Annotated in this window: 50 protein-coding genes and 2 pseudogenes (2 of these 52 cut by a window edge); 30 read left to right on the forward strand and 22 right to left on the reverse strand. The window is 65.9% G+C overall.

Features of this window, described 5'->3' with window-relative positions; all coding sequences use genetic code 11:
• From GO999_RS21590 to GO999_RS21605, 4 genes are all read right to left on the reverse strand, one after another.
• A protein-coding gene (locus GO999_RS21590; protein WP_211906847.1) for a two-partner secretion domain-containing protein crosses the window boundary here: on the reverse strand, positions 1 to 96 show its 5' end (the start). It extends 2,451 nt beyond the left edge of the window; the window shows 96 of its 2,547 coding nt (coding positions 1–96); it begins with the start codon at positions 94 to 96; the stop codon falls past the left edge of the window.
• Positions 97 to 166: 70 nt separating this feature from the next.
• Positions 167 to 499 carry a hypothetical protein gene (locus tag GO999_RS21595; protein WP_011004784.1) on the reverse strand — a complete coding sequence of 111 codons (333 nt, stop codon included), beginning with the start codon at positions 497 to 499 and terminating at the stop codon, positions 167 to 169.
• A gap of 33 nt (positions 500 to 532) precedes the next feature.
• Positions 533 to 1,174 (reverse strand): hypothetical protein, encoded by a 642-nt coding sequence (locus tag GO999_RS21600; RefSeq protein WP_211906848.1) that lies wholly within the window; start codon positions 1,172 to 1,174, stop codon positions 533 to 535.
• Positions 1,171 to 9,384: a filamentous hemagglutinin N-terminal domain-containing protein gene (locus GO999_RS21605; RefSeq protein ID WP_211906849.1), complete on the reverse strand. Its 8,214-nt coding sequence runs from the start codon at positions 9,382 to 9,384 to the stop codon at positions 1,171 to 1,173. Before GO999_RS21605 ends, GO999_RS21600 begins: the two co-directional genes overlap by 4 nt.
• Before the next feature lie 464 nt (positions 9,385 to 9,848).
• On the opposite strand from GO999_RS21605, the gene GO999_RS21610 reads away from it, so the two are divergent.
• Entirely contained in the window at positions 9,849 to 10,064 is a 216-nt protein-coding gene (locus GO999_RS21610) for a hypothetical protein (RefSeq protein WP_211906850.1), read from the forward strand.
• Between the two features lie 226 nt (positions 10,065 to 10,290).
• On the forward strand, positions 10,291 to 10,803 hold the full coding sequence (locus tag GO999_RS21615; RefSeq protein WP_211906851.1) for a DUF1993 domain-containing protein: 513 nt from the start codon (positions 10,291 to 10,293) through the stop codon (positions 10,801 to 10,803).
• Between the two features lie 158 nt (positions 10,804 to 10,961).
• On the opposite strand, the gene GO999_RS21620 is transcribed toward GO999_RS21615, so the two are convergent.
• The 7 genes from GO999_RS21620 to GO999_RS21650 all read right to left on the reverse strand — a co-directional run bounded on the left by GO999_RS21620 (position 10,962) and on the right by GO999_RS21650 (position 18,635).
• Positions 10,962 to 11,291 carry a hypothetical protein gene (locus tag GO999_RS21620; RefSeq protein WP_011004795.1) on the reverse strand — a complete coding sequence of 110 codons (330 nt, stop codon included), beginning with the start codon at positions 11,289 to 11,291 and terminating at the stop codon, positions 10,962 to 10,964.
• 164 nt (positions 11,292 to 11,455) lie between these two features.
• Positions 11,456 to 11,977 carry a DUF2059 domain-containing protein gene (locus tag GO999_RS21625; protein ID WP_211906852.1) on the reverse strand — a complete coding sequence of 174 codons (522 nt, stop codon included), beginning with the start codon at positions 11,975 to 11,977 and terminating at the stop codon, positions 11,456 to 11,458.
• A gap of 97 nt (positions 11,978 to 12,074) precedes the next feature.
• Positions 12,075 to 12,437, reverse strand: coding sequence for a hypothetical protein (locus GO999_RS21630; RefSeq protein ID WP_081272642.1), 363 nt, complete (start codon positions 12,435 to 12,437; stop codon positions 12,075 to 12,077).
• Between the two features lie 189 nt (positions 12,438 to 12,626).
• On the reverse strand, positions 12,627 to 14,099 hold the full coding sequence (locus GO999_RS21635) for a DegQ family serine endoprotease (protein WP_016725057.1): 1,473 nt from the start codon (positions 14,097 to 14,099) through the stop codon (positions 12,627 to 12,629).
• A 162-nt stretch (positions 14,100 to 14,261) separates the two neighbouring features.
• The gene (locus GO999_RS21640; protein WP_028861964.1) at positions 14,262 to 15,578 is read right to left on the reverse strand and encodes an ATP-binding protein; all 1,317 of its coding nucleotides are present in this window, start codon (positions 15,576 to 15,578) and stop codon (positions 14,262 to 14,264) included.
• Between the two features lie 6 nt (positions 15,579 to 15,584).
• Positions 15,585 to 16,316, reverse strand: a complete 732-nt coding sequence (locus tag GO999_RS21645) for a response regulator (protein ID WP_016725055.1) — start codon at positions 16,314 to 16,316, stop codon at positions 15,585 to 15,587.
• A gap of 138 nt (positions 16,317 to 16,454) precedes the next feature.
• The gene (locus GO999_RS21650; RefSeq protein WP_211906853.1) at positions 16,455 to 18,635 is read right to left on the reverse strand and encodes an HrpF/NolX family T3SS translocon protein; all 2,181 of its coding nucleotides are present in this window, start codon (positions 18,633 to 18,635) and stop codon (positions 16,455 to 16,457) included.
• Positions 18,636 to 18,948: 313 nt separating this feature from the next.
• Here GO999_RS21650 and GO999_RS21655 point away from each other — a divergent pair, with 313 nt between their 5' ends.
• The gene (locus tag GO999_RS21655) at positions 18,949 to 19,782 is read left to right on the forward strand and encodes a MurR/RpiR family transcriptional regulator (protein ID WP_011004802.1); all 834 of its coding nucleotides are present in this window, start codon (positions 18,949 to 18,951) and stop codon (positions 19,780 to 19,782) included.
• A gap of 16 nt (positions 19,783 to 19,798) precedes the next feature.
• Here the strand turns inward: GO999_RS21655 and GO999_RS21660 are convergent, their stop codons facing one another.
• Genes GO999_RS21660 through zwf form a run of 3 tightly spaced genes read right to left on the reverse strand, consistent with a single transcriptional unit; the run spans position 19,799 to position 23,008 of the window.
• Positions 19,799 to 20,854, reverse strand: coding sequence for a glucokinase (locus tag GO999_RS21660; RefSeq protein WP_011004803.1), 1,056 nt, complete (start codon positions 20,852 to 20,854; stop codon positions 19,799 to 19,801).
• The gene (gene pgl / locus GO999_RS21665; RefSeq protein WP_011004804.1) at positions 20,835 to 21,539 is read right to left on the reverse strand and encodes a 6-phosphogluconolactonase; all 705 of its coding nucleotides are present in this window, start codon (positions 21,537 to 21,539) and stop codon (positions 20,835 to 20,837) included. The genes GO999_RS21660 and pgl overlap by 20 nt, the downstream gene beginning before the upstream one ends.
• Positions 21,539 to 23,008 carry a glucose-6-phosphate dehydrogenase gene (gene zwf / locus GO999_RS21670; protein ID WP_016725050.1) on the reverse strand — a complete coding sequence of 490 codons (1,470 nt, stop codon included), beginning with the start codon at positions 23,006 to 23,008 and terminating at the stop codon, positions 21,539 to 21,541. The genes pgl and zwf overlap by 1 nt, the downstream gene beginning before the upstream one ends.
• A gap of 363 nt (positions 23,009 to 23,371) precedes the next feature.
• Between zwf and edd the strand changes: the two genes are divergently transcribed.
• Positions 23,372 to 25,201: a phosphogluconate dehydratase gene (gene edd / locus GO999_RS21675; protein ID WP_211906854.1), complete on the forward strand. Its 1,830-nt coding sequence runs from the start codon at positions 23,372 to 23,374 to the stop codon at positions 25,199 to 25,201.
• A gap of 22 nt (positions 25,202 to 25,223) precedes the next feature.
• Here edd and GO999_RS21680 read toward each other — a convergent pair whose 3' ends face one another.
• Positions 25,224 to 25,679: a universal stress protein gene (locus GO999_RS21680; RefSeq protein ID WP_011004807.1), complete on the reverse strand. Its 456-nt coding sequence runs from the start codon at positions 25,677 to 25,679 to the stop codon at positions 25,224 to 25,226.
• A gap of 155 nt (positions 25,680 to 25,834) precedes the next feature.
• On the opposite strand from GO999_RS21680, the gene GO999_RS21685 reads away from it, so the two are divergent.
• The 8 genes from GO999_RS21685 (at position 25,835) to GO999_RS25125 (ending at position 32,015) form a co-directional block, all read left to right on the forward strand.
• The gene (locus GO999_RS21685; RefSeq protein WP_011004808.1) at positions 25,835 to 26,293 is read left to right on the forward strand and encodes a DUF3293 domain-containing protein; all 459 of its coding nucleotides are present in this window, start codon (positions 25,835 to 25,837) and stop codon (positions 26,291 to 26,293) included.
• A gap of 105 nt (positions 26,294 to 26,398) precedes the next feature.
• On the forward strand, positions 26,399 to 26,911 hold the full coding sequence (locus GO999_RS21690) for a hypothetical protein (protein WP_011004809.1): 513 nt from the start codon (positions 26,399 to 26,401) through the stop codon (positions 26,909 to 26,911).
• A 224-nt stretch (positions 26,912 to 27,135) separates the two neighbouring features.
• Positions 27,136 to 28,290 carry a c-type cytochrome gene (locus GO999_RS21695; RefSeq protein WP_111375228.1) on the forward strand — a complete coding sequence of 385 codons (1,155 nt, stop codon included), beginning with the start codon at positions 27,136 to 27,138 and terminating at the stop codon, positions 28,288 to 28,290.
• Positions 28,291 to 28,302: 12 nt separating this feature from the next.
• Positions 28,303 to 30,063: a cytochrome c oxidase subunit I gene (gene ctaD / locus GO999_RS21700; protein WP_071092927.1), complete on the forward strand. Its 1,761-nt coding sequence runs from the start codon at positions 28,303 to 28,305 to the stop codon at positions 30,061 to 30,063.
• Positions 30,060 to 30,668 carry a cytochrome c oxidase subunit 3 gene (locus GO999_RS21705; protein WP_058908000.1) on the forward strand — a complete coding sequence of 203 codons (609 nt, stop codon included), beginning with the start codon at positions 30,060 to 30,062 and terminating at the stop codon, positions 30,666 to 30,668. Before ctaD ends, GO999_RS21705 begins: the two co-directional genes overlap by 4 nt.
• The gene (locus tag GO999_RS21710; protein WP_011004813.1) at positions 30,665 to 31,369 is read left to right on the forward strand and encodes a heme-copper oxidase subunit III family protein; all 705 of its coding nucleotides are present in this window, start codon (positions 30,665 to 30,667) and stop codon (positions 31,367 to 31,369) included. The genes GO999_RS21705 and GO999_RS21710 overlap by 4 nt, the downstream gene beginning before the upstream one ends.
• Before the next feature lie 8 nt (positions 31,370 to 31,377).
• The gene (locus GO999_RS21715; RefSeq protein ID WP_011004814.1) at positions 31,378 to 31,716 is read left to right on the forward strand and encodes a cytochrome C oxidase subunit IV family protein; all 339 of its coding nucleotides are present in this window, start codon (positions 31,378 to 31,380) and stop codon (positions 31,714 to 31,716) included.
• Positions 31,717 to 31,841: 125 nt separating this feature from the next.
• Positions 31,842 to 32,015 (forward strand): IS3 family transposase, encoded by a 174-nt coding sequence (locus tag GO999_RS25125; protein ID WP_164775022.1) that lies wholly within the window; start codon positions 31,842 to 31,844, stop codon positions 32,013 to 32,015.
• Between the two features lie 123 nt (positions 32,016 to 32,138).
• On the opposite strand, the pseudogene GO999_RS25130 reads toward GO999_RS25125, so the two are convergent.
• Positions 32,139 to 32,270 (reverse strand): annotated as a pseudogene (locus GO999_RS25130) (IS5/IS1182 family transposase); the annotation flags it as partial.
• Between the two features lie 11 nt (positions 32,271 to 32,281).
• A pseudogene (locus tag GO999_RS21725) lies at positions 32,282 to 32,515 on the reverse strand (transposase); the annotation flags it as partial.
• A gap of 327 nt (positions 32,516 to 32,842) precedes the next feature.
• Between GO999_RS21725 and GO999_RS21730 the strand changes: the two are divergent.
• The 9 genes from GO999_RS21730 (at position 32,843) to GO999_RS21770 (ending at position 40,891) form a co-directional block, all read left to right on the forward strand.
• Complete coding sequence (locus GO999_RS21730) at positions 32,843 to 33,730, forward strand: type 2 periplasmic-binding domain-containing protein (protein WP_211906855.1); 888 nt, start codon at positions 32,843 to 32,845, stop codon at positions 33,728 to 33,730.
• A 27-nt stretch (positions 33,731 to 33,757) separates the two neighbouring features.
• Complete coding sequence (locus GO999_RS21735) at positions 33,758 to 34,903, forward strand: methionine aminotransferase (RefSeq protein WP_162913545.1); 1,146 nt, start codon at positions 33,758 to 33,760, stop codon at positions 34,901 to 34,903.
• Positions 34,904 to 34,906: 3 nt separating this feature from the next.
• Complete coding sequence (locus GO999_RS21740; protein ID WP_049842331.1) at positions 34,907 to 35,575, forward strand: DUF2848 domain-containing protein; 669 nt, start codon at positions 34,907 to 34,909, stop codon at positions 35,573 to 35,575.
• 6 nt (positions 35,576 to 35,581) lie between these two features.
• Positions 35,582 to 35,998: a cupin domain-containing protein gene (locus GO999_RS21745; protein WP_028861974.1), complete on the forward strand. Its 417-nt coding sequence runs from the start codon at positions 35,582 to 35,584 to the stop codon at positions 35,996 to 35,998.
• 11 nt (positions 35,999 to 36,009) lie between these two features.
• A complete protein-coding gene (locus GO999_RS21750) occupies positions 36,010 to 37,290 on the forward strand; it encodes an MFS transporter (protein WP_162913544.1) in 1,281 nt (426 codons plus the stop codon).
• A gap of 2 nt (positions 37,291 to 37,292) precedes the next feature.
• Positions 37,293 to 37,595, forward strand: a complete 303-nt coding sequence (locus tag GO999_RS21755; protein WP_028861976.1) for a YciI family protein — start codon at positions 37,293 to 37,295, stop codon at positions 37,593 to 37,595.
• Positions 37,596 to 37,709: 114 nt separating this feature from the next.
• Positions 37,710 to 39,881: a diguanylate cyclase domain-containing protein gene (locus GO999_RS21760; RefSeq protein ID WP_211906856.1), complete on the forward strand. Its 2,172-nt coding sequence runs from the start codon at positions 37,710 to 37,712 to the stop codon at positions 39,879 to 39,881.
• A complete protein-coding gene (locus GO999_RS21765; RefSeq protein WP_152551871.1) occupies positions 39,878 to 40,141 on the forward strand; it encodes a hypothetical protein in 264 nt (87 codons plus the stop codon). Before GO999_RS21760 ends, GO999_RS21765 begins: the two co-directional genes overlap by 4 nt.
• A gap of 18 nt (positions 40,142 to 40,159) precedes the next feature.
• Positions 40,160 to 40,891: an autoinducer binding domain-containing protein gene (locus GO999_RS21770; RefSeq protein ID WP_028861979.1), complete on the forward strand. Its 732-nt coding sequence runs from the start codon at positions 40,160 to 40,162 to the stop codon at positions 40,889 to 40,891.
• A 24-nt stretch (positions 40,892 to 40,915) separates the two neighbouring features.
• On the opposite strand, the gene GO999_RS21775 is transcribed toward GO999_RS21770, so the two are convergent.
• Positions 40,916 to 41,890 (reverse strand): LysR family transcriptional regulator, encoded by a 975-nt coding sequence (locus GO999_RS21775; RefSeq protein WP_011004817.1) that lies wholly within the window; start codon positions 41,888 to 41,890, stop codon positions 40,916 to 40,918.
• Between the two features lie 291 nt (positions 41,891 to 42,181).
• Between GO999_RS21775 and GO999_RS21780 the strand changes: the two genes are divergently transcribed.
• Complete coding sequence (locus tag GO999_RS21780; protein WP_016725043.1) at positions 42,182 to 43,483, forward strand: MFS transporter; 1,302 nt, start codon at positions 42,182 to 42,184, stop codon at positions 43,481 to 43,483.
• A gap of 4 nt (positions 43,484 to 43,487) precedes the next feature.
• Positions 43,488 to 44,972 (forward strand): M81 family metallopeptidase, encoded by a 1,485-nt coding sequence (locus GO999_RS21785; RefSeq protein WP_211906857.1) that lies wholly within the window; start codon positions 43,488 to 43,490, stop codon positions 44,970 to 44,972.
• A 69-nt stretch (positions 44,973 to 45,041) separates the two neighbouring features.
• Here the strand turns inward: GO999_RS21785 and GO999_RS21790 are convergent, their stop codons facing one another.
• On the reverse strand, positions 45,042 to 45,950 hold the full coding sequence (locus tag GO999_RS21790) for a LysR family transcriptional regulator (RefSeq protein WP_011004820.1): 909 nt from the start codon (positions 45,948 to 45,950) through the stop codon (positions 45,042 to 45,044).
• Positions 45,951 to 46,111: 161 nt separating this feature from the next.
• Between GO999_RS21790 and GO999_RS21795 the strand changes: the two genes are divergently transcribed.
• The 6 genes from GO999_RS21795 (at position 46,112) to GO999_RS21820 (ending at position 50,992) form a co-directional block, all read left to right on the forward strand.
• Entirely contained in the window at positions 46,112 to 46,963 is an 852-nt protein-coding gene (locus GO999_RS21795) for a transporter substrate-binding domain-containing protein (protein WP_028854685.1), read from the forward strand.
• Positions 46,964 to 46,982: 19 nt separating this feature from the next.
• Entirely contained in the window at positions 46,983 to 47,663 is a 681-nt protein-coding gene (locus GO999_RS21800) for an amino acid ABC transporter permease (protein WP_011004822.1), read from the forward strand.
• Entirely contained in the window at positions 47,653 to 48,324 is a 672-nt protein-coding gene (locus GO999_RS21805) for an amino acid ABC transporter permease (RefSeq protein WP_211906858.1), read from the forward strand. Before GO999_RS21800 ends, GO999_RS21805 begins: the two co-directional genes overlap by 11 nt.
• A gap of 39 nt (positions 48,325 to 48,363) precedes the next feature.
• Positions 48,364 to 49,320 (forward strand): agmatinase, encoded by a 957-nt coding sequence (locus tag GO999_RS21810; RefSeq protein ID WP_011004824.1) that lies wholly within the window; start codon positions 48,364 to 48,366, stop codon positions 49,318 to 49,320.
• A gap of 7 nt (positions 49,321 to 49,327) precedes the next feature.
• Positions 49,328 to 50,086 (forward strand): helix-turn-helix transcriptional regulator, encoded by a 759-nt coding sequence (locus GO999_RS21815; protein WP_019719835.1) that lies wholly within the window; start codon positions 49,328 to 49,330, stop codon positions 50,084 to 50,086.
• Positions 50,087 to 50,581: 495 nt separating this feature from the next.
• Positions 50,582 to 50,992, forward strand: coding sequence for a hypothetical protein (locus GO999_RS21820; protein ID WP_016725040.1), 411 nt, complete (start codon positions 50,582 to 50,584; stop codon positions 50,990 to 50,992).
• A 502-nt stretch (positions 50,993 to 51,494) separates the two neighbouring features.
• On the opposite strand, the gene GO999_RS21825 is transcribed toward GO999_RS21820, so the two are convergent.
• Positions 51,495 to 53,024 carry a temperature dependent virulence factor catalase KatE gene (locus GO999_RS21825; protein WP_020371809.1) on the reverse strand — a complete coding sequence of 510 codons (1,530 nt, stop codon included), beginning with the start codon at positions 53,022 to 53,024 and terminating at the stop codon, positions 51,495 to 51,497.
• A gap of 336 nt (positions 53,025 to 53,360) precedes the next feature.
• On the opposite strand from GO999_RS21825, the gene GO999_RS21830 reads away from it, so the two are divergent.
• Positions 53,361 to 54,194 carry a type III effector protein gene (locus GO999_RS21830; RefSeq protein ID WP_223259745.1) on the forward strand — a complete coding sequence of 278 codons (834 nt, stop codon included), beginning with the start codon at positions 53,361 to 53,363 and terminating at the stop codon, positions 54,192 to 54,194.
• Between the two features lie 110 nt (positions 54,195 to 54,304).
• On the opposite strand, the gene GO999_RS21835 is transcribed toward GO999_RS21830, so the two are convergent.
• Positions 54,305 to 55,576: a cystathionine gamma-synthase family protein gene (locus GO999_RS21835; protein ID WP_019719833.1), complete on the reverse strand. Its 1,272-nt coding sequence runs from the start codon at positions 55,574 to 55,576 to the stop codon at positions 54,305 to 54,307.
• A gap of 167 nt (positions 55,577 to 55,743) precedes the next feature.
• On the reverse strand, positions 55,744 to 56,662 hold the 3' portion of the coding sequence (locus tag GO999_RS21840; protein WP_197362239.1) for an NAD(P)/FAD-dependent oxidoreductase. Its footprint extends 278 nt past the window's final position; 919 of the gene's 1,197 nt are visible here — the last part of the coding sequence; the start codon falls outside the window, past its right edge; it ends in the stop codon at positions 55,744 to 55,746.

Raw genomic sequence — 56,662 nt, forward strand, 5'->3', positions numbered from 1 at the left:
GGGGACGATGCCGGCGGCTACGGCGACCGGCGGGACGAAGACGGCGCAAAGGCCGAGGAGCGCGGCCAGGTGGGCCGGGCGGTGTGGTGACTGCACGAGACGCTTCCCCTAAAACTGCTTGTTTTGTTGTTGTGGCGGCGACCAATCGCTCACGCCGCCCAGCCGATTAACGATGATTGTCTGGATTGACTCTGATGACGCGATAGCCTTGATCGATTAGCAGGTTCTGCAGCCAATACTGCCCTCGGAGGGCACAGTAAATGTTCTTGGCGATAACCAGCAGCAGAGCGATGCCGAAAGCGGAAGGATGACCGCATTGTTCGCCATAGAGACACAACAACCCTGCGACTCCATCGACTGCGGTCAGCCGGCCACCGTGGGCGATCAACCCTTCCGAGTATGCCCAGAAGGTTCCGAAGAACAGCGCCACCCAGCAAAAACCAAGCTTTATCTTGCGTTCTGGCCTTGTGGGGTGGACAAATATACTCAAGGATGACATCAATAACCGGCCAACCACTTCTATACGTGGTTGTTACTTCAGCCGCCGGAATCTGTACACTGCGGAATACTTCGCTGTTCCAACAGGAATATGAAGAAGCCGCAAGTTCATGTGTACCTGCATTCCCCTCTCCAAAATCAGATTTCCTTGCGCATCCAGATAGATCGCCTTAATAGAATCAGAAGAGTTTGGGCCGAATTCAGAGCGCCCCCCCTCGCTTGCACCACCCCAAACAATCTTCCCATCCAAGCCCGTGCACACGAATCTTCCCTTGTCTTCAAAAGATGGGGAGAACGATGCAGTTTTTCCATTAGGGAAGGCAAAATAGATGTAATACGTGCGATCCGATTTCCTTTCGACGATCCCATATTGGGGGGGCGCATAAAAACCATCCGGACGGCGTGCGGCAGCCGACAGGCTATCGAGCTGTTCTCTGCTTGCGAATGGAAATACGTTGTCCAATCGCCATGTTCGTTGGTCACGCAGCGACCCCGGATCGCCATCGACAATCTCTCCCTTTCCCTCATATCGCCCGGAAAGGTCAACACAAGCCTCGTTGGTGAACTGACGAGGATCCAGATTATCCCCACCAGCGCCAGGATAATTCGGAGGCGCGTGCAGGCAACCAGCACATGCTGACGCCATAAGAGACACCATCAACAGACTCACTCTCATCGCTTGTCCTTTGTCTGGTTAAACTGGTTCCGGAAGGTCGACCAATCTACCCCATATTGATTCAAGAATGTCACCCCTGCAAAAGGAGCCGACAACGGAATATCAATATCCGTCTGGATTTCAAATAGAGTTCTCTGGAGAGCAGTCATCCCCTGCTTCAGATTCCCCAACTTGTCATAGGCAAAAATGCTGCCCATGAAATCATGAGGCCCGGCAAAACTTTCGAGAAGCTTATCTGTGGCTGTTCCGGGTGCGTACGGAGCCCCACTCAGGGTCCCGCTAAGACCCTGAGCGCCGCCGGTCAAACCTCCTTCCTTTTGCAGGGCATCTCTCAGAGTCCAAAATGTTCCAGTCTTGGGGTCAACTTGTGTCCCCGTAAAAGTCCAAGAGCCGTCAGCTGCTTGCTGCACGTCGCCATATTTCCGCAAATCATCGAAACTGACGCGCGTTCCCGCAATCTTGTAACCGTCACCGTTCACCCCTGCACTTGGACCGCTAGCGTTATCCACCGGACCCAACTCAGAGGCTTTCGTGTCGGTGATGCCACTAAACCGCTTCGACGACTCAATTTGATTCTGCCGCATCGCATCCCCCGCCCAAGCGATGGCTGCTGTTGCGAACCCGGAAATTGCTCCTGACTTGCAATCGCCGCCAGACATCGCCGCCGTACCGCATCCTGCCGCGGTCGACGCGAGTAAGCGATCAATGCCGTAGTTCGCCCCAAAATATCCCGTCATCCCGCCGGTGATCGCCCCTGCGGCACCAGCGATCAGCGTCTGGCCCACGCTGAGCCGGCCCGTCAGGCCAACCTGCGAAACCACACTCGCGGCCATCCCGCCCAACGCGCCAGCAATTGCCAAGTTCGCTATGCCGCCAGCGGCAAAGACCGAGCTGGCCATAATGCCGCCTGCTGCCGTCGCGGCTTCAACCGAGCCCGTTGCAATCAAAGTCGCCATGCCCGCTTCGGCTGCCGCGACCTCTGCGGCGGCGATGGCTGCTGCAGCGGCGCCCGCCGTCACAACGGCGGCGACCAGCGCAATCACCATCACCACGAACGTCGGCAGTGCACTCTGTTCCTTGATGAAATTCTGGTGGATGTCATCCTTGACCGTCCCGGCGGTGTAGTTCCCGCCAAGATTGGCCTTCAGTTGCGCAATCAGCGCATCGGTCTTGGCCTGGTCGATCGAGCCATCCGCGTTGCGCACAGCGAACGCATCGTTGACCGCGTTGATCGCATTGGCGGTAACGTTCAGATTCACCGCACTCATAAACCCGCCCGGCTGCACCTGCGTGCCGCTCACCTCCAGCCAGCCGCCCTCCACCTTGTACGCCGACGTGCCGACGTTCACCACGTTCGGCCGCGCGTCGATGGTGCCCGCGCGCACGTTGAGCGCATCGCCCGCGACGATCTGCCCGCTGTTGCGCAGCGTGCCATCGACGTTCACGTTGACGTTGGTGCCGGCGATCATGCCGCCCGCGGGCTGCGTGATCGCATCCGCGTAGCCGGCCGGCAGATACAGCTGCGGCACCAGCGCGCTCACCATCGGGCACGCCGTGCTCGCCACCGTGTTGCAGCTCGGGTCCGGCACCTGCTGCGTCACGTACCACAGCATCGGCTTGTCCAGCTGCGCGATCTGCTGCTGCGTCAGCGCCTGGCCGAGCTGGATGTTGTGGGCCTTCGCGTAGTCGGCCGCGTTCCGGTACAGGATCAGCTTTTCCTGGTCCGTGACGGAGAGCCGGTTCTGGCTGTCATAGGTCAGGCCGTTGACGAAGCTGCTCTGCCCGGTCTGCGCCAGCGCGGCCTGTTGCAGCTTCTGGTTTTCGGTGAACGGGTCGTAGTAGAACGGCGTGCCGCCCGGGCGCAGGTCGGCCGGCAACTGCGACAGCAGGCTGTCGGGCGTGACGCCGGCCAGCACGGCCGTCGCCGGGTTCGGGTTCACGTAGGTCGTGCCGTTGACGGTGGACGCGGATGCGCTCACCGCACTGCCGGCCGCCGGCGCGTTGAAGTGCCAGCTGACCTGCGTGCTGCCCGGCGCGCTCGGCGTTGTCACGATCGCGGGCTGGAAGCGCCAGGCCGGCGTTTGCACCGGCGTCACGCTCGCCTGCGGTGCGCCGCCGGAGGCGCTGGACGTGGTCGGCGTCGCGCTGGCCGCTTGCGCGGCCGGGCCGGTGCCCGTGTTGTTGGCCGTCGGCAGCGAGCCCGACGGTGCCGGCGGCGGCGCCAGCGAGATGACCTGCTGCCCCGGCACTGACGGCGGCGTCGGCTGGGTCGGGCTGGTGATGCCGTTGACGAGCGAGGCGCTGGTCAGGTCCACCGTGCTGCCCAGCAGGTTGCCGGTGTTGACGGTCCGGCCGCCCGAGGTGACCGACAGCGCGTTACCGGCCTGGATGCCCGAGGCCAGGTTGCCCAGCACGGCCACGCCATTCGTCTCGTGGCGCTTGTCCCCCTTGAGCCAGCCGGTCTCTTCGACCCAGTGGCCGTGCCAGTTGGCGTTGAGCGCGATGCTGTTGTTGTCGACGTTGCCGGCCATGTTGACCGTCACGTTGCGCCCGCCGGTGATCAGCGCGCCGTTGTTGGTCAGCGTGGTGCCCGACAGGTTGACGTCGCGCGCGGCCGAGATCACGCCGGCCGGGCCGGCCGCCGTGGTCTCGTCCGAGGCGCACTGGCTCTCCTTGTACGTCCCGCCCGCGTTGCAGCCGCCCGCGTAGCTCGGGTTCATGTTCCCGTAGCTCTTGTGCAGCGTGACCGGCGTCATGGTCGTGTTGACCACGGTGGGCGCGGTGATGCTGACATCGCCGGCCGTCGACTGGATCGCGCCGGCGCGGTTGGTGACGCCGCTGCCGGCCGTGAGCGTCACGTTGCCCACGGCGGCCAGCGTCCCGTTCAGGTTCTGGATGCTCGCGGCGTTGATGGTCAGGGTGTCGCCGGCCGCGACCGTGTTGGGTGTCTGCTGCCAGTTGAGGGTATCGACGTGTGCGCCGCCTTCTGCACACTTGATCGCGCCGGGCAGGCAGCCCGCCGTGGTGGTCACCGAAGACACGTAGGTGCCCTGGTTGGTGAAGGTGCCCGCCGCGGTGATCTTGACCTTGCCGGCGGCGGCCAGGTCGCCCGCGTTGGTGAGATCGCCCGAGCCGGTGAGCGACAGGTTGCCGCCGCTCAGGATCTGCCCCGCCTTGCCGAGCGTGTAGGTCACCGTGGATTGGACGGGCGCCGTTGCCTGGGCGCCATCCTTCGCATGGCCGACATCCAGCACCACCGCCGAAGGCGCCGGCGCCGTGCAGCTGTCGCAGCTCGACCCTTGCCAATCCGGTTTGCTGAACATCAGATACTGGCTGCTCGACAGGAAGGCCGAATTGGCAAACGACGACATCGTGTTCGCCCGGGCGATGGCACTGATGCGGTCCAGGAACGCCGCAAGCTCCGCGGCATTGACTGCGTCGGTCTGGCTGCTCACCAGCGTGGCCGAGCGGCTGTTGTCCAGGCTGCCGACATTGAGTGTCACGTCCTTGCCGGCGCGGATCAGCCCGCCCTTGTTCGAGACCGATGCGGCCGTAACATCCATCGCACCACCGGCCGTGATCTGGCCGGCCGTGCCATCCGCCTGGCGCACGATCGTCCGGTCCACTGTCGGCAGAGGGACCCTCTTCTGGTCAGGATCATTCGGGCTGATGGTCAGTCCGCTGTAACCCATGAACCAGCGGCTCTCGAAGCCGGGGCCGTTCTCGGAGCTGACGGCAACCGGGCCGAGATACAGCGTTGTGGTGCCGTCCGCATTGCGCACCAGATCGCCAATCGTGACATTGATGGGCGCACCCGCAACATAAGCGCTGCAGCTATCGCAGCTGCCGCCATAGACCCACGGCGAGTACGACCCGATGATGGTCGAGTTCAGCAGCGCATCGTTGACCGCCTTGCCGAAGCTGCTGCCCGCATCCACCGGCGCGGTGCGGTCGTTGACGACGCTCTGCGCGGCGATGTGCACGTTGCCGTTGGCGCCGATCACGCTGCCGACGTTGTTGAGCGTGCCGCCGATGTCGAACCGGATGTCGCCGTTGGCCTGGGTCTTGCCGCCCTGGTTGTCGTAGTTGGAACCGGTGACGGCGATGTTGCCCAGCGCTTCGGCCGTGCCGGCGTTCCGGACATTGCCCGCCAGCGCGAGATTGCCGTCGGCGTGGATCGTGCCGGTGTTCGTCAGCGTGCCGGCCGACAGCGCCACGTTCGAGCCGCCCACGATCTGGCCGCTGTTGGCCAGCGCGCCGGCCGTCGACAGCGACAGGTCGCCCGCCTTCTGGATCGTGCCGCTGTTGGTGATGCCCTGGGCCGCGTTGATCGCCACGCTGCGGCCCTGCACGTTCCACGTGCCCGTGTTGTTGATCGACTGGATCGACAGCGTGAGCGCATTGTTGGCGTTCAGCGTCCCCGTGCTGGCCGCCGACGGATCGAAGACCTGGTTCGGGGTGTTGAGCGTCAGGTTGTTGCCGGCCAGCAGCTGCCCGCCGGCATTGTTGAAGCTGCCCGCGCCGCCGTTGACGGTCAGGGTCAGGTTGCCGGTGGTGGGCGACTTGCCCGTCAGATCGCCGCCGAAGAACGTCCCGCCCCGGTTGCTCGTGAGCGCGCCGGTCGTGACGTCGAGCGTCTGTGTGCCCACCACCAGGCCGCCTGCGTTGTCCAGGTTGCCGGTCGTGTTCAGATTGACGGCCTGGCCGCCCACCGTGCCGCGGTTGACCAGATCGGCCGCGCTGACCGTGAGCTGGTTGGCGGCAAGCGTCCCGGTGTTCGCGACCGTGCCGCCGCTGACGGTCGCCCGTTGCGTGGCGAGCGTCGAGCCCTGGTTGGTGATCGTGGCACCGCCGAGATTCAGGGCATTGGCATTGCTGTTGCCGGTGAGCGTCAGCCCACGCGAAGCGACCGCATCCAGCGTGCCTTGCACCGCATTGGATTGGCCCGCCGCCGAACCGACCGCGATGTCGGCGCCGCGCAGGATCGCGTTGCCGCCCACGTAGTTCAGCTGCGCGACGCTCAGCGCGTTGGCTGCGCTGGCCTGCAGGTCGCCGCCCGTCTTGAGCTGGCCGCTCAGGGTCGTGTTCTGGCCGCTGCCGACGCTCGTCTTGCCGAGGCTGGTGAGATTGCCCGAGACCGTGGCGTTGCCGCCCTGCGCGGCGAGACCGGCGTTGCGGCCAGCGTAGACGCTGCCGCCCACGTTCAGGTCCTGCCCGGCGGTCGCGTTGACATCGCCCTGGTTGGCCTGGATCGAACCGGTGCTCGCCAGTTGCCCGGCCTGCGCGGTCAGGTTGACGTTGCCATTGACGCTGGCGGCAGCGCCGTTGACGGTCAGATTGCGCCCGGCCGTGGCGGTCAGGTCGCCACCGGCAATCGCATTGCTGCCGAGGGTGGCATCGCGTGTCGCCGAGATCGTCACGCTGCCGGGCGCGCCGACAGCGCCACCCAAACGGACGTCACCCAGATTGCCGCTGCCGTTGGCCGTCAGCGCAACCTGCTTGCCCTTGACCTGCCCGCCCAGATCGATGCTGCCGCCGGTCACCTTGGCGGTCTGGGCCGCGCTCAGGTTGCCCGGGCCGGTGATGGTTTGGCTGGCGTCGAGGGTCGCGTTGCCGCCCGCGGCAACATCCCCGGCCAGCGCAATCGATTGGCCGGCCAGGACGCTGGCATTGCCGGTACTGGTCAGCGCCCCGTTGACGGTAACGTTGCTGCCGGCCTGCAAGTTGGCATCGGCGCCGCTGCCGACCTGGCCGCCGATGGTGAGGTTCTGCCCGGCATTGAGCGTCAGCGTGCCGTTGCTGCCGATCTGGCCGGCCGTGCTCAGATTGCCGCCCGCGTTGACGCTGGCCGTGCCCGCCGCGCTGACCTGGCCGCCCAGGCTGGTGTCGGCGCCCGAGCTGACGACCAGATTGCCCGGCGTGATGACCGCGCCCTGGGTCGTCACCGCCCCCGTGCGCGCGGTCAGGCTGACATTGCCCTTGGTACTGCCGACCACGCCACCCACGCTCAGATTGCGCTGGGTCGCGAGATTCAGATCGCTGTCGGACACCACACTGCCGGCAATGGTGGTGTCGCGCGCGGCGTTCAGGGTAATCGTGCCCGGTGCGCCGACGTTGCCGCCCAGACGAATGTCGCCGACGCCGTCGCGGCCGGCTGCCTGCATGGCGATCCGGTTCGCGCTGACATTGCCGTTCACATCGACGCTGCCTCCCGCCTGCACATCGATGGCCTTGGAAGCGGTGAGATTGCCCGCGCCGCCGACCGTATTGCCGGCCGTGACCGTCAGATTGCCGCCGGTCTGGGTGGCGGCACCCAGCGTTGCGTTCTGCCCGGCGGTGAGCGCGATGTCCTGCGCGGCCGTCAGCGTGCCGGCCGTCGTGATGCTGCCGGCGTTTGCCTGGATCGCGACATGGCCGTTGGCGGCGGTGGTGCCGCCCAGGCGAACGTCCTGCCCCGCGCTCGCCGTCAGGTTGGCTTGCGTGGTGACGGCACCCGTGGTGCTCACACTGCCCGCAGCGGCGGCGAGATTCAGATCGCCCACGCTGCCGATCGCTCCGGAGACCGACAGGTTGCGGCCGGCGTTGACCGACACGCCACTGCCGCCGGTCAACTGCCCCGCGATCGTCGTATCGCGCGCCGCATTCAGCGCAATGCCTCCAGGCGAAGCCACCTTGCCGCCCAGCGTGATATCACCCGTGCCATCCTTGCCCTGTGCGGTCACGGCAATGCTTGCCGCGTTCAGGTTGCCGCCCAGATTGGCGCTGTTGCCCGCGCTCACGCTCAAGCCATGCACGGCAGCCAGATCGCCCGATCCGGCAACATTGCCGCCCGCGCTCACCGTCACGTTGTTGCCCGCCTGCGCCGCACCGCCGAGCGTCACGTCACCGCCGGCCCCGATCGTCACGTCCTGCTGCGCCCGCACGGCACCGCTCGTCGTCACCGCCCCCGTCGTCGTGATGCCGGCGGTCTGCTGCCCATACACATTGCCGACGCTGACATCGCCATTGGCATCGATATTGACGTTGCTGGTATTGGCCGCCAGGTCGCCGGCGGCGCGCACGCCCAGCCCCTGCGCCGTCGAGATCAGCTTGATCTGCCCCGCTGTCATCGCGCCGAACGCCGTCGCGTCGATCGCCAGGCCGTTCTGCGCGCTCGCGCTGTTGGCCGCCGCATTGGCGCCCGCGCCGCTCACCTGCCAGTCCGAACCCGCCCGGCCCGTGCCCGTCGCCACCGGCGCGACCTGCTGGTTCCCCGCGATCACGTTGATCTGGTTGCCCGCGTACAGCGGCGCATTGACACCCACCGTCTGGCCGATCAGGTTGATCGCCCCGACCGTGCCCTCGATCCCGGCACCGGCCGTGGAACCCGCCGCCGGGTCGATCTGGATGCGCCCGCTGTTGACCAGGAAGCCCACCGCGGTGGCCTGGTCGAATGAAACGTTTGCGCCGCTGCCGCTCAGAAACTGCGGTGTACCGCTGGACAGCGTCACCCGTGGCGTGTTCGTAAACCCCGCGCCCTGCGTATAGATGCCCGCTGGCGCGGAAAAAATCACGCTGGCCGGCGCGCCGAACACCTCCACCGTGCCGTTGATGCGGATCGGCTCGGTGCCCGTGACCTGCGTCAGGATCGTCGAGGCCGGGCCGGACGTGGCCAGGTTCGCGTTGCCGGTAACGTTGCCGCCCAGCAGCGTGCCGCCGCCGAGCAGGCTGTTGTTCAGAATCAGCCCCACGCCATCGACCGTCAGCGAACGCAGCAGGTTGTATGACAGGCCGCTTGCGTTCGGCGTCGTCACGTTGATCACCGGGACGCCCCCGTTCGCTCCCGTGGTCTGGGTAAGGGTGGGCGTGAAGCGGATCGGCGCGGTGGGATCGGTGATGGCGCCGGCCTGCGCCTGCCGCAGGCCCCAGCGCACCAGCAGGCGGCCGGTGGTGCGCCACGACGTGAATGGGCTATCGACGGTTGTGCCGTGCAGTGCAATCGTGGCGGCGCTCTGCCGGGCCGCCTGCCAGGAGACCTGCACCGGGCCGAGCCAGCTGATGAGCGCAACGGCGGCGGCGATGGCCCGCGCTACAAACGAGCGCCTGGCGCGGTCATGGCGGCTGACGGGATCAGCGGTACCCGCGGGAATGCTGTGTTGTTCTTGTTGTTGTTCAATGGCACGCGGCTGCTCCAGCGCAGCGCGTGCGCGGGCCGTGACCGGCTGGCGCATCGATGAAACTCCCCGAACGTCTTGTTGTGCGGGGTGCTTCGCGGCCGCCGATCCCCCAGCGTCAGGCACCCTCTTTATTGAACTCGGGGCGGATCATAAGGGATCACACAGTGTGGAGAACATCCCCCAACTGTTTGGAACTCACTTGAAACACACTGAAAGTTACTTATTTCAGACATCAATATCATTGAACACTCAACAATGTTGCACTGCCATATCCATCGGCAATTCCGCGCCCTATAGTGGTCAGCCTGGAACCAACCCTGATCGCCGACCGGCCCGTAGCCGTCCTGCCCGCCTGAACGGTCGGCAGGAAGGACCCGTTTCCACTACACCAAACGTGCTGCCAGCACCGTGCCCTGCCCACAAGGCGGAGCACCGGCGTGCCATGCGCGCAATTGCACTTGTTTGCATTGCCCCAATACGAGTCGCCCTACGCTAGATCGACCCTGATGAGGAACCCGATGCAAGCTCTGGACATCCTTTCCCGAAAACGCGCGGCAGATCGCCGCAAGCAGGTGGCCCGGTTCTCGGTCCGGCTCGTCTGTACGCTGCTCATTACCGTCACCCTGTTCGACCTGCTCAATCAGGAAGGCGTGCTTGCACGGATCTATTTCTTTCTGGGCGGCAATACCTGGCCGCTGGTCGGGAACTGCGTCCTGCTGTGCGCCCAGACCTGAACTGGCCGCCAAATTGACGGAAAGCCTGCGCAAGCGCAGGCTTTTTTATTGTGCGCAGCGCCTGTTGCTGCCCCCGCTTTCCGTTGTCCCCGCCGAGGGCCGGCAGCGCCTCACCCGATACGCGCACCGATGGCCCTCCGTGCCGACGGAAGCGGTACGATCGCTGCGCCGGTCACCCCGGCCGGGCCGCGACCTGCCGGCCTCGTTCTCTCCAAGGAAGCCCCACATGACCACACCTTCGATGTACGCCTTCCTCGTTCCGGGCGTGAACCGCATGCTCGGCAATCTTTCCGCCTTGCTGGACAAGGGCGCCGCCCACGCGGAAGCCAGGCAATTCGATGTGGCCAACCTGCTGACATCGCGTCTCGCGCCGGACATGCACCCGCTCACGCGCCAGGTGCAGATCGCGTGCGACATGGCCAAGAGCGGCGCGGCCCGGCTGACGGGAACGGAGCTGCCCCGCTACCCCGATGTGGAAACGACGATTCCCGAGCTCAAGACCCGCATCGCCAAGACGCTGGCGTTCGTCAACGGCATCGACCCGGCAAGCTTCGCCGGCAGCGAGGATCGCGCCATCACGCTGCAAGCGCCGAGCGGCGAACTCAATTTCACCGGACTGGATTTCCTGCGCGGCTTCGTGCTGCCCAACCTGTATTTCCACGTCACCATCGCGTATGCGTTGCTGCGGCATGCGGGGGTTGAGATCGGCAAGCTCGATTACATCGGCCGACCGGACTGAGCTGCACGACGCCGACGCTGGCGGCGCGAGGCAGCTTGACGGCCCCCATGCCTGCCACGGCGATCCCCCCCAGCGGGACGGCGATCCCGTGGCGCCTCAATCCCCGGGGCCGACCACCTGGGTCCAGGCGCCATCCACCGGCCCACGGGATGCCCATCTCACTTGGGCGGCGGACTCAGATCATCCACCGCGCTCCCGCCCGCGGCGGCGAGCACGGCCTCGGCCACCCCGACCTGCTCGGGCGACGCCTCCACGGTCAGGACAAACTTCCCGCCGATCACGACGTTGCGGAATTTCCGCTCATAGGTCTCGGCGATCTCGCCGCCCGGCTCGTAGTCGCCGGACAGGAAATTGCCGCACAGCGCGCCGGCCTCGTCGCCCTGGAACGACAGCGCGATGCAATCGGGCGACAGCCCGGCATCGAGTACGGCCTGCCGGGCGGCCTCGGCGCTCGCGTGCTCGGAAAAGATGCGGACGATCATCGACATGGCGTCTCCCCGGTGGTGTGGAATCTTAGAATGACGCATTGAACGTGCCACCTCGCAGGCGGCGGGACGCCGCCGCCCTGCCGGCGGGCAATCGTGCCGGCAACCAGGGCGGGTGTCCCTGCGGCGACACCCGCCTGGGCGCGCTATCGACCTGCCCGCACAAACTATTGATCGCAGCGGCATTCCGTCCGGATCTGCTGCATGCGCTGCAGAAAAGCCGCCGTGGCGCGCTCATGGACCGGCTTGTACCTCGCCTGGAACAGCTGGTTGATGGCCGGCAGCGCATCGCGCGAGGCAGCCACTTCCTTCTGGCCGAGCGGCGACGCATAGAACGCGATCAGCTGGTCCAGTTCCGCATCGGTGAATTTGGCGCCGAACAGCCGGGACCAGATCGCGACCATCTCCCCGGGGCTCAACGATGGCTGCATGTCCGCGATGAACGCCTCCATCGCCTCCTGGAAACGCTTGCGGTAGGCCGCATCCGCGTTCAAGCCCGCCAGCACCTGCGCCATCGTCCGTTCAGCCTGCTTGCGGCTGAACTCGCGGCCGCTGGCGATCTGCTGCTCGACCATCTGGCTCAGCCCCTGCACCTGCATCAGCTTCTGGATTTTTTCGGTGCGGTCTGCGGCAGCGACCGACGTGGACAATGCGATGCCGACCGCCATCGCAATCAGGTTGCGGATCAATTGAAGCCCCTTGGGTTGTTGTTATTGCAGGGCGGGAATTCGATGTGATCGCTTCGGCGTCCGGAATCGGCCAGCGGACGGCCAAGCGCGCGGCGCTTCAGAACAGCGCCATTTGCCGCACCCCGAACCCGATCGCATCTTCCACCCGCGTGCGCGCATGCGTGAGCGAGGCCTCCACGCCCGACAGCGTGCCGGCCAGCCAGCTGTAGACCAGCGGGGCCTGGCCGCGCGGGCTCAGTTGGATCTCGCCGAGTTTGATGCCGCGCTTGTCGCGGCAATAGTGGGATCGGTAGCCGCGCTCCCAGTGCGTGATGGGACCGCGCCACTGGCGCAGGCGCGAGCGGCGGGGCTTCAAGGGCCGGGAGACGGTCAGTACGGACGACAGCGGGTCTTCCCAGCCGAAAGCGGGTTTGGCAAACAGCGGCAAACCTTCCAGATCGGAGTAGAAGTCCATCGTCATGCGCTCACCTGACCGCGCCGACGCTGGATTTACAGGTTAGCGCGGCGCATGACCCGCATGATACCTGCGTTTGTGGCTCACGGCACGTGCAAAAGCAATGCCGGCGCGCAATACGCGGTACAAAAACGGCGCCGCCCGCTTCCGGACGGCACCGCGATCGGCAACGGCTTGCGCGCAGCGGTCCCGCCGTCAGCCCAGGTCCAGCGGCACGAAGATCTTGGCATCGTCGCGCTGCACCAGCAGCGCCACGTGCTTGCCCGCGCGATCCACCAGCGCGCGCAGTTCCTGCGCCGACGACACCGGCGTGCCGTTGAGCGACAGGATCACGTCGCCCGGCTGGATGCCCGCCTTGGCGGCCGGGCCGCTCGAGTCCATCACCACCAGACCGCCGGGCAGGCCGCTCTGGCGTTTTTCTTCCGGCTGCAGCGGGCGCACGGCCAGGCCCAGGCGGCCCTTGTCGGGCGCGGCGGACGTATTGGCGGCGACCTTGGCATCCTTGGCCTCGCCCACGGTGACCGACAGCGCGGTCGGCTTGCCGTGGCGGATGATCTGCAGCGGCACGGTCGAGCCCGGCTTGATCTCGGCCACCTGCTCGGGCAGGTCGCCCGAATGGCCGATGTGCACGTCGCCGATCTGCAGGATCACGTCACCGGGCTGCAGGCCGGCCTTGGCGGCAGGGCCATCTTTTTCCACCGCGTTGACCAGCGCGCCTTCCGGCTTGGGCAGGTTGAAGGAATCGGCCAGCGACTGGTCGACCTCCTGCACCGAAATGCCCAGCCGGCCGCGCGTGACCTTGCCGGTGGCCACCAGCTGCTGCTCCACCTTCATCGCCACGTCGATCGGCACGGCGAACGACAGGCCCTGGTAGCCGCCGGTCTGGCTGTAGATCTGCGAGTTGATGCCGATCACCTCGCCGCGCTGGTTGAACAGCGGGCCGCCCGAGTTGCCGGGATTGACGGCCACGTCGGTCTGGATGAACGGCACGTAGGTGTCGTCCGGCAGCGAGCGCGACTTGGCGCTCACGATGCCCGCGGTGACAGTGTTCTCGAAGCCGTACGGCGAGCCGATCGCCAGCACCGGCTCGCCCACCTTGGTGCCGGCCGGACTGCCGATCTGCACGGTCGGCAGGTTGCTGGCCGCGATGCGCAGCACGGCCACGTCGGATTGCTTGTCCACCCCCAGCACCTTGGCCTTGAACTCACGGCGGTCGGTCAGCTTGACACTGACTTCCTGCGCGCCGTCGACCACGTGGGCGTTGGTCAGGATCAGCCCGTCAGGCGACACGATGAAGCCGGAGCCCAGGCCCTTGACGACCTGGTCGCCCTGCTGCTGCGGCGCCTGGGGCATGAAGCGCCGGAAGAACTCGGCGAACGGATCGTCCGGGCTCACGCCGGGCGGCAAACCCTGGATGGAGGTGCGCTGCGCGCGCGCGGTGGTACTGATGTTGACCACCGCCGGACCGTAGCGCTCGACGATGGCGGAGAAGTCCATCGGCACGGCCACCGCCATCGGGGCGGCCGAGGTTTGGGCGGTCGCGGAGGCCGCCAGCGGCGCGGCCACCGCGCGCGTCATCACGTCCTTCTGCAGATAGGCATAGCCGCCCGCAACGGCCAGCACTGCGGCCAGCCCGACCGCGCTGCGTGCCATGGTTTGACGCGTCATGTCTGTGTCCTCTCTTGCTCGATGTGCCTTGGGGGCGAGGGCCACGGCCGGCAGGGTCGCCTGCCGTGCCCATCGGTTGCAGACCATCGTAGGCGGGCAGACTTAAACGGGACTTAAGGGGACTTAAGCGACCGGACGTCACATGCAACAAAGTGTTTCGGCTCAGGCCGCGGCGCGAAACGGAAACCGCAGCACCACCCGCAGGCCGCCGCCCTCGCGCGCCTCCAGCGACAGCGTGGCGTCGTGAGCCTGCGCGATCTCGCGCACGATGGCCAGGCCCAGCCCGCTGCCGCCGGTGGGCGCCTGGGCGGGCCGGTAGAAGCGATCGAGCACGCGTTCGCGCTCCGCGGCGGGGATGCCGGGGCCGTTGTCTTCCACGATCAGCTGCGCGCCGCCATCCGGCGCATGCCCGGTCGACACATCGACGCGGGCGCCCTCAGGGCAGTAGCAGAGGGCGTTGTCGACCAGGTTGACCAGCAGCACGCGCAGCGCATCGGCATTGCCGCCGACCGATGCCGGCTGCGACTCCACTGCGATGCCCAGATCGATCCGCTTCTGCAGCGCGGCCGGCGACAGCTCGGCGACCACCTCGGCGGCGATGACGTCGAGCGCGACCGGGCCACGCTGCGTGTCGGCGGCGCCGGGCTCCTGCCGGGCCAGCGTCAGCAACTGGCCGACGAGGCGGATCATCCGCTCCACGCCGCGATGCAGATCGGCATGCGCGGCGCGGCGCTCGTCCTCGCTCTGCGCGCGGTCGGCCACCTGCAGCTGCAGCTTGAGCGCGGCCAGCGGCGTGCGCAGCGCGTGGGCGGCATCGGCGACAAACGCACGCTGGTGCGCCAGCGCACCGCCCAGGCGGGCGAGCAGGTCATTGAGCGCGGTGGTCAGCGGACGGATCTCGGCGGGCAGCCCGTGCGTGGGCAGCGGCGACAGCGCGGCCGCATCGCGTGTCTGCACCTGGCGGGCCACCGTGCCCAGCGGCGACAGGCCGCGCCCCACCGCCAACCACACCAGCCAAGCCAGCAGCGGCAGCAGGATCAGCAGCGGCGCGACGGTGCGCAGCGCCATGCGGGCCGCCACCTCGTGCCGCGCGCTGTAGGGCTGGGCGATCTGCACCACCGCCGGCCCGAAGGCGACGCTGTAGACGCGCCACGTCCCCTCCGGCGTGACGACATCGGAGAAGCCCAGTTCGGCCTGCGTGGGCAGGTCGGGCCGCGCGTGCGACAGGTAGAGGCTGCGGCCGGTGTCGTCCCAGATGCGGATCACCACATCGTCGTCGTGGGCGATGCCGGCCAGCGCGGGCGGCGGCGGGTCGATCCACTGGCTGGGCAGCGCGGCGGCCACCTGCTGCATCTGGTAGTCGAACAGCGCGTTGGCCTCCTGGCGGGCCTGCGCGTAGATGAGGAACGTGGCGGCAACGATGCCCGCGAGCAGTCCGCCCGAGAGCCACCACAACAGCGTCTTGCGAATGGATTGCATGGTGCGCTATGGAGCCGCCGACCGGCCGGCAGGTTCCGCGGGCGGCGTCGGCGCCTCTCGCGGGATCACGTATCCCACGCCGCGAATGTTCTGGATGAAATGGCTGCCCAGCTTCTTGCGCAGCGCATGGATATAGACCTCGACCGTGTTGCTGCCGACCTCTTCGTCCCAGCCGTAGAGGTTGTCCTGCAGCTGCGCGATCGACCAGACCTTGCCCGGGCGCGACAGCAGCGCATGCAGCACCGCGAACTCGCGCCCCGACAGCTTGATGGGCATGCCCGCGCGCAGCACCTCGCGCGTCACGGGGTTGAGCAGCACCTCGCCGTGGCGCATCAGCGGATCGGCGCGGCCGCCCTGGCGGCGCAGCAGCGCATGCATGCGCGCGGCCAGTTCCTGCAGGTCGAACGGCTTGACGAGATAGTCGTCCGCGCCGGCGTTGAGGCCGGCCACGCGGTCGGCCACCGCGTCGCGCGCGGTCAGGATCAGGATGGGTAGCGTGATGCCGCGCCGGCGCACCTCGTGCACCACGTCCAGGCCGTCGCGCTTGGGCAGGCCGAGATCGAGCAGCATCAGGTCGAACATCGAGCCGCCGGCTTCGGATGCGGCGCCGGGCGCGCCGATGGCCTGCACGGCGGCCTCGCCGTCGCGCACCCAGTCGATGGCAAAGCCGTCCTGGCGCAAGCCCTTGCGCACGGCCTCGCCGATCATGTCGTCATCTTCGACCAGTAGTACGCGCATCGCGTGCAAAAAAAATGAGCCGGGAATGGCTCATTGTAAAACCGCGATGCGGACAGCGCCCGCTTGCGCGACGCGCCGCCCGCCAGCCACGCCAGGAGCGCGGGAGCCCCGTGGCGCGCAAAGCCGCCGCAACCCGCCTCAGGCCGCCGGCGCCACCACCGGATAGCCCGGCTGATACGGGGTGATACCGGGGATATTCAAACGGGGCGTCAGGTTCTGCACCGGGTTCTCCAGGAAGTCCTTCGTCTTGTCCGACACCCAGTTGACGCCGGTGTTGACCGTGTTGACGGCGTTGGCCGCGGTGGCGTGCAGACGGCCCTTCAGGTCCTGCAGGTAACCATCCACGAACGACTTCGCCTTGTCGACCGCCAGATCGATGCCGGTGTTGGCCACCTTCTCCACGAGCATCTTGGTCAGGCCGTTCTTGAGCGCCACCCGCGCCTCCGGTCCGGCGACGGCCCCCAGCGCGGCGGAGGCCAGGTTGATGCCCGCCTCCGCCAGCGCCTTCTTGAGGCTGCCGCCGTTCAGCAGGGTCGACAGCACCTTGGCCGCCGAGGCCCCGGCGGCCATCCCCATCGACAGCGCATCCGCGATTTCACCCAGCCCCGGAATCATGCCCAGCGCACCAACGACCTGCGACGCGATGTCCATCACCTTCGAGTAGATGGTGAGGATCTTGTCCATGGCCTTCTTCAGCGCGCCGCCGCTCTTCTTGACCGCCTTGATGTCGGGCTGGTCTTCCATGCCCATGCCCATGTCGGCAACGGCGCTCTTGCTGGCCTCCGAGTTCGCCGGATGCGTCTTGCGCGCCTGGACCGTCTTGTTGGCGTCCGTCATGCTCGACATGAACTTCTCGAAGTCCTTCTTGCCGATCACGCCGGAATCCACCGTCGGGCCGCCGAAGCTGAAGAAGCCGTTCTTCGTCTTGTAGCCCGAGTTCGCGTTGTTGATCAGCCCGTACAGCAGCGGATCCTGCAGCAGCTGCTTGGCCGCGTTGCGCACGGCCGGAGACAGGCTCTCGTCCTGCGACATCGCCGCCAGCCGGTCGCGGGTGATCTTCTGGCCGTCCTTGAAGAACACGTCGAGATTGCTGTTGATGGTCGACACGGTCTGCAGATCTTCCTTGCTCAGGTGCACGGCCGAGGCGGCGCGCTGCAGGAAGTCCGACTTGCCCACCCGCTTGTCGGGGTCGTCCATCTTGTTCAGGCTCGCCCACTCGTTGCGGTTCTGCAGGAAATACTCGGCCGCGGCGATCACCTGCGGCGGCGCCTTCTTGACGTCCGAGTCGCCGTCGACGATGCGCTGGAAGGCTTCCATGTCCAGCTTCTTCGGCAGGTAGTCGGAGTAGCGGTACAGCTCGCGCAGCGCATCGTTCTGCGTCATGGCCGAAGGCTTGTCGCCCGGCTTCGCGTCGGACGGAATGTAGTTCTTCACATAGCCTTCGGCCTTCTTGCGGTTGTACTCCTCCACCTGCGGGTGGTTGTCCGCGAACTTGCTCACGTCGCCGGCCTTGATCTTGCCCTTGCAGTTGCCGTCGCCCTGCGAGCCGATGGCAAAGAACAGCGCCGGATCGTTGGCCAGCGCCTGCAGCGCGGCCTTCAGGTCGGACGGCGTGCTGGGATCATTGATCTTGTCCTGGATCGAGCTCCAGTCGACCGGCATCTTGTCCTTGTGGCGGGCCAGGACGGACATGATCTCCAGCTGGCTGTCGTTGAGCGTGCCGCTGTTCCACGTCAGGACCTGCGAATGGCTCTTGGCGAATTCGGCCAGATCCTTGCCCTTGATCTTGCCGCCGAAACGGCCGTCGCCCTGCGAGCCGATCGCCTGGAACAGGTTGAAATCCTGCGACAGCGCCTGCAGTGCCCACTTCAGGTCGGGCGGCGTGTCGGGGTCGTTGATCTTGTCCTGCAGCTTGTCCCAGCTGATATCGCCCTTGTCCTTGTGCAGGTTCAGGATGCCGATGATCTGCAGCTGGGTGTCGTTGAGCGTACCGCCGTTCCAGGTCACGTCGCTGCCGACGGGCGGGGTGGCGGGCTGGCTCGGCTGGCAGGATTGGCCGTCCGGGCTGGCCGGAGCCGGGTCGGCGGCCGGAGCCTGCTCCGGCGATTGATTCGACGCGTCCTGCACCGCACGCGAGATGGAATCGCCGAAGCTGAAGAACAGGTCGGTCGGCAGGTCCGGACGGGTGCTGCCCGTGGAGTGGTCGAACTGGAAGAACAGCGAACCCGGCATATCGGATTTGCCCTCGGCTGGCCCGTTGACGCCCGGCCCGGCTAACGGCAAGGTCGGGCTCGCTGCGCTAGAGATGTTGGTACTCATGCTGACCTCTTGGCTGAAGTGGGATGGGATATGCCTGCCCGCCTTTGGGCAGACATACCCTGAGGCTAAGTTGTGGGGCCTGCGCGTCGGGCATGGTTGCCCGAAGCGGAGACCGCGTCAGCGAAATGGGCCGCCCCGGCCGCAAGGGGGGTCGGCAGGCCCCGCATACGCCGCGCAGGCGCCGCCGATCCGGCCCACCGCCGCAGCAAGGCACGGCAGGCCCGCGCCGCCGGTTGCGCGGCCCCGCGCTTGCCTTTATCGTGATGCGATCGACATCCGATCCCGCGCGCAGCTGCGCGCCCCGCAAGCCACCTTGCCCGCCTCGCCCACCCCGCCCGCTTCCCCCGAGGCACCCGCCACCGACCTGCGCGAACGCATCCGCGCCGCCCGTCCGACGCTGTCGCCGGCCGAACGGCAGGTCGCAGACTGGGTGCTGCAGCAGCCCGGCACGGTGCTGAGCCTGCCGGTGGCGGCCATCGCCCGCGAGGCCGGCGTCAGCCAGCCGACCGTGATCCGCTTCTGCCGCTCGATGGGCTGCCATGGCCTGTCCGATTTCAAGCTGCGGCTGGCGCAGGGCAACGGTCCGCGCGGTGCGGCCCCGGCCCGGGCGACGCATCCGGCGGGGCACCGCATCCTGCAGGACACCATCGACGCCCTCGCCTTGCTGCGCGACCAGCTGGACGCGCGCGCGCTGGACGCCGCCGTGGCGCTGCTGGAGGCGGCCCGGCGCATCGACCTGTACGGCTTCGGCAGTTCCGGCGTGGTGGCGCGCGATGCGCAGACCAAGTTCTTCCGCTACGGCATCGCCGCCGATGCGTACAGCGATCCGTACCTGATGTCGATGTCGCTGAACGTGCTGCAGGCGGGGGATGTGGTGATCGCCATTTCCAAGTCCGGCGATCTGCCCGAGCTGCAGACGGCGGTGGAACGGGTGCGCGAGCTCGGCGTGCGCGTGGTGGCGATCACGGCGCCGGGCAGCCGCCTGGCCGCGCTGGCCGACGTGACGCTGCCCGCCGGCGTGGAGGCCGACGTGGCCGACCGCTCCATGGTGGCACGCCTGCTGCACCTCACCCTGCTGGATGCGCTGGTGCTGGAAACGGCGCTGCGCAAGGGCAGCGCGGTCGGCTGGACGGATGCGCCGGAATAGGCCTGCGCAGCCGGTTTCAGTGGCCGCTGGCCACGGCGTGATCCATCGCCGCGCACAGGCCGATCAGCCCCGGGTACGGCGCATGGATGACGTACACCGGCATCGCCGCCACATAGCCGGAGAAGCGGCCCTTGTCTTCGAACCGCCGCCGGAACGGTGAATTGGCGAAGGCGGCGCCCAGTCGCGGCACGATGCCGCCGCCGATATAGACCCCGCCCCGCGCGCCCAGCGTGACCGCCAGGTTGGCCGCCACGGTGCCGAGCATGGCGCAGAACGTATCGACGGCGTAGCGGCAGCGGGCGTGATCGCCCGCGGTGTCTTCCATTTCGCCCAGGGCGATGGCGGTGATGTCGGCGGCGCGGCGCACGGCGGGGCCCTGCTGCCACAGGTCGAAGCACGCGCCGAGCGCCTCGTAGATCAGCTCCAGCCCCATGCCCGAGATCAGCCGCTCGGCCGAGACATGGCCGAAGCGCTCGCGCGCGAAGCGCCAGATGACGACTTCCTCGTCGTTCATCGGCGCAAACGCGACGTGGCCCCCCTCGCCCGCGACGGCGATGAAGCGCCCTGCCTGCGTCGGCAGCAGCGACGCCACGCCCAGGCCCGTGCCCGGCCCCAGCAGCGCGCGCGGCGCGTCGGCCACGCAGGTGCTGCCGCCCACCTGTTCCAGCTCGTCGGCGCCCAGGTAGGGCAGCGCGTGCGCCAGCGCGGCGAAATCGTTGAGCACGACGAAGGTATCGAAGCCCAGCGACTGGCGCATCGCCTCGGTGGAAAACGCCCAGTCGCGGTTGGTCATGCGGATCTGGTCGCCCAGCACCGGATTGGCGATGCCGATGGCCGCATGCCGCACGCCCGCCGCGGCGATCTCCGGCGGCAGCGCGGCGAGATAGGCGCGCATGGCCGCTTCCAGCGACGGGTAGTCGTCGCCGGCCAGCACGCCGATATGGGCCAGCCGCATCGGCGCCATCTCCAGCGCGAAGCGCGCGTTGGTCCCGCCGACATCCCCGACCAGGCGCGGGTAGGCCGTCACATCGTCCATGCTGCCCACGCCGACTTCATGCAGACCAATAGACATCGAGCGGCACCTCCCGCTGATGAATGACGTAGCTGACCGGCAGCGCCTGCCGCGCCGTGCCCTGCGCGGCCTGGTCGAACACCGACCGCTTGGCCGCCCCGCCGATGGCGAGAAACAGCGCGCGCGCCGCGCACAGCGCCGACAGGTTCAGGCTGATGCGGCGGTACGGCGCCGCGCCGGGGCGCACCGGCAGGTAAGCGGGCCGCTGCGCGCGGTCGATGCCGAGCGCCAGCTCCGGCGCATCGGGAAACAGCGAAGCCGTATGCCCGTCGTCGCCCATGCCGAGGAGGGCCACGTCGGGCTGCTGGAACGGATCGTTGGCGGTGGCGATGCAGGCATCGACATCGATCGAGCCACCATGCACGTGCGGCGACAGCACCAGCGGGAAGAACCGCGCGGCGGCGGCGGCATCCCGCAGCAGGTGCTCGCGCACCAGGCGCGCGTTGCTGTCCGGATGATCGGGCGGCACGGCGCGCTCGTCGACCAGCGTGATCGACACCGCCTCCCAGCGCAGCGGCCGCGCGCGCAGCGCGGCAAACAACGGAATCGGCGAACGCCCGCCCGATACCGCCAGGCACACGCTGCCCTGGGCCTGGATCTGCCGCGCCAGCGCATCGGCGAGCGCATCGGCCAGCTGTTCCGTCTGGGCCTGGGCATCGGGCATGGCGTGCCAGCGCAGGGTCATCACATCTCCTCGTGCCAGGCAGCGGCATCGCGTGAGAGCAGCGCGCTGGAAGCGGCCGGCCCCCAGCTGCCCGCCGTGTAGCCCTTGGGCGGCGTGCGGGCCTGGTTCCATGCCTCGATGATGGGCTCGACCCAGCGCCAGGCCTCGGCCTGCTCGTCGCGGCGCACGAACAGGCCGAGCTGGCCGTTGACGGCGTCCATCAGCAGGCGCTCGTAGGCGCCGGCGTGGCGCACGCCGCCGTGGTTGGTGAAGTCCAGGTCCAGCGTGGACGGCTGCAGGCCCAGTGCCGCGCCCGGCGTTTTGGTCAGGAACTGCAGGCGGATGCTTTCCTCCGGCTGCAGGCGGATCACCAGGCGGTTCTCGGGAAACTGGACCAGCGGCTTGGGAAACAGCGCGTGCGGCACGTCATGAAAACGCACCACGATCTCCGCCAGCCGCTGCGGCATGCGCTTGCCGGTGCGCAGGTAGAACGGCACGCCGGCCCAGCGCCAGTTGGCGATCTCGGCCTTGATGGCGACGAAGGTCTCGGTGCGGCTGTCTTGCGGAATGCCGTGCTCGGCCAGGTAGCCCTGCACCGGCTGCCCGGCGATGGCGCCCTCCAGATACTGGCCGCGCACGGTCTTCTCGGGCACCTCCTGCAGCGGGATCGGCTTGAGCGCCTTGAGGATCTTCAGCTTCTCGTCACGGATGGCGTCCTGCGACAGGCTGGCAGGCGGCTCCATGGCGACGATGCACACCAGCTGCAGCAGGTGGTTCTGCACCATATCGCGCAGGGCGCCGACGCCGTCGTAGAAGTCGCCGCGCTTCTCCACGCCGAGCTGCTCGGCGATGGTGATCTGCACGTCCTTGATCCACTCGCGGCGCCACAGCGGCTCGAACAGCGCGTTGCCGAAGCGGATCGCCATCAGGTTCTGCACCGACTCCTTGCCGAGGTAGTGGTCGATCCGGTAGATCTGGTCTTCGGCAAAGAACTCGGCCACGGCCGAATTGATGCGCTCGTTGGAGGCCAGGTCGGTGCCCAGCGGCTTCTCGAGCACCAACCGCACGTTGGGCGTGTTCAGGCCGACGCGGGCAAGCTGCGCGCAGATGTCGACGAAAATGCCGGGCGCGGTGGCCAGGTAGCACACGGTGACCGGGGCGCGGTTCTCGCCCAGCGCGGCGGCCAGGGCATCGAACTGTTCCGGCTTGCGCGCATCGACCTGCTGGTAGACGATGCGGGCGACGAAAGAGGCCCAGGCATCGTCCGACACGGGCGCGCCGGAATACAGGCGCATGGTGGGGCGCACCTCCCGCTCGAGCAGGGCCAGGTAACCGGCGGTCTCCAGCGGCTGGGTGCCGATGGCAAAGATCCGCCCGCGCGAATGGAGCTCGCCCCCCTGGTGCGCATCGAACAAGGCCGGAATCAGCTTGCGGCGGGCCAGATCACCCGTACCGCCAAACAACACCATGTCGAATGCGGGCACCGACATCGTCATCTCCTGTCTGTGTGTGAGCCATCGGATAGGCTAGCCTATGAAGCGCGCCCGGTCAGCGCCGGGCGGCCGGAAATGCGCTCGTTCATTGTGAGCGCGTTTGTGCAGGCTAGCAGGGCAACGTGCTGTTTTCGCCTATTTTGTAGTATTACTACATCACGAGCAAGACGGGCGGGATCCTGCCCCGGCAACAGCGTGCCCTGCCGATTCAACGCCGGCGCAGGCTGGCTGCGCCTTTGGAGGCACGCAATTCGCGTGCTCGGCGGTTCCGGCGCAGGCCTGCGTGTCAGGGAAAACGCTGCCCCACGGCCGGCCCGTTTGTAGGAAAATTACATCGATCTGTCCCACCAGGAGAACCGCATGGCCCTGCACCGCGTACTGGGCGACGTCACCCAGCGCATCATCGACCGCAGCCGCGGCCCCCGCCAGGCCTATCTGGAAACCACCCGCAAGAACGCCGGCCGCAAGGTCGAGCGGTCCCTGCTGTCGTGTACCAACCTCGCCCACGGCTTCGCGGCCATGGAGGGCGAGGCCAAGATCCGCCTGAAGGCGCTGGAGCGGCCCAACATCGGCATCGTCTCGGCGTACAACGACATGCTGTCGGCGCACCAGCCGCTGGAGACCTTCCCGGCCTGGATCAAGGAAACCGCGCTGGCCGCCGGCGGCACCGCCCAGTTCGCCGGCGGCGTGCCGGCCATGTGCGATGGCGTGACGCAAGGGCAGGACGGCATGGAGCTGTCGCTGTTCTCGCGCGACACCATTGCGCTCGCCACCGCCGTGGCGCTGTCGCACCAGATGTTCGACGCGGCACTGTACCTGGGCGTGTGCGACAAGATCGTGCCGGGGCTGGTGATCGGCGCGCTGTCGTTCGGCCATCTGCCGGCCGTGTTCGTGCCCGGCGGCCCGATGACCACCGGCATGAGCAACGACGAGAAAGCGCGCACGCGCCAGCGCTACGCCGAAGGCAAGCTCACGCGCGCCGACCTGCTGGAGGCCGAGTCCAAGTCGTACCACGGCGCCGGCACCTGCACCTTCTACGGCACCGCCAACTCCAACCAGATGCTGATGGAGATCATGGGCCTGCACCTGCCGGGCACCGCCTTCATCAACCCGAACACACCGCTGCGCGAGGCGCTGACGCGCGAATCGGCGCGGCAGGTGCTCAAGCTCGTCTACGGCGGCCAGCAGTACACGCCGATCGCCGACGTGCTCGACGAGCGCGCCTTCGTCAACGGCGTCGTCGGCCTGCTGGCCACCGGCGGCTCGACCAACCACACGCTGCACCTGATCGCGATGGCGCGTGCCGCCGGCATCCTGCTGACGTGGGATGACTTCGACGACCTGTCGTCGGTGATTCCGCTGCTGGCGCGCGTGTATCCGAACGGCAAGGCGGACGTGAACGAATTCCAGGCGGCGGGCGGCTTGTCGATCGTCATCCGCGAGCTGCTCGATGCCGGACTGCTGCACGACGACGTGACGACCGTCATGGGCCGGGGCCTGCGCCGGCATGCGCAGGAGCCGTTCCTGGAGAATGGCACGCTGGTCTGGCGCGAGGGCGCGGCGGCTTCGCTGGACACCAACATCGTGCGCGGCATGGCCGAGCCGTTCTCGCCGGACGGCGGCCTGCGCGTGCTGGACGGCAACCTGGGGCGCTCGGTCATCAAGGTCTCGGCCGTGAAGCCCGAGCACCGCTTCGTGGAAGCGCCGGCCCGCGTCTTCCACGCGCAGGACGATCTGATCCATGCCTTCAAGGCCGGCGAGCTGGAGCGCGACTTCGTCGCCGTGCTGCCCTACCAGGGCCCGGCGGCCAACGGCATGCCCGAGCTGCACAAGCTCACGCCGACGCTGTCGGTGCTGCAGGAACGCGGCTTCAAGGTGGCGCTGGTGACCGACGGCCGCATGTCGGGCGCGTCGGGCAAGGTGCCGGCGGCGATCCACATCACGCCGGAGGCGCTCACCGGCGGACCGCTGGCGCGCGTGCGCGACGGCGACATCGTGGTGCTGGACGCGGAGGCCGGCACGCTGTCGGTGCGCGTGCCGGAGGCGGAATGGAACGCCCGCGAGACCCGCGCGCCCGATCTGGCGCACTATCACGCGGGCGTCGGCCGGGATCTGTTCTCCGGTTTCCGCCGCAATGTGTCCGCGGCGGAGGAAGGCGCCTGCACGCTGTTCGTGTCGGCCGGCGCCTGAACGCGGCGCGGGTGCCGCGGGCTCAGTCCTTGGCGGGCCCGCGCACCAGCAGCACCGGCATGGTCGCCAGGCGGATGAACTTTTCCGCCACGCTGCCGAGCATGGCATGCGCCAGCCCGCGGCGGCCGTGCGTGCCGATCACGACCACGTCGGCATCCCACCTGACCGCCTCGCGCTGCAGCGCGCCGGCGACGTCTTCGCCGATGCCTTGGGTTTCGATCAGCGCGGCCTGCTGGGGCACGCCTTCCTTGGTCAGCCGGGTCTCGATGTCGGTGAGCAGCGTGGTCCCCGCCTGGATGAACGATTTGCGCAGCTCGATCGGATCGTAATAGCCGACGTCGAAGAGGATGGCCGGGCTGTCGACGACATAGATGGCGCGGATGGTGCCGCCGGCCGATTTGGCCAGCCGCACAGCCTCGTCCAGGGCCAGCTTGCTGGTGCCGCTGCCGTCCACCGCCACCAAAATCTTCTTGTACATAGAGAGCCTCGCAGGAGAGTTGTTGTTGGGGATGCGCCGGCCTTGACCGGTGCAAAGGTATTCTGTGATATCCGGAACCCGCCTGCGTTGCGCCAGATCAGACGGCCCCGCCCCACCCGCGCAACAATGATGCCCGCCCCGCCGCCCGCTCACCCATGTCGCACCGGCACCCGCCCGCACCCACGCCCGAACTGATCGCGGCATACCGCCGTGCACACTATCGCGTCGCCGCGCCGGCCGGCGACGTGCTGCTGCGCATCGACGCGGCCGACCCCGGCGTGGCGGCCCTGCTCAAGCAGGCGCAGGCGCCGTGGGCCGTGTTCGTCACGGCCTGCCAGCCGTTCTCGCATCCGGTCAGCGCCGCAGAGAACGCCGCCCGCCAGACCGAACTGCTTGCTTGGGCGATCGCGCGCGGACTGTCATGGCTCGACGGCGAGGGCGGCCCGCCCGATGCCGACGACACCACATGGCTGCCGGAACCCAGCCTGCTGCTGTTCGTCGACGACCCCGCCATCGCCGATACGCTGATGCTGAACTTCGAGCAGAACGCCGTGGTGATGTGCGATGCGCATGGATTTTGCACCTTGCGTTGGCATCCGTATCTGCCATTCTGAATCCACAGAGGACGCACTTCTGACACGCGCACGGCGCTGACCCGAGACACGAGTGACGCGATCGATGCCTGGGTGCTGGAGTCGATACATCGGCAAGGAGGTCGTATGGAACTGCACATGCAATCGCACCATTGGGAGCGCCGCATGCCCGACTGGCTGGCCGCTGCCGTGGCCGGTGTCATCGGCGGCGCGCTGGTGATCGTGCTGGAATTCTTCTGGTCGACCATGGTGCTCAATGAAAGCCCGTGGCGGCCCACCCACAAGATCGCGGCCATGGTCATGGGCCCCAGCGCGCTCGAGCAGATGTCGCTGTTCAGCCTGGGCATCGTGGCAACCGCGCTGGTGTTGCATTTCGTGCTGGGCGCCGTCATGGGGATGATCCTCGGCGCCGTCATCGCGCCGTTCCACTTCGATTCGAGCGTCGGCATGGAAGCCGCCATCGGCGTGGCCTTCGGGATCGTGGCCTATGTAGTCAACTTCTACGGCATGACGGTGGTGTTCCCGTGGTTCGCCTCGGAGCGCGGCTCCGGGCCACTGCTGGCGAACCTGCTGTTCGGCGTGGCGACCGCCATCACGTACGGCATGCTGGAACGGCGCACACAGGAAGCGATGCGCTGACGCGCCGGTGTTTTCCCGCGGCGCCGCATACCGGGCGGCGCTGCGGAAGACGGCCGCCGCCGGCCTTCGCTGCCGGCGGCGGCCGTTTGGCATTGCGCCGCAGCATGCCGCGCGCATATCGTCGCGATCCGCACGCGGGGCGGCCCTCCCCCGGGCGCTGCCTTGCACGATGCAAATCAGAGGACTAGCCTTGCTATAGCGTGTGGCGCACAGCGGGGTGGCACATGGCGCTTGCGATTGCATTGATCCTCATCATCGTGCTGGCGGTGGGGTTTCACTTTGCCAGCCCCTGGTGGATCACACCGATCGCATCGAACTGGGTGCGCATGGACGACACGCTGACGATCACCATCGTCATCACCGGCACGCTCTTCATCGCGGTCAATCTGTTCGTGGTGGCCGCGCTGCTGCGTTACCGGCACCGCGACGGCCATCGCGCCGCCTACGAACCGCACAACCGGCGGCTGGAGTGGTGGCTGATCGGCGTGACGGCGGTCGGCGTGGCGGCGCTGCTGGCGCCCGGCCTCTTCGTCTATGCCGACTACGTGCGGCCGCCGCCCGGCGCGCTGCAGCTCGAAGTGCTCGGCCAGCAATGGCAATGGCGCTTCCGCTTCCCCGGCCCCGGCGGCAAGCTGGGCACGACGGACACGCGCTACATCAGCGACGACAACCCGTTCGGCCTGAACCCCGCCGATCCCAACGGCCGCGACAACCACCTGATCGAGACGCCCGAGCTGCACCTGCCGCTCAACCGGCCGGTGCAGGTCCTCACGCGCTCGCGCGACGTGCTGCACGACTTCTATGTGCCGCCGTTCCGGGCCCGCATGAACATGGTGCCCGGCATGGTCACCACCTTCTGGTTCACGCCGACCAGGGCCGGCCGCTACGACATCCTCTGCGCCCAGCTCTGCGGCATCGGGCATGCCAGCATGCGCGGCGTGGTGGTGGTGGAAGACGAAGCCGCGTTCATCCGCTGGCTGCAACAGCAGCCGACCTTCGCGCAACGGCAGCAGGCCACGGTGCAGGCGGCCTCCGCGACGGCCGGCGCCAGTGCCGGCGCCCAGGCCATGGCCGACCAGGGCAAGACGCTGGCGCAGGCCAAGGGCTGCGTCGCCTGCCACAGCGTGGACGGCAGCCCCGGCGTCGGCCCCACCTGGAAGGGCCTGTACGGCAAGACCGAAACCATGGCCGACGGCAGCACCGCGCCGGTGGATGACGCCTATCTGCGTGCGTTCATCCGCGACCCGAAGGCGCGCGTGGTCAAGGGCTTCGCGCCGGTCATGCCGAACTTCGACCTGAGCGAGCAGGAGTTGTCCGCCCTGGTGGCCTACATCAAGGCGCAGGGCGGCCCAGGCGCCGCCAGCGCGGCCAAACCCTAGCGAGGCAGCACGATGTCCTACGCGCACCCCGACCACGAGCACGGCCCGCAAAGCTTCTGGACACGCTACGTCTGGAGCCAGGACCACAAGGTCATCGCCGTGCAGTATTCGCTCACCGCCATCGCCATCGGCCTGGTCGGCCTCGTGCTGTCGAACCTGATGCGGCTGCAGCTGGGCTTTCCGGGCAGGTTCGCCTTCATCGACGCGAACCACTACTACCAGTTCGTCACCATGCACGGGATGATCATGGTGATCTACCTGCTCACCGCGCTGTTCCTGGGCGGCTTCGGCAACTACCTGATCCCGCTGATGCTGGGCGCGCGCGACATGGTGTTCCCGTTCCTCAACATGCTGAGCTACTGGGTCTACCTGCTCGCGGTGCTGGTGCTGGTGGCGAGCTTCTTCGTGCCGGGCGGGCCGACCGGCGCGGGCTGGACGCTGTATCCGCCGCAGGCCATCCTGCCCGGCACGCCCGGCACCGAGCTGGGCATCGTGCTGATGCTGGTGTCGCTGGCGATCTTCATCGTCGCGGCAACGATGGGCGGGCTCAATTACGTGACGACCACGCTGCAGGCGCGCACGCGCGGCATGACATTGCTGCGCATGCCGCTCACGGTGTGGGGCATCTTCATGGCGACCATCCTGGCGCTGCTGGCGTTTCCGGCGCTGTTCGTCTCGGCCATCATGATGCTGCTCGACAAGACGCTGGGCACCAGCTTCTTCGTGCCGGCGGTGGTGTCGATGGGGCAGCATCTCAAGCATGCCGGCGGCAGCCCGCTGCTGTTCCAGCACCTGTTCTGGTTCTTCGGGCATCCGGAGGTCTACATCGTCGCGCTGCCGGCCTTCGGCATCGTGTCGGACCTGATCAGCACGCACGCGCGCAAGAACATCTTCGGCTACAAGATGATGGTGTGGGCCATCATCATCATCGGCGTGCTGTCCTTCGTGGTGTGGGCGCACCACATGTTCGTGGCGGGGATGAATCCGTACTTCGGCTTCTTCTTCGCCACCACCACGCTGATCATCGCCATCCCGACCGCCCTCAAGGTCTACAACTGGGTGCTGACGCTGTGGCGCGGCGACATCCACCTGACCGTGCCGATGCTGTTCGCCATCGGCTTCATCAGCACCTTCGTGATCGGCGGGCTGACCGGGCTGTTCCTCGGCAACGTGAGCGTGGACATTCCGCTGTCCAACACGTACTTCGTGGTGGCGCACTTCCACATGGTGATGGGCGTGTCGCCGATCCTGGTGGTGTTCGGCGGCCTCTACCACTGGTATCCGAAGGTGACGGGCCGCATGCTCAACGACACGCTGGGCCGCGTGCATTTCTGGATCACCTTCATCGGCACCTACCTGATCTACTTCCCGATGCACTACCTGGGCGTGCTCGGCATGCCGCGGCGCTACTACGCGTACGAGGGCTACAGCTTCATCCCGCCCTCGGCGCAGACGCTGAATACGGTCATCACCGTCATTGCGCTCGCCGTGGGGGCGGCGCAGCTGCTGTTCCTCGTCAACCTCGCGTGGAGCCTGGTGCGCGGCAGGAAAGCCGACAGCAACCCGTGGCGCGCCACCACGCTCGAATGGCAGACCCCGCAGACGCCGCCCGTGCACGGCAACTGGGGCCCCGCGCTGCCGGTGGTGTACCGCTGGGCGTATGAATACAGCCCGCCCGACCGCACAGAAGACTTCGTGCCGCAGAACGAGCCGCCGCCGGGCACACCCGGGGCGCAAGCCGATATCCTTCACGCTGGCGGGGTGCGCGCATGACGACCCTGCCCCGCCGCTTCGTTCCCGGCACGCCGCCCGTGCTGCCCGGCGCGGGACGCATCGGCCTGCGCGTCTTCATGGGCGTGGCGACGACGCTGTTCTCGCTGCTGATCCTGGCCTATGCGATGCGCATGCGCGAAGCGGATTGGATGCCGGTCCCGCATCCGGTGCTGCTGTGGTGGAACACCGGCGCGCTGGCGCTGGCCAGCGCGGCGATGCAGATGGCGCGGCAGGCAAGCACGCGGCGCGCAACGTGGCTGCTGGCGGGCGGCGCGCTGGCCGCCCTGTTCGTGATCGGGCAATGGACGGCGTGGCAACAGCTGTCGGCCACCGGACAGGGCGTGACGGTCAACCCGTCCAACAGCTTCCTGTATGTGTTCACCGGCCTGCATGCGCTGCATGTGATCGGCGGCCTCATCGCCTGGAGCATCACCGCCGCGCGCCTGCGCGCCGATCCCGAACGCGCCCGGCGCGCCGTCGCCCTGTGCGCAACGTACTGGCACTTCCTGCTGGCCGTGTGGCTCGTGCTGCTGGCGGCGATGTGGTGGATCACACCCGCGTTCGTCGCCGCCATCTGCGGGCCGTTGTATGGAGCCACGCCATGAGCACGCCCACGCTCCCGACCGATTCCACCGAAGCCTTGCCGGATGCGATGCCCCAAGGCTGGCACGGCATCGTCAACGACTGGTCGGCCGACCGCGAAGCCTTCAAGGTGCCGTGGGGCAAGGCGATGATGTGGATCTTCCTGCTGTCGGACACCTTCATCTTCAGCAGCTTCCTGATCGGCTACATGACGGTGCGCATATCGACCACGGTGCCGTGGCCCAATCCGTCCGAGGTGTTCGGCCTGAGGATCGGCAGCGTTGACGTGCCGCTGCTGCTGATCGCCATCATGACCTTCGTGCTCATCAGCAGCAGCGGCACCATGGCGATGGCCGTCAACTTCGGCTACCGGCGCAACGCCAGGCGTGCCGCCGCGCTGATGCTGGCCACCGCGCTGCTGGGCGCCACCTTTGTCTCCATGCAAGCGTTCGAATGGACCAAGCTGATCGTCCACGAAGGCGTGCGCCCATGGGGCAACCCGCTGGGCGCGGCGCAGTTCGGTGCGTGCTTCTTCATGATTACCGGATTCCACGGCTTTCACGTGACCTGCGGCGTGATCTACCTGCTGCTGATCGCGCGCAAGATCCTGCAGCCGGGCTTTACCGAACACGGCAACTTCCAGATCGTCGAAATCGCGGGCCTGTACTGGCACTTCGTCGACCTCGTCTGGGTGTTCATCTTTGCGCTGTTCTACCTGTGGTGAGGCAGACCATGGAGCACACCGATCCATCCCACGCACCCGGCGCCCATGGCCAGCAGCACCCCATCGGCATCTACCTGAAGATCTGGGGCCTGCTGTTCGTGCTGAGCACCCTGTCGTATCTGGTGGATTACTTCCGGGTGCAGGGCCTGATGCGCTGGACACTGATCGTCGCGCTCATGATCGCCAAGGCCGGCCTGATCGTGTCCGTGTTCATGCACATGATGTGGGAGCGGCTGGCCTTGGTGTACGCCATCCTGATACCGCCCCTGTGCCTGCTGGTGCTGATGGTGCTGATGGCGGCGGAGGCGCATCACACCTTCGGGATGCGGGCGCTGTTCTTCCACTGAACGCCGCCCCCGGCCCGACGCCGCGGCCGGTCACCGCTGCGGCACGCTCCAGAGGGCCCAGACCACCACGCTGCGCACATCAACATGCACGGCCCAGCGCAGCCAAACTACGTCAGGAAGTGCATGTGCGGGCAGTCTTCGCCGCCAGTGGCCAAAGCTACGGCAGCCGACGCGTGATGTACGCGCTGCGCGCCCAAGGCGAACAGATTGGGCGCTATCGCATCCGTCCCTCGGTCAGCCTTGTTCTGCGTAGGGGATTACCCAAGCGCTTTCATGCGATGTCTTTAGGGCATTGCTGATCAATGAGGTTTGCGCGTGATGTTGCACACACCAAGGACCTCGGTTTTCGCAATGCGGGAGAGATGGGCCGATTCAAGCCGTTTTTCTCTCGTTTCGGACCTCTCCTGGCGCGCTTTGCGCGCTCAAGACGGATTGCGCCCCTCTGAGGCCAACAACAGCTTCCTGGCGAGCCTCAGATTTGCCAGACCAAACAGACTGAACAACTGCGCCGTGTTCTTGACCAGACCCTTGTAGCGAGCCTTGCTATGACCAAACAGATTCATGAGTACAGCGCATCTTCCAGCGCCTCGTCCGACAACCCGTACCACTGTTGAAGGAAGTCAATGCGCAGCATTCGCTCCAGACCAATCGGCGGCCGTCCACGTTTGCCCTTGGGATAGTGCGGTTCGACCGCCGCAATCAGACGCGACCACGGCACCACGCTTTCCATCTCCGTCAAGAAGCGCTGCCGGCGCGTCACCCGCGTCTTCCCCTGGCTTTCCGCTTCCGCAAAACTGATCTGTCACTTCATGCCAGACTCATCTTTGGGGCATGCACATGACAACGTTTACAAACGACTCAACGATGACTTTCGTGCTGAATAAATCAGTCTTTCCCTAGCAGTACACGCATGGCGTCCCCAAAAAACCGGGAAAGCGCATTGTAAAACCGCCACCCAGGCAATCCGCAAGATGCATTGCCGCCAAGCACACTCATGGGCGGCATGCCCTGTCCGTTACCACCCAGACAAGCAGAATGTCAATAGCAAATCGACCCGGTGATTTCTACGAATGCGCTGAATACACTCCGTCGCATTATCTATGCGCCTGAGACAGCATAAAAAACCATGCGCTTGTCATTTGCAACGGAATATCCGATGGGAACCCTGCCAGGCGAGGCCATGGCCGCGTTGACGACGCTCGTTCAGGACGCGATCGGCACTGAGCTTGAAATCGACGCTCTTTTTGACACAGCGCAACCGGTGCTGGGAGCATGTGCAGCGTCAAACGTGCAATTCGATGGAGGAGCTGTCTTCGGCGCCTCTCTGATCGGGCATGCCAGAGTATTCGAACTGGCCGCCATCCCTTGCGAAGCCGGATGGCACGACGCGGAAGACGATGCCAGACGGTTCCGTGGTCTTTTCAAAGACGGCTTATATCGCGCAGGCTTTCGGCTCATCGCATCGGTCCCAATGCCTCCGACGGGCTTATGGACGTCGCGTGCAATCGACTGCGAAGAGGAGCTCGCGTGTTGCAGGATCCGAACGTATGACGCCTTGTCCAGCGAAGTATTCTCGGCGCTGGGTTGCACGGCTGTCCGCATGCCATTTTCCCAGTTGTCCGCCGCGCTCGACAGCGGAGAAATCGACGCGGTACTTTCCTCTGGCGATGGGTCGGCGGGCACGTCGCTTTCTCGATATTGCCGTAATTACTTGCCGCTCGGCTACAGCACGCCGCTCTGCTTTCTCGTCGTGCGGGAGTCGAGCTTTATCGCCATGCCAAAACGATGGCAGCGGGCGCTGAAGTGGGCCGGGCGCGAGATCCAGGCCCGGTACTTCAATCGGCAAGCGACCCGCGAGCAAAACAACTTGAGAGCGATGCGGGAGCGTGGCATCCAGGTTGGCCGCGGCCTTCCGCATCACGCCGCGGTCCGGCTGGAAAGAAAGATGGAGCTGGTGCGGCAACGCTTGATCACCGAGCACATGCTCGCAGACGTGCTGGTTCCCATTGCCTGATTCAAAAAACATTATATGAATTCGACTATGTCGTCGATTGTGTCCGACTCCAGGCTGCCCCACATCAAGGGCTCCATCTTTGCCGACATGTCGCGCGCCGCCAAGAAGCATGGTGCCGTTAACCTGTCGCAAGGGTTTCCGGACTTTGCGCCCGACCGGCGATTGCTGGACGCACTGACGGAAGCCGCGCAAGGCAACTACCATCAGTACGGCCTCCCGGAGGGTTCGGAAGCCTTGCGACAGTCCATCGCCCGCATGTTCTGGAATCTGTACCAGCTCGATCTGTCGTCCGAGACGGAAATCACCATCACGGCGGGGGCCACCCAGGCGATCTCGGCGGCGGTCGGCAGCCTGATCCACGCTGGCGAAGAAGTCATCTTCCTCTCGCCCGCGTTCGAATCGTATGCCCCCGCCATTCTGCTTGCGGGCGCGGTGCCGGTCTGCGTGGATTTACAAGCACCGAAGTTCGAAATCGACTGGGACGAAGTCGAGGATCGCATTTCGCCTCGCACACGCATGATTATCGTGAACAGTCCGCACAACCCTTCCGGTCGCTGCTGGACGGCGGGCGACGTCGCGCGGCTCGCCGAACTGGCCGACCGGCACAACCTGCTCGTGCTGAGCGACGAGGTCTACCACAACATCGTTTTCGAACAACCGCACATTACTGCGATCTCGGATGAGCGGCTGCGCAAACGCACGGTTGTCGTCGGTTCGCTCGGCAAAACAATGCACGTGACGGGATGGCGGATCGGTTACGCGATCGGTGCCGCGGCACTGACGCATGAAATTCGCAAGATCCTGCAATTCAACACCTATGCAGCGCCCACGCCGTTACAACAGGCAATGGCCGTCGTGTTGGATGACGCAGCGTACCGCGATTTGCCCGAACTCTTTCGTCGCAAGCGAGACCGCTTTCTCAAGGGACTGGAGGGTTCCCGTTTCACGTTCGCCCCAACTGGCGGCGGCTACTTCCAGTTGGCCGACTACTCGGCCATCTCCGACCTGCCTGACGCGCAATTCGCGAATCGGCTGATCGAGACCCACGGTGTCGCCTGCTTACCGATATCGGGGTTCGGTTCGCAATATGCACAGGCAAGACTCCTGCGCTTCTGTTTTGCCAAGCAAGAAAGAACGCTGGATGCGGCCACCGATATTCTTCGCAATCTCTGAACCATGATGACCACGCTCGAATTCCGCGAAGAGGGCAGCACCACCCGAACCATGCAACTGGCGGCAAACACGCTCACGATTGCGGGATGGACCGGCAGAAACCCAATGGCCGTTCAGCACCATATCGACGAGCTTGCAGCCATTGGCATTGCGCCCCCCGAGCAAACCCCCACGCTTTATCGTGTTGCCAGCGCGCTGCTGACCACGGCCCCCGTCATCGAAACCGTCGGAGACAGCTCAAGCGGGGAGGTGGAGTTCTGCCTGTTCAACCTGGACGGGCAGCTATACGTCACCGTCGGCTCCGACCACACCGACCGCGCCCTTGAGCGACACGACATCGCCCTGTCGAAACAAGTGTGCGCGAAACCCGTCAGCCATGCCTGCTGGCGCTTGGACGAAGTCGAATCCCACTGGGATCAACTGATGCTGCGCAGCTTTGCGACAACAAATGGAATCGAACGGCTGTACCAGGAAGGCGCGGCGTCGGAACTGCTGCATCCACGGACGCTGCTTTCGAAGATTGAGGCGCCGTTCGACCATGGTCATGTGCTCTTCGGCGGAACGGTGCCGGTCAAAGGCGCTGTCGGCGCCGCAGACTGCTTTCGCGCCGAACTGCATGACCCGGTGCTTGGAAGAACGCTCGCCTGTACGTACCGGACCAAAGTGCTTTGATAGGAGATGACGATGCTCAAACCTCACCTTGAATTCCTCTCGCTGGACCTGACCGAAGGCTGGAGTGTCCCGCCAGGGTATCCAGAAGGCATCGAGGAAAAGATTCTGTGCGGCGACCTGTCGCCGGAGACCGCCACGGGCTGCCGCACCCGATTGCTTCGCTTCGCTGCCGGCGTTTATACGACCGCGCCGTTTGTGCACGCCTATTGGGAAGAGGTCTATCTGGTGCAAGGGGATCTGACCGTTGGCAATGACGCGAACGGCAACGGCGGCACACCGTTCGGCCCGCATACCTACGCCTGCCGGCCGCCTGGCGCCTATCACGGCCCGTTCAAATCCGAACATGGCTGCATGCTGCTGGAAATCCACTACTACGCAAAAGATCGCGCAGTGACTGCCGCGTCGAATGCGCTCCCGGCATGAGGCGCTTCTCCATGCACGATAAAGCACGATCGGAACAACAGGGGCTTCGCGTCGCCCAGTGGACGGCATTCTGGCTCACCATCCTCGCCTACATGGTGTCCTTTTTTCATCGCGTTGCACCGGCGGCACTGTCGATGGAGCTGCAACAAGCATTCTCCGCCACCAGCACGGAGCTGGGATCGGTTACCGCCGTGTTCTTTTTCGTCGTGATGGCCATGCAGATCCCCACCGGCATCATTGCCGACACGCTGGGCCCGAGGCGACTCCTGGTGGCCGGCTGCATGATGGCAGCGCTCGGCGCCTTCGTCTTCGCCAGTGCGCACACGGTGGGCATCGCATGCATCGGGCGCGGCTTCATCGGATTGGGCGCCGCGATTCCATTCGTCGCGCTGCTCCGGCTCAATGCATCCTGGTTCTCGTCGCGACAATTCGCCACCCTGAGCGGCTTGACGCTGCTCTTCGGCAACCTGGGGTCGATCTTATCGACCACGCCATTGCAAATGGCCTCGCAGGTTGTGAGCTGGCGGCTCATCATCGGGGGCATTGGCGTGCTGACGCTGGCCGCTGGCGCGCTCATCGCGCTGTATGTGCGCGACAAACCGTCCGACCTCGGGCTCGCGCATCCGGACGGCCCTTCCAGCACCGCCACTGCCGCAACGCGCGGATCATGGGTTCGGCAACTGCTGGCGGTCGTGACGAACGCACGAACATGGCCGTGCTTCTGGGTGGGCTTCGGCATCTGCGGTACGTTTTTCACGTTCACCAGCCTGTGGGCCGTGCCCTATCTCGTCCAAGCCGTCGGGCTGACAAAAAGCGAGGCGTCGACCCACGTGCTGGTGATGATCCTGTGTCACGCAGTCACCGCACTCTTTCTTGGCAGAACGTCCGACCGCTTGGGCAACCGTAAAGGGCTGCTCCTGATGCTCGCCGCCATCTACCTGGTGTCATGGCTTCCGATGCTGGGGCCGATGAAAACATTTGCTGGAGAAAGCTATATCGTTTTCGCCATTCAAGGCATCGCCTCGACCAGCTACACGCTGATCTGGGCCATTGCGAAAGAAGTCAACGCCCCCGATTCCGCGGGGATGGCCATTGGTGTCACCAACACCAGCATGTTCATGGCCGCCGCCATCTTTCAGCCGCTGATCGGCGCGCTGATCGACCGTTTCGGGTTGCAAGGCATGACCTATTCAATCGAGCTGCTCGCAGCGGTTTCCGCAATCGGCTTGCTCGCGGGTCTATGTCTTGTCGAAACCCGTGGAAAAAACGTGTATTCCCAAAAGATTGCATAAACATGCTCTACACCTTCTACAACATCGACGTGCCGGGCACGGACCTGCGAGCAAAGCTCAGGCCAGCCCACCGCGAGTACCTCGCAGAATTCGCAGACCGGTTTGCCTTTGCGGGGCCACTGCTCGGAGAAGATGGAACGACTCCGGTGGGCAGCCTGCTGGTGCTCGATTTCGACTCCGCCGAAGAAGCGAAAGCGTTTATCCAGGCAGAGCCCTACACGGTTGCGGGACTGTATGCCAGCGTCAGCATGCTGCCGTTCGTCAATCTCTGGGAACAACGAACGGGTTTTCCCGCGCCTCGATAACGGGGCGGGCTTGAATTTGCATCCCGCGTATCGGGTACCCGGGGGGCCGAGCAGTCGCGTGCTGCTCGGCCCTCCAGTAAGATCACGCACTGCGTAGCGATCTGTCGACGAGTCATGCCCGAAAAATTTCCTTTGAAACGGGGGGACCGAAGCACATACCTGATTCTGGCGGTGGGCGTGCTGGTACTCGCCGCTGTCTGGATTGGCGTGCTGACCCGGCTTTCCGTCGAAAAGACGGAGGTCTTGCAAACGGCTCAGGCCAAGGCCAACGTGTTGGCTGACGCGCTGGCCCAACACGTAGACACCACAATCCACGATATTGATGTCATTGCGCTGGTGGTCAAGCGCGAGTACGAGTTCAACCCGGCGTCGATCGATCTCCGCGCCCTGCAAGACGAGGGCTTCTTCTCCCGGGCAACCGCGGCACAAGTCTCGGTCGTCGATGCCACCGGCCGCATTCTCCAAAGCACCATTCCTTACGCCGGCGGCGTCTATATCACAGACCGGGAGCACTTCAAGGTACACCGCGAGCCCGACACGCGCGGGCTTTATATCAGCAAACCGGTACTGGGCCGCGTCTCCGGAAAATGGACAATTCAGCTCACGCGGCGGCTGGAAAAGAAAAACGGCGACTTTGCCGGCGTCGTCGTCGTTTCGGAGGACCGCCGTTACCTCACCCGCGAATTTTCCAATGTGGCCGATTTGGGCAAGAGCGGTACCGCCTCTGTATTTCTGGCAGACGGCACCATGCTGTCGGATGGCGCGTCCGGCGCTGAGACCGCCATGGCGAACGGGATCGCCAAGAGTACAAGACGCGACTTGGTAGAACAAATCGTTGCGCGGCGCCCGGTTTCGGGCTACCCGCTGGCGGTTGAAATTTCGCTGGGGTACGCCGAGGCGATGGTGCCGTACACCAAGATGAAAGCGCTGTATCTGACTGGCACAGCCGCGTTTTCCGCTTTCTTTCTGATGTTCGTGACAGCGATTTCGGTGCTCGTTCATCGCCTATCCAAGAGTCGCAACCGCCTCCGGACCTTCTCCGAAACCGATGCGCTCACCGGCCTTTGGAACCGTTACGGGCTATTGGCGCGGCTGAGCGAAATGCTGCCGGGGCAGGTCGGTCTGAACCGGCTTGCCGTGGTTTACATTGATCTGGGGAATTTAAAGCACGTCAACGACACCCTCGGCCATGAAGCCGGCGACCAACTACTCAAAAAGATGGCCGCCCGGCTTCAGGATGGGGTGACCCCGAACATTCTGGGGCGCTTTGGAGGGGACGAGTTCATTGCGGTTCTACGAGCGGAGGATGCAGCCCAAGATATCTATCCGATCACGAAAACGGTACTCGAAAAAATCGTCGACATTTTCGAGATGCCCGTAACCCTGAGAGGCAGCATCTTCAACATTCGCGCAAGCATCGGTGTTGCCGTCCATGCGCGGACCGAAGATGGCGTGGCGACGCTGATCCGCGAAGCCGACGAAGCCATGTACGCGGCGAAGTCGCAGATGCGGGCAACGCAGAAAACGGCGTGGCGGTTCTATTCGAACGAGATGCGCGAAAATACGCGCCGTGCCGTAGAGGCCGAACAGCGCCTCCGATCTGCCTTGAGCGAAGGGATTCTCAAGCTTGCGTTCTATCCCATCCACCGCTTGAACGAAAAGCGTGCGTGGGGTTTCCGCGTGGTGGCAGCGATTACGGATGACAGGAATCGCCTCGCTCCTGTTCAAGACGCCGTCCCCGTTAACAAAGAAAATGGATTGCTCGGCCCGCTCACCGAATTTGCCCTGCTGCAGATGTGTGCCACGCTCACCGGCCGGCAAGGCGGCCCGGTCCGGCTCGCTTACCGGCTCGACAGGAATCAGTTCCTTACCATTGACTGCGCGTCCATTGTGCGCACGCTCGCCAGGGAATTTCAGGTCGCTCCAGGCACGCTGGTGCTCGAAGTCCCAGAAAGCGCATTTCTCGAAGAGCCGCTTCTCGCGGAAAATCGGGCGGCCGCATTGGCCAGCACAGGCGTGAAATTGATGCTTGATGGTTTTTCTGGTGGCTTCGCATCGTTTGCGTTGCTGGAAAAAGGACTATTTTTCGGCGTGGTCATCAGCCCCCCCCCATCTACCGCTGATATATTGGCGCCCGTAGTCGAGCGGGTGACGCACGATGGCCTGATGGTCGTGCTGGAAGAAGCGCATGAAGCGGCCACCGGGTTAGCGCATCACCCCTTGGTGTACGCGGTCGACGTGCTGGACGCTCCAGTCGTAGAAGTTGATGGCCGACTCAGTCAGTGAAAAATCGGGAAAATCTCGTCTACGAAGCGGAAGTCACAATTGGACGCGAACGAGTCAGTTTGCGCTTCCTGATACTTGACGCACTGATGCTGCTCGAGCGTGAACTCACTCAAGCGGACGGCTCCACCTTCATGCATTCCATCTGGGTCGATGGGGGCTCGACTTTATTCGACTATATGACGGCCGACCCGTATTTCATGCAGCTCGAGCGGCATTACGGCCTGATTCAGGAGAAAATGAGCCGGGTGCTCGCGCCTTGAGAGAGCTCGGAAAAGCGGATGCAAGCGAATCTCGATCAGGTGCTGACAAAGATCAACTCGTTGGGTGCTTGCACGCACGACATCGAGTTGCACGCACGTCTGAGGAGCATATTCTCGGACCTCCAGATCCCTTCGTTCATTTTCAGCACCTTCAATCTGGACGCGAATGGTACAGCCTCCAGCTATCGCTTCCTGGTCGGCTGCAGCGCGGAGTGGATCCAGATCTACCAGCACCGCCACTGGTACAGCAATGATCCGTATTTGCAGTACGCACGTTTCAATGCATCCCCCGCGCCCGGCAGCGTGATCCCGATCACCAGTGCCGGGCAGCGCGAGATGCGCGCGACTGCACGCCAGTACGGGTTCCGCAGCAATCTCGTCGTCCCGGCGCATTCACGGGCGACTTCGCTGCTGGGCGTCCTGCACATTGCGAACAACGTCGAAATGGAGGATGGCGGAGAAGCCCGCCTTCTCGAATGGCAATCGCTGCTTCGCGCCATATCGCTGACCCTGTTGGACATGCGCACGGCGGCACAGCATCAGTTGATGGTTGCGAGGTTCGGGCTCGACGCGCGCGATCTGACCGCGCTTCAGTTCGTGCTCGCCGGAGAGCCTGCGCAGGAGGTTGCAAGAAGCCTGGGGCTTTCGGTGGCGAGCGTTTATTCCATGTACTCGCGGATCAACGAGAAACTGGGCGTCAACCGGATCAACGAAGCCGCGCGTCTCGCCCAGCAGTACGATTTGTTATAGGCCGCATGACTTCGAACCCGCCACTCAGGTCCGGGCCGTCTCCACCACCCGCAACCAGCCGCGCCCGCCGCGCATATCGTTCACCCGATCGCTCGTCAGCGTGGACAGATGGGCGTTGATGCTGTTGATGACCTCCTGCGCCGCGCGCGGCAGCGGTCGCCCTTCCTTCACCATCACCCGCGCATACTGGTTCTCCGCCAGCGGATGCTTGAGCGGGACGCCGACCAGCAGCCCCGCCGCGACTTCCTTGCGGATCGAGAAATCCGTGATGAACGCCACGCCCCGGGTGTGGCGCGCATAGGCGCGCAGCGCCATCAGGGTGTTGGCATTGAAGTTGGGCGTGAGGTTGAGGTTTTCCGCTTTCGCGATGGTGCGGATCAGCAGGCCGAGACCAAAGGCCGGCGGCATGATGCCGACCGGATAGGCCAGCGCCTGCGCGAGCGGGACCGGATCGTCGCACCGGGCGAGCGGGTGCTCCGGGTGCACCGCCGCGACGATATGGTGGACGGCGCTTGCGCAGAATGCGATGCCGCTGGTCATCGGCGGGTTGTAGGCCAGCCCGATATGCGCCTCGTTGGTCGCGACATCGTTGATGATCTCCGCCGTGGCGCGCATGTTCAGCACGACTTCCACGCCGGGATATTTCTTCATGAAGCCGGCCAATACGTCTTCCATCAGCGTATCGACCAGCCCCTCGCTCAGGGAAATCAGGAGATTGCCCTTCTGCAGGCTCCTGAGCTGGTGCATCTGGTCGAGCAGCTTCTCCTGCGAGGCCTCCATGCCGCGAGCATATTCCAGCAGATACGGCACCGCATCGGTGGGCATCAGCCCGGTCGCCGTCCGGTCGAACAGGCGCCCGCCGATCATGTCTTCCATTTCCGTCAGGTACCGGCTCACCAGGGACCGGCTCATCTCCAGCTGATCCGCGGCCTTGCGCACGGACCGGTGCTCCAGAATCGCATGGAATACCCGCATCTTGGCGCGGGTGATGTCGTACATGGTGATCTCCTTGGTGCGCCCGAATCGTCTTGCGCCGTCCCGTTATAGGCAACTTCCGCTCCGGCGGGATCGGCCGGGCACGGGCTCCATTTCATTTTGTCGATAATCCTCGCGCCAATGATTCGGCTTCGAGCGCGATTTGAAAACCGCGTGTGTGCATTGATGAGGATTACTGCATTAGCGCGTCCACATATTTAGTCCACCCTGTCCACTAAATAGCGGACACCTCCAGTATGCGTTTCGTTTACAGTGCGATCACCTTTCGCATAAAGAGATTCCGCAAGGAGATCCATGGCCGCTAACGCCATTCCAGCGCAGGCGCACTCGGGGGAGCGCAGCACGAGCGTCTACAGCGTCGTGAACCGGCGCATCCTGCCATTCCTGGCGACCTGTTATCTGTTTGCTTATCTCGACCGCATCAACATCGGTTTCGCCAAGCTGCAGATGCAGAATGATCTGGCCCTGAGCGATGCCGCCTACGGTCTCGGCGCCGGGATTTTCTTCTTTGGCTACATGCTGTTTGAAGTGCCGAGCAATCTGCTGCTCGTGAAAATCGGCGCGCGCCGGACGCTGAGCCGCATCCTGATCCTGTGGGGCATCGTGTCGGCGTCCATGCTGTTCGTCACCGACGTGTGGACGTTCTATGCGCTGCGCTTCCTGCTCGGCGTGTTCGAGGCCGGCTTCGCGCCCGGCATGATCTACTACCTGACCCAGTGGTATCCGGGCGAACGGATGGCGCGCGCCATGGCCGTCGTGCTCGGCGCCGCGCCGCTCGGCGGCGTGATCGGGGGGCCGGCATCCACCTGGATCATGGGCCACTTTGCCGGCGCGGGCGGCCTGGCGGGCTGGCAGTGGATGTTCCTGGCCGAGGGCATCCCCTCCATCCTGCTAGGCATCGCGGCCTACGGCTACCTGGTCGACAAGCCGGCCGACGCGCGCTGGCTGACCGATGCGCAGAAAGCCGTCATCGCCGGCGATATCGCGCGCGCCGCCCCGGGGCAGGCTTCGTCCTTCGGCAAGGCGCTCACCGAGCCGAAGCTGTACGTGCTGGCCGCGGCCTACTTCTGCCTGATCTGCGGCGTGTACGCGGTCGGCTTCTGGCTGCCTTCGATCCTCAAATCTGCCGGCCTCTCGGACCTGTTTCAGATCGGCCTCTACTCGGCCATACCGAACCTCGCGATGATCGTGGCCATGTACGCGCTGGGCCGGCGTTCGGACCGCCGCGGCGAGCGCCACCTGCACAGCGCGATCACCGCCGTCCTGGGTGCGGGCCTGCTGGCCTGGGCGGCCTATGCAACCTCCTTCCCCGCAGCGCTGATCAGCATCACGCTGGCTTCGGCGGCGATCTTCGCGTCGTACAGCGTGTTCTGGGCGATCCCCCAACAGCATCTGAAGGGCACGGCGGCCGCCGGCGGCATTGCCCTCATCAATTCGATCGGCCTGTTCGGCGGCTTCTTCAGCCCGACCCTCATCGGGTGGACGAAAGAGGCGACCGGCTCGCTGCAGGCGGGGCTGCTCGTGATGGCCGCATTGCTGGTGCTCGGCGCGGTCCTGCTGGCCACCCAGCGGACACAGCAGCCGCCCGCCCGGTGACGCCATGAAGATCCTGGTGGCCGGCTTTCAGCACGAAACCAATACATTCGCGCCATCACGGGCCACCTACGGCGAGTTCGTCAAAGGAGAAGGCTGGCCGGCGATCAAGCGGGGCGCCGAGGTGCTGTCCCTGCGCCACGCCAATGTGCCGATCGCGGGCTTCCTGGCCGCCATGGAGCCGGCCGGGCACGCGCTGGTGACGGTGCTGTGGGCGGCGGCCAATCCGTCCGGCCCGGTCACGGAAGACGCGTTCGAGCGGATCGCGGGCGAGATCGTCGAGGCGAGCCGCCGGCACGATCCCGATGCCATCTACCTCGATCTGCACGGTGCCATGGTGACCGAGCATTACGACGACGGCGAGGGCGAACTGCTGGCCCGGCTGCGCACCGCCACGCGCGACGGCACACCGATCGTGGCATCGCTCGACCTGCACGCGAACGTGACTGCCCGCATGCAGGCATGCGCCGATGGCCTGGTCGCCTACCGGACCTATCCGCACGTGGACATGGCCGCGACCGGCCGGCGCGCCGCGCAACTGCTGCATGACCTGGTGGCGTCGCAATCGCCGGTGGCCAAGGCGTCGCGACGCCTGCCGTTCCTCATCCCGATCAACGGCATGTGCACGACCGTGGAGCCCGCGCGCGGCTTCTACGCGCGCCTGGGCGAGGCCGAGCGCGGCGGCATCCTGTCGCTGTCGTTCGCGCCGGGGTTTCCCGCCGCGGACTTTCCGGAGTGCGGGCCGATGGTCTGGGGCTACGGCCTGGACGCCGACGCGCTGAACCGCGCCGTCGATGCGCTGTACCAGGACCTGCTCGACAGCGAGCCCCGCTGGGGTACGACGTTCCTGTCCCCCGACGAAGCGGTGCGGGAAGCGATCCGGATGGCGGGGGCGGCCCCGAAACCCGTGGTGATTGCCGATACGCAGGACAACCCGGGCGCCGGCGGCGACGGCAACACCACCGGCATGCTGGCCTCGCTGGTACGGCACAACGCGCAGCAGGCCGCGATCGGTCTGCTCCACGATCCGCAGGCCGCGCGCGCGGCGCACGATGCCGGGCCCGGCGCCTCCATCCGCCTGACGCTCGGCGCCGGCTCGGGCGCCCCCTTCGAAGGAACGTTCATCGTGGAAAACCTGTCGGACGGGCGGTGCATCCTCGACGGCCCGATGATGCGCGGCGTACGGCTCGAGCTCGGGCCATCCGCGTGCCTGCGGATCGACGGCGTGCGCGTTGCGGTGTCCACCGGCCGCGCCCAGATGATGGATCGCAACCAGTACCGCATGGTCGGCATCGAGCCGGAGCGGATGCGGATCCTGGTGAACAAGTCGTCCGTGCACTTCCGCGCCGACTTCGAGCCGATCGCGCAGGCGGTGCTGGTGGCCAAGGCGCCCGGCATCGCGCTCGCGGACCCAGGCGAGCTGCCCTGGACCCGGCTGGCGCCGGGCATGCGGCTGCGGCCGCGTGCAGGGTCCGAGCGGACCGGTCAATAGCGGCGTGCCGTGGCGATAGCGGACAGCATGCAATGGAATCGCGCCAGCGCCGGCCGACGGTCGGCCGGATCACCCGGCGTACGCCTCCAGCCTCGGGGCGCGCTCGCCGGCATGCAGGCGGGTCAGGATGCTCAGGAGGAGATCCAGGCTGCGGCTGGCCGGACGCGCGGTCTCGGTGATCGCGCACATCTTGTTGTCGTACACGGGGCCGTCGGGCAGCGGCACCAGGGCATACCGGTGCGACACCGTATCGGCATAGTGCTCGGGCAGCAAGCCGACGTAGTGCCCCGTGGCCACGAACATCGCCACGGCCTCCAGCCCGGTCGCCTCGGGGCCACGGCTGAAGCCGTGGACGCTCAGCGCATCGTGCACGAACGGCTGCTGGCGATACACCAGGGGCAGGCGGCGGGGCCGGTTGATGTTGTGGCGCGCCGTGTAGACGCGCTGCCGTTCGTTAAACAGACACAGATAATTGAAGCCGCTATCGTGCTTGTACATGCCGCGCACCGCGATCTGCACCCGCCTTTCGCGCAGCGCCAGCGTCAGCTCGGCGAAGGCCATGACCGCCAATTCGACCCGCACGCCCGGCGCCTCCTCGCGCAGCGCGGCAAGCGCCTCGGACATGCGGAAGTCCTCGTGCTGCATGATCTGCTCGGACATGCCGATGGTCAGCGTCCCCGACAGCACGCCGCGCACGGCGTCGATTTCCGGCCCGATGCGCTCCAGCGACTTCAGCGCGTCGCGGGCCAGATCCAGCGCGACCCGGCCCGCCGCGGTCAACTCGAATCCCGACGGGCCGCGCTCGCACAGGCGCACGCCCAGGTGATCCTCGACCTCGCGGATATGGCGACTGATGGAGGCCTTGGACATGTTGAGCTGCTTCTCCGCGGCGGCGAATCCATTGGCCTGGGCCACGGCACAAAAAATCCGCAGGGAGCGCAGATGGCGCTCGGTGAGTTCGGGGCGGAGTCGATGCACGGCAGTGTGCTAAAAGGTGTTGAATTGTGAAACCATACCATCAAAAAAATCATTTTTCATCGATCTTTCTTGGCAATACATTACCTGCACTGCAAGCGGCATCCGCGTTTGTTTCCGGCCGCGACAAATTAAGCAGAATTAAATACTGAAATAAATAAAATATGCAGCCTTACTCCCGCCGCGACTTTTTCCGGCTCGCACTCGGCGCCAGCGCGGCGCTTGCCCTGCCGACCACCGCATTCGCGGAAGGTGGCTCGATTGCCGATATCAAGAAGCGGGGCAAACTGGTCGTGGGCACCGAAGCGGCCTACGAGCCGTACGAATTCGTGGAAAACGGCCAGGTGGTCGGTTTCGGCCGCGACATCCTGGTGATCATGGCGGACAAGCTCGGGGTCAAGCTCGAGCAGATGAACCTGCCGTTCCAGGGGCTGCTGCCGGGCCTGCTGTCGCACAAGTTCGACTTCGTGGCCACCAGCGTGAGCATCACGCCCGAGCGCGCCCGGCGCTTTGCGTTCAGCCAGCCGGTCGGCACGGTGCGCCCGGTACTGATGGTGCGCGCCGACGATGCATCGATCACGCGCGACCTGGATCTCGCCGGCAAGGTGCTTGGCACGCAGATGGGCTCGTCCTCGCAGCCGGCGGCCGAGCAGTTCGAGAAGACCCTCAAAGAGCAGCGCGGCAAGGGCTATGCCGACACCAAGCTGTTCCAGGCCTATCCGGACGCAGCCCTCGCGCTGAGCAACAAGACGGTCGACGTCGCCTTCATCCCGTCGAACGTGGCGGCCATCCAGATGCGCAAGCAGCCGGGCGCCTTCAAGATCGTCGGCGAAGTCGGCCAGCCGCGGCTGCTGGCGTGGGTCGCCAACCCGCAAGACCTGGAAATCCGCAAGTTCATCAACGACACGCTGAACGAGCTGCACGCCAACGGCAAGCTGACGGCGCTGCAGACAAAGTGGTTCGGTGCGCCGATGGATGTCCCGCGCGCCAACTACCTTCCCGACGGCGCCATCTAACGGACGGGGCCGATCCATCATGCTGGCATGGCTGAACCAGGGCGGAGTGCTGACGCTGTTTCTCGAGGGCGCGCTGGCGGGAGCCGCCGTCGCCGTCGGCGCGTCGGCTTGCGCGTTTGCCCTGGGCCTGGTGCTGGGCGTCGCGCTGCTGTGGGCGCGCCTGTCCCGCTACCGGCTCCTGCGCGGCATGGTCATGGCGTGGGTCAGCGCGATCCGCGGCACGCCGGCGCTGATCCATATGCTGCTGGCCTACTACGTCGTGCCGCCGCTGCTGGGCCTGTCCATCTCGCCGCTGGCGGCGGGCATCGGCGCGCTCGCTTGCAATACGAGCGCCTATCTCGTGGAAATCCTGCGCGGCGCGCTGAGCAGCGTTCCGGATGCGCAGCGCGCGGCGGCCCAGGCACTGGGCATGCGCGAGCCGCAAGTCTGGCGCCACGTGCTGCTGCCGCAGGTGTTCTACCGCGCGATCCCGCCGCTGACGAGCGAATTCACCATCCTGCTGAAAGCCTCGTCGCTGATGTCGATCATCGCGGTGCCGGAACTGGCGACGGTGGCGCGTAATGCTTCGCTGCAGAGCGACCTGCCGCTGCAGGTCTTTGCCATGACCGCCGCGGTGTACTTCGTGATCCTGTTCTGCATTTCGGCCGCCGCCAGGGTCTGCGAGCGCCGTGTTTCGTGGATGCTGCCCCATGCCGTTTGATTTCACCGTCGCCGCGCAGGCTGTCCCCGTGCTGCTCCGCGGCCTGAAGGTCACGGCCGTCGTCAGCGCCATCGGGATTCCGCTGGGCGTGCTCGCCGGCACACTCGCGGCCTATGCCTCGCGGCTGCGCTCGCTGGCGCCCGCCTGCCTTGCGCGCAGCTATGTGGCGACGGTCAGGAACGTACCGTACCTGATCCTGGTCTATCTGTCGTTCTTCGGGCTGCCCAAGCTGGGCGTGGCGGCTTCGGCGATGGCGGTCGCGATCGGCTGCACGGCGCTGTACACGGGCGGCTACTTCTGCGAAATCCTGCGCGCCGCGCTGCACAGCGTGCCGCGCGGCCAGTCCGGCGCCGCGCTGTCGCTGGGCATGTCGCGCTGGCAGGTGCAGCGGTACATCGTCGGCCCGCAATTGCTCGGTTTCCTGATCCCGCCCACGACCAGCCTGGTGATCATGATGTTCAAGGATTCAGCGATCTTCTCCGTGATGAGCCTGCCGGAAATGACCTACCAGAGCAATCTGCTGACGGCCAACACCTTTGCGTACACGGAAATCCTGGCGGCCACCGCCGCGATCTACTGGCTGACCAGCGTGCTGCTGGCCGCGGCGGGCCGCTCGCTGGAGCGCCTTGCGCGCCGCCGCTGGCTGTCGCCCCAAACCTGACGCATTCCAAAGCATTCCAAAGAAAAAAAACCTGCCTCGATGAGCACCTATACCACTGCGCCCCGCACCGGTCACCAGACGCTGCTGTATGCGGAGCTGGACACCGACCTGGACAACCTGCAGGCCGACATCGCCGTCCTGGGCATGCCGTTCGGCACGCCGTATTCCGCGGCCGATTTCAGCAACGACCAGACCAATGCGCCCGCCGCGATCCGGCAGGCCACCGACCGGGTCGCGCGCGCGCCCGGGCACTATGATTTCGATATCGACGGCCCGCTGCTGCAGGGCCGCGACGACATCCGCTTCGTCGACTGCGGCGACATCGTCCCCGACCTGGCGCAGCCGCCGGGCGAACACTACGCCCGCGCCGAAGCCGCGGTCCGGCGCCTTGCGAATGCCGGCGCGCTGCCCATCGTCCTGGGCGGCGACCATGGCATCACCACGCCGATCCTGCGCGGCCTCGACCAGAAGGGGCCGATCACGCTGGTGCACATCGATGCGCACCTGGACTGGCGGGATTCGGTCAACGGCGTGAAGGAGGGCCTGTCGAGCCCCATGCGCCGCGCCTCGGAGATGCCACACGTCGCGCGCATCGTGCAGATCGGCCTGCGCGCGCAGGGCAGCGGCCGCCCCGAAGACCTGGCTGCCGCGCGTGCCTACGGCGCCGACCTGATCACCGCCTACGAGCTGCACGACATCGGCATGGACGCGGTGCTGGCGCGCATTCCGGACGGCGGCAACTACTACATCACCATCGACGCGGACGGGCTGGACCCTTCGACCATGCCGGCGGTCGCGGGCCCCGCGCCCGGCGGCCTGACGTTTGCGCAGACGCGCAAGCTGATTCACGGCCTGGTGCGCAAGGGCCGCGTGGTCGGCATGGACATCGTCGAAATCCAGCCGAAGAAGGACATCAACCAGATCTCGTGCATCACGGCCGGTCGCCTGATCCTGAACCTGATCGGCACGACCATCCGCGCGGGCTATTTCGACTGAAGCGGCCATGCTGACTCGTGCGCTTGACCAGTGCCTGACCGCCGCCGAGCCGGTCCACGATATCGCAGCGTTCAAGGCGTGGACGCGCGAATTCGTCCGCCCCGTCGTGGGCCATCGGCACCTGGCGTGCGGCTACGGCCGCACCACCTCGTCAGGGGTGGCGATGGACTACGTGGTGACGGTCGACTATCCGAACGAGCACCTGCTCGCGATCCGCAACACGGCCGGCGGCATCGACACGCCGATCATGCGCCGCTGGCTGGCCACGCGCCGGCCGGTGTACTTCGATGCGGCGGCGCCGTGGGAAGGCACCGATCCGGCATGGCTCGAAAAATTCGTGAAACACGGATTGCGCAACTGTGCAGCCGACGCGATGTTCGACGAGGTCAATTGCGTCGGCACTTATTTCAGCTTTCATGCACTGCCCTCGGTCGAGCAGGGATGCCTGGATGCGATGCTGCGCGACCTGACGCCGGTCTTGCACGGCGCACTGCTGCGCGCGGTCGCCAACGTCGAGAGCGATCTGCAGAAAGCGTCGGAGGCGCTTGCCACCCTGAGCGAGCGGGAGCGCGAAGTCGCCCTGTTGATCGGCCAGGGCAAGAGCAATGCGGAGATCGCCCTGCTCGTCTGCAAATCGGAAAATACGGTGAAGCATTATCTCAGCAGCATCATGGACAAGACCGGATGCGAAAACCGGGTCCGTGTCGCCATGCTGGTATCGCGATTGCAAGCGGCGCCGTTGGGAATCGGCACTAAAGTGCTCTAGCGAATGGATGCTGCAATCAATATTCTGGGTGATTCAGAGGGCCGGCTTCACTGCTGCCGGACGGACGTCACCCAGGGAGACAAGCTACGTGTGACGTGATCTCGTAGAAGAAGCGGCCGACGCCGGTGTTCCAGCACCGGCGCCAGCCTGACCATATCCAAACCCAGAGAGGCCCAAGATGGCTGCGGCCATTATAGCGCTCGGCTGCGCTCGCCGACGCGCGGCAGACACGAGCGCACCAGACCCACGCCCCACTCCCCCACGGACTGTCGTCCACACGATGCCAGGGCTGAGCCCGCCTGTGAGCGGCGCCGCCGAAAGCCGCCTGAGGCGGCGACCGTCCTCGGGCCGTCGGGCGCATGCATCCCATCGGCTTTCGGCGCACCGCGGCGCACGCGCCGCCGACATCCATCAAGACAACGTGCAAGGCCGGCGCGCGCGCCGGCCACGCGGCACGCGCACGTCCAACAACATCATGCAATGGGGAGTCTGTCCATGAAACGCGAAGCGAATGCCGAGGCCTGCGAAGGTCACGGATATCGAACCACGAGCCGAAGCATAGGCGACAAGCGAGCCGGTCCGCACGGCGGCGGTGCCTTCCACCCGACCGGGACCTCCTCGTTCGCCTTTGCCGGCAGGAAACCGGAACGCGTCGCCTCGGGCGGCTACCCGGGCTACCAGGCGCCGCGCGGACACATGGCGCAGAACTATGCCTTCGGTGTCCTGTTCGTAATCCTGAGCGGGATCATGGCCATCGCCATGATCGTCAAGAAACATCCGGAGGGTGCCGAGCGCGCCATCAGCTGCGCGGTGGCTCTGCTGGCCGATTGGCGGACATGGGCAGTCGTGACGGCGGGTGCTGCCCTGGCGGCCGTGGTCTGCGTATTGCTGCCGGCACGGCGCTAGCCCGCGGGCAAAGCCGGACGGCAGATGGAGCCGCCCCTGCCGTCATCGAGTCCGAGGCACCATCACAATCACCCCCATGACCCAACCCGTTCCGATCACCGCCTGCCTGGTGCCGAGGGGAAGGGACGCCAGCCGCCCGCGGCCCCGGCGTCCGATACGGGCCATGCTGGCCCACGCCCGACGACGCAAGCACAAGCGCTGGCGACACTGAAGCGGCGCGGCGGAACGCGCTCCGCCGGCCCAGGCATCCGCATCGCCGATGCGGACCACCGCTGCCTCGGCGCAGGAAGGTGCCCTTCGAGGATGCGCGGCGCGTAATGGTCGGCACGAACGTGCCAGCGCGCCCGAAGATCGTGATGGGCCTACCGCCCCATCAAAAAAAAGGGAGGAGCGGGATACCCCGGCTCCTCCGTCAACACCCTAAGCGAGATCCAACCGTAAAACATGCCTGCCGCAGCGAAGCACGCTCACGCGCGACATCGCGACGGCAGGCGGCACATCATCAGTCCTGCAGCTTCGCGGCCAGCGATTCCACGCGGGCCGGATCGGCCTTGACGGCCTGGGCCAGCGCGCGGCCGTAGCCGGCATCCGCCTTCTGGAAGTACGACAGCATGGTGTACTTCACGCCGTCATCCTTCACCTGCCCCAGGTCGCCGGCCAGGTTGCTGACCAGGTTGGCCTGCTCCTTGGCCGTCAGCGAACGGTAATAGTCGCCGGCCTGCTTGAAGTTCTGCGTGCGGGCGATGCGCTGCTGCTGGGTGGTGCCCGAGACCGGCAGCTGGCTGTACTTGACCGTTGCCGCATCGCTCAGATCGGCGTGGGCGCTGGGCTGGTAGTTGACGCTGCCCTTGCGCGCGCCGGCATTCAGGTCGCCGTCCTGGTTGTAGTTGGCGGCAGACGTGCGCGGGCGGTTCACCGGCAGTTGCAGACCGTTGGTACCCACGCGATAAAGCTGCGTGTCGGCATACGAGAAGATGCGGCCCTGCAGCAGACGGTCTTCCGAGGGCTCGATGCCCGGCACCAGGTTGGACGGCGCCAGCGCGGCCTGTTCGGTTTCCTGGAAGACGTTCTCCGGGTTCTTGTTCAGCGTCATCGTGCCGACCTTCACTTCCGGCACGTCCGGCCAGACCTTGGTGGCGTCCAGCGGATCGAAGTCGAACTTGGCGAGCTGCTCCGGCTTCAGGATCTGGATGTACAGGTCCCACTTCGGATAGTTGCCCTTGTCGATGTTAGCGATCAGGTCACGCGTCATGTGGTTGAAGTCCTTGCCCTGGATGGCCTCGACTTCCTTGGCGCTCAGGCCCTTCTGGCCCTGCAGGCTCTTCCAGTGGAACTTGACGTAGTGCACCTCGCCCTTCGCATTGACGAACTTGTAGGCGTGCACGCTGTTGCCGTCCATCTCGCGGTAGCTGGTGGGCGTGCCATAGTCGGTGTACACCCGCGTCAGCATGTGCGTGGACTCGGGCTGGTGCGAGAAGAAGTCGAAGAAGCGGTTCGGGTCCTGCACGTTGCTGTCGGGCGACGGCTTGAGCGAGTGGACCATGTCCGGGAACTTCATCGCGTCGCGGATGAAGAACACCGGCAGGTTGTTGCCGACCAGGTCCCAGTTGCCTTCGCGGGTGTAGAACTTGGTGGCGAAGCCGCGCGGATCGCGCAGCGTCTCCGGCGAATGGCCGCTGTGGATCACGCTGGAGAAGCGCACGAACACCGGCGTCTCTTCGCCGGGCGTGAAGACCTTGGCGCGGGTCAGGTCGGAGATGTCCTTGGAGGCGACGAACACGCCGTGCGCGCCGGTGCCGCGCGCGTGGACGACGCGCTCGGGAATGCGCTCGCGATCAAAGCGCTGCAGCTTCTGGATGAGCTGCACGTCTTGCAGCAGGACCGGGCCGTTGGGGCCGGCCGTCTGCGAATTCTGGTTGTCGCCGACCGGCGCGCCGTTGTCGCGGGTCAGCGTGACCGCGCCCGCGTGGAAGGCGGTCAGTGCGGCCAGCGCCAGTAGGGACACACGCAGGGAACGGGAGGGGAAAGACATGACGGGAGTCTCCTGTGGGGATGAGTCGTTACCTTAGTGACCCTGCCGTCCGGGTGGAATTTGATTATTTAAATCCCCTCGATAGGCTATTTAAATCATCGACAGCAAATCTGTTTTAAAGCTTATCTATTTGAGTATTGTTGATTTTGATTTCCAAAATAAACATGGCATGTGCGTCGCCGCGCGCAGCAAGGGCTTGAAAGCGTCGGTCCCGACCGCGGCGGCGCGGCATTGGCGCTTCGCAAATGGCGATGATCTTTCCGATGGAGCGCCCTGCATCACCGACTCGCCTGCTACAAGGAATGCACTTCGACCGATCACTCACCACGCACCATCATGCCCCCATCGATCCGCGGCCTGGGCACCAGCGCCCTCCTGCAGCATTCCCCTGGAGACGCTGCTGCCGGCGAAACGTCACCGTCTTCAAACACGGTTCGCGCAAGAACGGCGTCTGCAGCATTTGACCGGCTGCAGCGGCGTCCCTCCCTGGAACGCACCGCATCGCAAACGCCGGATACCGCAGACATCGCGCACGCCGCAGCCGCGGCAATTCCTTATGTCCGGTCCTTGTTGCCATTGAAATCCGATAACAAGGACTATGGGGAAGACGACGCGCGCATTCCGCCGTCGAAACTTGCCCGGTACCACGAAGACGCAAGGGACAACCGCACGATCCTTCTCAACAAGATCCAGTGCGAAATCTATGCATTGGAAGCCACGTGGAGACAATCAAGGCAAGCGCCGGATTTTGGCGCGCTGGCACGCATCATTACCTCGAAGGGGGCCAGCGCTGCGGGCAATTGCTATGAGCAGGCAGTCCTGGCTTACGACTTTCTGCGCATGCGCTTGACGGACGCGAACCTCCCGATCGATATCGTCAGCCTGGAACGCCCCGGCGACCACAATTTCGTGGCGATCGGCCAGTCCACCGATGGCAACGGTCAGTATCCGAAGCAGTTCAGCGACTGGCATCCGGACGCGTTCATCGTCGACCCCTGGACCAGGATCGCCTGCCGTGCTGCGGACTATCCGCGGCAATGGAGCGAAAAAATGGAGAAATGGGCAGCCCGGGGGCTTCGGGTGGACGACGCGTCCCCGCTTGACTCGAGCTTGCTCGATGCCTTGCGCGACAACAACAAGATATCAAGGCGGAAAGCATTCCCGGTGTAGGGATTCCACCACCCTCAAGGTGCGCGCGGATGGCCCGGCAGGCCCACCCGCCATGGCGAGCCCTCTCGCGATGACAGCGGATGCCGTCGTCGCGAGACGGCTGCGCGACCTCAACGGATGCCGGTCGCGTCCAGCGCCTGCGTGAAATCCGCCAGCAGGTCCACCTCATCCTCGATGCCGACCGACACGCGCACCAGCGAATCGGCGATGCCCATCGACGCGCGGCGCTCGGCACCCATTTCCCAGTAGATGGTCGGGGCGACGGGAATGACCAGCGTGCGCGTATCGCCCAGGTGCGTGGCGCGCACGGCGTAGCGCAGGTGGTTGAGCATGTCGACATAGTCGGCGCCGTCCACCAGCTCGAAGCTCAGCAGGCCGCCGTAGTGGCGGAACAGTTCCGTCGCGCGGGCGTGCTGCGGATGGTCGGCCAGGCCGGGGTAGTAGACGCGAGCGACCTTGGGATGCGCGGCCAGCGTGCGGGCCAGCGCCAGCGCGTTGCTGCAGGTGCGGTCCACGCGCAGTGCCATGGTCTCGGCGCCGATGGCGATGCGGTGCGCGGCATCGGCGATCAGCGTGGCGCCCAGGTCGCGCAGGCCCTTCTTGCGAATCTGCTGGATGCCCTGCATTTCGGGCTTGACCTTGCGGTAGGCCGGGAAGATGTTCGGGTACGCCGTCCAGTCGAACAGGCCGGTATCGACCACCGCGCCGCCCAGCGCGTTGCCGTGCCCGCCGATGTACTTGGACAGCGAATGCACCACCAGACCAGCCTGCGCGTCGCGGCCGCGGAACAGCCACGGCGAGGTCATCGTGCTGTCGATCACGTACAGCAGGCCGCGCGCCTTGCAGAGGGCGCCGATGCCCCCGAGATCGGCCACCTGCGTGCGCGGGTTGGCGATGGTTTCGACGAAGACCAGGCGCGTGTTCGGCTGGACGGCGTCGGCCACCGCCTGCGCGGAGGTCGCGTCGACGAAGGTCACCTCCACGCCCAGGTTGCGCAGCGTCTCGAACACGCTGTTGGTGTTGCCGAACAGGAAGGCGCTGGAGACCACGTGGTCCCCCGCGCGCAGCAGCGTCGAGAACACCGCCGCGATCGCCGCCATGCCGGTCGCGAAGCAGGCCGTGGCCAGGCCGTCTTCCATCATGGTGATCTTGGCCTCCAGCGCGGCTGTGGTGGGGTTGCCCTGGCGGGCATAGGTGTAGCCGGGCTTGCCCTGGAACACGTCGATCAGGTCGCGCGTGTCGGCGTAGCCGTAGGTGGTGGAGGTGTGCAGCGGCTTGTGGACGGCGTAATGCTCGATGCCGGCCTCGCGGTCGGCGTGCAGGAGGGCGGTGGTCAATCCGGTCATGATGGCAGGCGGGAAGGAAGCACGAAAGCGGGCCATTATCGCGCGATTCCTGCTGCCCAAGCGTGCCTTTGCGCCCGGCGGATGGGTGGATGGGTGGATGCCGTGTCCGCACGGCTTCGATGCGGAGCTCAAAGCATGCGTTTCCCTGCGGCCGGAGGCGGTGCCGTCGGCCATAGGGGTGCCCTGCCCCGAGGGAGGCAGGATCAGATCACGTTGCGTTCGAGCAGCGGCCGGTTCTCGAGAATGCGGGAGAAGCCGGCCTCGCTCAGGTCCAGGGAGCGGTACTCGCCGAACCGGATCAGCTCGGCGATCCCCCGGCCGACCGCGGGACATTGCTGCAGGCCATGGCCGGAGAACCCGGCGGCGAAGTACAGATTGCCGCAGGCGGGGTGCAGGCCCAGGATGGCGTTGTGGTCGAAGGTGTTCATCTCGTAGTAGCCCGCCCACGCGCCGGTCATGCGCATGGCCTCGAACGCGGGCACCCGTTCGGCCAGCGTCGGCCAGATGAAGGCGTCGAACGCGTGGTAGGCGACCTCCAGGGGCAGATCATCCGCGTCTTCCGCGGCCGGAGGCGCGTAGCCGCAGATGAACTGCTCGCCTTCCGGACGGAACCAGATGCCGGAGGGGTCGATGACCAGCGGACAGCCGGGCAGGCGCTGGGGGCAGCTGAAGCTGAACACGCTGCGCCGGCGCGCGCGCACGGGCAGCTCGATGCCCGCCCACCGCGCGACCGAAGCCGCCCAGGGGCCGCCCGCGTTCACGAACACATCCGCGTGGAGCGGCGCGCCCGATGCAAGCTTCACCGCCGCAATTCGGGCACCGTCCAGCGCAAAGCCGGTGGCTTCATCCCTGACGTAACGCACGCCTTGCGAGATGGCCTTTTTCCGGAAGGCCTGCAGCACGCTGTAGCCGTCGAACCAGCCCTCGTCAGCCAGGCCGTGCGATGCGAGCGCGACGCCGTCGGTCGAGACCCACGGAAACTTCGCCTTCAGCCGCTGCGGAAGCATCAGCTCGACGTGGACACCGTGCGCCTGCTGGACCGCATGGTTCTCGCGCAGGACGGCGACGCCGTTCTCCGTTGCCAGGTACAGGTAGCCCGGCTCGACCAGGCCGATCTCCGGC

The organism is Ralstonia nicotianae (assembly GCF_018243235.1).
Taxonomy (GTDB): domain Bacteria; phylum Pseudomonadota; class Gammaproteobacteria; order Burkholderiales; family Burkholderiaceae; genus Ralstonia; species Ralstonia nicotianae.

What these genes read in the sequence shown, in the direction of transcription:
- GO999_RS21595 (WP_011004784.1), bottom strand. Translation starts at nt 499, where the DNA reads ATGTCATCCTTGAGTATATTTGTCCACCCCACAAGGCCAGAACGCAAG.
- GO999_RS21600 (WP_211906848.1), bottom strand. Translation starts at nt 1,174, where the DNA reads ATGAGAGTGAGTCTGTTGATGGTGTCTCTTATGGCGTCAGCATGTGCT.
- GO999_RS21605 (WP_211906849.1), bottom strand. Translation starts at nt 9,384, where the DNA reads ATGCGCCAGCCGGTCACGGCCCGCGCACGCGCTGCGCTGGAGCAGCCG.
- GO999_RS21610 (WP_211906850.1), top strand. Translation starts at nt 9,849, where the DNA reads ATGCAAGCTCTGGACATCCTTTCCCGAAAACGCGCGGCAGATCGCCGC.
- GO999_RS21615 (WP_211906851.1), top strand. Translation starts at nt 10,291, where the DNA reads ATGACCACACCTTCGATGTACGCCTTCCTCGTTCCGGGCGTGAACCGC.
- GO999_RS21620 (WP_011004795.1), bottom strand. Translation starts at nt 11,291, where the DNA reads ATGTCGATGATCGTCCGCATCTTTTCCGAGCACGCGAGCGCCGAGGCC.
- GO999_RS21630 (WP_081272642.1), bottom strand. Translation starts at nt 12,437, where the DNA reads ATGACGATGGACTTCTACTCCGATCTGGAAGGTTTGCCGCTGTTTGCC.
- GO999_RS21635 (WP_016725057.1), bottom strand. Translation starts at nt 14,099, where the DNA reads ATGACGCGTCAAACCATGGCACGCAGCGCGGTCGGGCTGGCCGCAGTG.
- GO999_RS21640 (WP_028861964.1), bottom strand. Translation starts at nt 15,578, where the DNA reads ATGCAATCCATTCGCAAGACGCTGTTGTGGTGGCTCTCGGGCGGACTG.
- GO999_RS21645 (WP_016725055.1), bottom strand. Translation starts at nt 16,316, where the DNA reads ATGCGCGTACTACTGGTCGAAGATGACGACATGATCGGCGAGGCCGTG.
- GO999_RS21650 (WP_211906853.1), bottom strand. Translation starts at nt 18,635, where the DNA reads ATGAGTACCAACATCTCTAGCGCAGCGAGCCCGACCTTGCCGTTAGCC.
- GO999_RS21660 (WP_011004803.1), bottom strand. Translation starts at nt 20,854, where the DNA reads ATGTCTATTGGTCTGCATGAAGTCGGCGTGGGCAGCATGGACGATGTG.
- pgl (WP_011004804.1), bottom strand. Translation starts at nt 21,539, where the DNA reads ATGACCCTGCGCTGGCACGCCATGCCCGATGCCCAGGCCCAGACGGAA.
- zwf (WP_016725050.1), bottom strand. Translation starts at nt 23,008, where the DNA reads ATGTCGGTGCCCGCATTCGACATGGTGTTGTTTGGCGGTACGGGTGAT.
- edd (WP_211906854.1), top strand. Translation starts at nt 23,372, where the DNA reads ATGGCCCTGCACCGCGTACTGGGCGACGTCACCCAGCGCATCATCGAC.
- GO999_RS21680 (WP_011004807.1), bottom strand. Translation starts at nt 25,679, where the DNA reads ATGTACAAGAAGATTTTGGTGGCGGTGGACGGCAGCGGCACCAGCAAG.
- GO999_RS21685 (WP_011004808.1), top strand. Translation starts at nt 25,835, where the DNA reads ATGTCGCACCGGCACCCGCCCGCACCCACGCCCGAACTGATCGCGGCA.
- GO999_RS21690 (WP_011004809.1), top strand. Translation starts at nt 26,399, where the DNA reads ATGGAACTGCACATGCAATCGCACCATTGGGAGCGCCGCATGCCCGAC.
- GO999_RS21695 (WP_111375228.1), top strand. Translation starts at nt 27,136, where the DNA reads ATGGCGCTTGCGATTGCATTGATCCTCATCATCGTGCTGGCGGTGGGG.
- ctaD (WP_071092927.1), top strand. Translation starts at nt 28,303, where the DNA reads ATGTCCTACGCGCACCCCGACCACGAGCACGGCCCGCAAAGCTTCTGG.
- GO999_RS21705 (WP_058908000.1), top strand. Translation starts at nt 30,060, where the DNA reads ATGACGACCCTGCCCCGCCGCTTCGTTCCCGGCACGCCGCCCGTGCTG.
- GO999_RS21710 (WP_011004813.1), top strand. Translation starts at nt 30,665, where the DNA reads ATGAGCACGCCCACGCTCCCGACCGATTCCACCGAAGCCTTGCCGGAT.
- GO999_RS21715 (WP_011004814.1), top strand. Translation starts at nt 31,378, where the DNA reads ATGGAGCACACCGATCCATCCCACGCACCCGGCGCCCATGGCCAGCAG.
- GO999_RS21730 (WP_211906855.1), top strand. Translation starts at nt 32,843, where the DNA reads ATGCGCTTGTCATTTGCAACGGAATATCCGATGGGAACCCTGCCAGGC.
- GO999_RS21735 (WP_162913545.1), top strand. Translation starts at nt 33,758, where the DNA reads ATGTCGTCGATTGTGTCCGACTCCAGGCTGCCCCACATCAAGGGCTCC.
- GO999_RS21740 (WP_049842331.1), top strand. Translation starts at nt 34,907, where the DNA reads ATGATGACCACGCTCGAATTCCGCGAAGAGGGCAGCACCACCCGAACC.
- GO999_RS21745 (WP_028861974.1), top strand. Translation starts at nt 35,582, where the DNA reads ATGACGATGCTCAAACCTCACCTTGAATTCCTCTCGCTGGACCTGACC.
- GO999_RS21750 (WP_162913544.1), top strand. Translation starts at nt 36,010, where the DNA reads ATGCACGATAAAGCACGATCGGAACAACAGGGGCTTCGCGTCGCCCAG.
- GO999_RS21755 (WP_028861976.1), top strand. Translation starts at nt 37,293, where the DNA reads ATGCTCTACACCTTCTACAACATCGACGTGCCGGGCACGGACCTGCGA.
- GO999_RS21760 (WP_211906856.1), top strand. Translation starts at nt 37,710, where the DNA reads ATGCCCGAAAAATTTCCTTTGAAACGGGGGGACCGAAGCACATACCTG.
- GO999_RS21770 (WP_028861979.1), top strand. Translation starts at nt 40,160, where the DNA reads ATGCAAGCGAATCTCGATCAGGTGCTGACAAAGATCAACTCGTTGGGT.
- GO999_RS21775 (WP_011004817.1), bottom strand. Translation starts at nt 41,890, where the DNA reads ATGTACGACATCACCCGCGCCAAGATGCGGGTATTCCATGCGATTCTG.
- GO999_RS21780 (WP_016725043.1), top strand. Translation starts at nt 42,182, where the DNA reads ATGGCCGCTAACGCCATTCCAGCGCAGGCGCACTCGGGGGAGCGCAGC.
- GO999_RS21785 (WP_211906857.1), top strand. Translation starts at nt 43,488, where the DNA reads ATGAAGATCCTGGTGGCCGGCTTTCAGCACGAAACCAATACATTCGCG.
- GO999_RS21795 (WP_028854685.1), top strand. Translation starts at nt 46,112, where the DNA reads ATGCAGCCTTACTCCCGCCGCGACTTTTTCCGGCTCGCACTCGGCGCC.
- GO999_RS21800 (WP_011004822.1), top strand. Translation starts at nt 46,983, where the DNA reads ATGCTGGCATGGCTGAACCAGGGCGGAGTGCTGACGCTGTTTCTCGAG.
- GO999_RS21805 (WP_211906858.1), top strand. Translation starts at nt 47,653, where the DNA reads ATGCCGTTTGATTTCACCGTCGCCGCGCAGGCTGTCCCCGTGCTGCTC.
- GO999_RS21810 (WP_011004824.1), top strand. Translation starts at nt 48,364, where the DNA reads ATGAGCACCTATACCACTGCGCCCCGCACCGGTCACCAGACGCTGCTG.
- GO999_RS21815 (WP_019719835.1), top strand. Translation starts at nt 49,328, where the DNA reads ATGCTGACTCGTGCGCTTGACCAGTGCCTGACCGCCGCCGAGCCGGTC.
- GO999_RS21820 (WP_016725040.1), top strand. Translation starts at nt 50,582, where the DNA reads ATGAAACGCGAAGCGAATGCCGAGGCCTGCGAAGGTCACGGATATCGA.
- GO999_RS21825 (WP_020371809.1), bottom strand. Translation starts at nt 53,024, where the DNA reads ATGTCTTTCCCCTCCCGTTCCCTGCGTGTGTCCCTACTGGCGCTGGCC.
- GO999_RS21830 (WP_223259745.1), top strand. Translation starts at nt 53,361, where the DNA reads ATGCCCCCATCGATCCGCGGCCTGGGCACCAGCGCCCTCCTGCAGCAT.
- GO999_RS21835 (WP_019719833.1), bottom strand. Translation starts at nt 55,576, where the DNA reads ATGGCCCGCTTTCGTGCTTCCTTCCCGCCTGCCATCATGACCGGATTG.